Genomic DNA, 57,671 nt, shown 5'->3' on the forward strand with positions numbered 1-57,671 from the left:
ACACACGTTCGCGGTCTTCCTCATGCACAAATTGCAAAAACTCGGCGCCGATTACTTCTTTGCGCGTCAAATTCGCCATTTGCAAAATGCTCGGATTGGCGAACATAATGCGCCCGGCCTGGAGCATGACAATGCCTTCCACCGCATTGTCCACCACCAGCCGGTGCTGGGTTTCGGAGCGGTTTAATTCCTGCTCCAATTGATGGCGGCGCGTGATATCCATCGCCACCCACACCGTGCCGCTGTGGGTTTGATCAGCGCGCACCGCGCGCCCGGACAGCCAGACCCAGATCTGGCTGCCATCCGCGCGCCGCATCCGGCATTCCGCCTCAAAACCGCCCTTGCCGCTGCGTGACAGCAAAGCGGTGTCGAGCATGCGCGCATAATCGGGGGCTTCGATAAAGTATTTTTGCAAGGTGTGGCCGATGGCATCCACCGGATTCAAGCCAAAAATCGTGGCAAACGCCAGATTCGCCCAATGCAGGCAGGCGTCGCCATCCAAAAAGGCGATGCCGACCATGGAGTTTTGCAAAATCGTGTCGCGCTCGGCCAGACTCTGGCGCAGGCTGTCAGCCAGTTCCTTGCGCTCAGCCATGGTCTGCTCAGCCATGCGGCGCGCATTTTCGGCTTCCCGCAACTCGCTTTGAATATGTAAGACCTGGATGTGCATGCGACTGGCGCGGCCCTGGGCGCGCTCGTACAAGGCATGATAATTCTGATATTCCTGTAAAGCCTGCTGCCAGTCGCCCAGCTTGCCGAAGATGTCTGATAATTCCTGGCGCACGCGCAAGGCCATGAAATCGAATTCGACATTGCCCAGCACCGCCACCGCCTGCTGCAGCGATTTGGCGGCTTCCAGCAAATCGCCCTGTTTATGCAGCAGATGGCCGCGCACCCAGCACAGATAGGCTTGATGCTGCTGCTCTTCAATTTGCCCGCTGCGGCTTTGCAGCAGATCAAACAGGCGTTTCGCCTCGTTCAATTGATTTTGCTCGGACAGCAGCCAGACTGCGATGCACAGGCACAGCACGGATTGCGAGATGCGCGCTTGGCTGTCCGCTTCCAATTCACGCTCCAGCGCGCGCAACTGCGGCAGCAGCGCCTGGTAAGCTTCCTGATATTTGCCCAGCGCCAATTGGCACATGGCGTAGATGGTGGAAACATAGGTTTGCAGCCAGAAGCGCTCAGGTTCATTGTGCGCAATCGTCATGGCTTCCTGCAACATCGCTTCGGCGTCTTCCGGATTGCCGCTGTTGCACAGAATCTCGCCCAGATTGGCGTTGATGTGCGCGCGCCAGCGCGCCGGCAGGCGCAGCTTACGCAGCAAATCGAGGGCGCTGAAATAATGCCGCATCGCCTCTTCGGCCTGGTTGTATTCAACCGCAAATACCCCCAGCGAAAGCAGGGCGCGCAGATTTTCCCGTCCCTGGTATTGGCTCAGCAATGGAATTAATTGACCCTGACCATATTCCCAGGCTTCGCGGTATAAACCCTGGGTGCTGTAAATCAAGGCTTGAATCGTGTGAAACAGCAGACGGTTGGGAATATCGGGATGCAGCGCCGGCTGCAATTGCTGCAATAATTTTTGCGCTTGCGCAGTATGGCCGGAGCGCAGCGCGGCGAAAGCCAGCACCAGATGGCCGGCTTGTTGCATCACCACATCGCGACAGCTGCGGCCTTGTTCCTGCAATGCCAAACCGGTGGCGCGACCACCCGCCAGGTCATCGCGCATATTATCAAAAGCATCATTGCAGCGTTCACGCCAAAAGTGGCTGAACATTTCTTGCTCATTCATGGTCGGCCAATCAGGACTGACGGCGCAGCAGGCCGCCTGCATCAAGGAAATGTAGGCGAACGATACCAGATTTAGCGCGCGCTGCCCATGGCGCACAGATCGCTGCAGCGCAGCGCATGGGACATGCTAAGCATTCATGTTACGCATGCTTCAGCGCGTGCGGAAACTCCAGGATCTGCTGACTGAAACGCCGTCCACCGTGCCGCTGAACTGCACATCGTACAGGGTGTTGCCGGCCAGCACCTGCAGCGGGATGATGGAGGCGGCGGAGCGCGGGGTTTCGCTGTCGCTGGCGTTGATCAGCATGCGCACCGGCAGCGGATTGCCGCCGCGCTGGCGCACTGTAAAGCTGCCGACTTGCACAGTTGCGTTCAAATCCGCATGCACGCTGATCGGATAGCCGGTTTCATTCTGGCCGGGAACCGGATCGGGCGCTTCGTAATCGCTGTAAAACACCGGCGGCACCCGTTCCTGATTGGCAAACGGCCACGTCACCAGATTACCGGCGCCGATGCCGGGGCCGTAACCGTTATTGGCGGCGAAATTCACGGTCAGATACCAACTCCCGTTGCCGCTGGCGGAACCGCTGCCGCCTTCCTTGAACATGGGTTCAAAAATCACGAAGCGGTGATAAATCGCCGCCACCAGTTCTTCCGCCATATAAAAACCGGACGCGTCGCCGGTGGAAGAAATCACTTCGCCATACGCATACGCCGGTTGCAGGCGATAGCCGGCGGCGTTTAAGCGCTCAGACAGGCGCACCCCGGTAAAGCCGGGACGTCCGCTTTGTTGGTCATGGGTGATGGTGTTATTCAGCCGCTGATAATCAGAATGGGCCTGGGCTGCGCTGTCAATCTGGAAATTGCGCTGCAACTGCGGCAGGCCGGCCTGGCGGCGGCGGAAATTGAACCAGTTGAAGCCATCGGTGGCGGTATTGCCGCTGAATACCGGCGCGCCCGGTTCCTGGCTCAATACCGGCGTGCTGCTGGCCGAAGTCGGCGCCGCAGCACCGCCGGCGCTGCCGCCACAGGCGCTCAGCACGATGCTCGAAGCCAGGACGCCGGCTTGCAGCCAGCGCGGAGAACAGCGGGGCGCAGACTGTGCCGCCGCCTGCAAGGAGGATTGGGTGAATTGAGTCATCGGGATGCCTGCCGAAAAAGAGCGTAATGCACTACATCATGCCGGGCGCAAGAGCGCGCCTTGGCCTGATTTTACCTTTGCTTGCAAGTTTGCCGCCAGCCCTGTGAAAAACTTTCCACCCGTCAAAAAATGTTGCTTTTATCCTGCATCCGCCGCACTCCGGTAATAATGCATGCAGGAGATGAGGCAAACCGGCTTACGCTGCGCTTCCTTTGCGGCGCGGGCCGCTTGCTTTTCTGGGATCAATGGGGTCAGACTCGATTGATTTGAAATTCTTTGACTTTCTGCCGTCATATCTCGCCATCAAGACAATCATAGTCATGCTAACCATGCAAGCAGGTGCGCACGCGGCCTTTCTACCAAGTTTCCATCAGAATCAATCCAGTCTGACCCCATTGATTAGTCAACTCAAGCCCGCTTGGCCAGCAAAGCATTCCCCGCCCGGCTGTTGCCAGGGCGGCCCAGAGCCTGGCTGATGAACGCCCCGGCGTCCACCACCTGCTCCAGATCGACCCCGGTTTGCATGCCCAGGCCATGCAATAAATACAACACATCTTCACTTGCCACATTGCCGGTGGCGCCCTTGGCGTAAGGGCAGCCGCCCAGGCCGGCGACCGAGGAATGGAAGATGCGCACGCCGCTCTCCAGCGCCGCCAGGATATTCGCCAGCGCCTGGCCGTAGGTGTCGTGGAAATGGCCGGATAATTGCGCCAGCGGAAATTCGGCGGCGGCGGCGCGCATCACTTCCTGCACCTGGCGCGCGGTGCCCACGCCGATGGTGTCGGCGATGTCGATTTCATCACAGCCCAGCTCGCGCATGCGCGCGGTGACGCGCGCCACCGCAGACGGCGCGATCTTGCCTTCATACGGGCAACCCATGGTGCAGCTGATGCTGCCGCGCAGGCGCAGGCCATGCGCTTTGGCGGCTTGCGCCACATCGACAAAACGCGCCAGCGATTCATCGATGGAGCAATTGATATTTTTTTGCGAAAAACTCTCGGAAGCGGCGCCGAAAATCACCACTTCATCGGCTTTGGCGGCCAAGGCGGCTTCAAAACCTTTCAAATTCGGCGTCAGCGCGGAATACAACACGCCGGGGCGGCGTTCGATTTGCGCCATCACTTCGCTGCTGGTGGCCATCTGCGGCACCCATTTCGGGGACACGAAAGAAGCCGCTTCCACATTCGCAAAACCGGCCCGGCTCAGGCGGTTGACCAATTCCACTTTGACTGCAGCGTCCAGGATCTGCTTTTCATTTTGCAAGCCGTCGCGCGGCCCGACTTCCACCAATTTGACTGTATCCATCTCAATATCCCCGCACCCGGTCAACCACGCCGCTGATGGCTTCGCCCTTTTCCAGGGCGGCGATCTTGCCGGCGATTTGCCGGATGCTTTCATTAAACAAGGTTAAGGCCGCAATATGCGGTGTGATGCGGATGCGCGGCTCATGCCAGAAGGGGTGTTGGCGCGGCAGCGGCTCATTGCGGAATACGTCCAAGGTGGCCCCGGCGATATGGCCGGATTTGATCAAGGCCAGCAAATCCGGTTCGGCCAGATGGGCGCCGCGCGCGACATTGATCAAATACGCTCCCGGCATCAATTTGGACAGATTCGCGCGCCCCAGCATATTGCTGGTTTCGGCAGTCAAAGGCAGCACGCACACCAGCACCCGGGTTTGACTTAAAAAGGCGTCGAGTTGATCGCGTCCGGCAAAACATTGCACGCCCGGCACGTTTTTCATGGTGTGGCTCCAGCCCAGCAGCGGAAATTCAAATTGCTGCAAAGCTTGCGCGATGCGCTGCCCCAGCACGCCCAGGCCCAGAATGCCGACGCTGAATTGCTGCTTATCGTGCGGTTTTAAGACTTGCCACAACTGTTCTTTGCTTTGTTCTTCGTATTCATCGAAACGGCGGTAGTAACGCAGCACCGCATGACTGACAAACTCGGCCATTTGCACGCCCATGCCGGCGTCATCCAGGCGCACAATCGGCGCCTCCGGCAATGCTTCGCCATATTTCAACAGCGCATCGACCCCGGCGCCGAGGTTGAATACGGCTTTGATATCGGTGCGGCCTTGCAGCATCGCCAGCGGTGGCCGCCACACCACCGCATAATCCGCCGGCGGTGAGTTCGCCATGGTTTGCCCCTCTTGCCAGAAGTGCAATTCGACCCCCGGCATAATTTCGGCAAAACTGTTGGTCCAACTGTCGGCGTCGGCATCGGGACTGTAAAAAAGTATCCGCATTCTGTTTCCCCTGTTGATGCGCGCTTGCGCCAAATCAAGGCGTTTCGCGCAGTCCCCCATTGTAGCCAAATAGCCAAACTTTGCGGGCCGGGCCGGGGCCGGCAAGCTTGCGCTGAATCAGATAAAATCCGTGCCTTATGCGCGCCTCCAAAATGCCGGTCTTACCGGCGCCGCCGGGTATGGCGCGGTGTTGGCGTCTATTCTGGCGCCATACTGAGTTTTGAGAGAACACAATGAGCACGCCAAAGAATATTTTTTCCTACGCCAGCGCGCCGGCCAAGCCGGCGCCTTTTCTGCCGATGTCGCGCGCGGAAATGGATGCGCTGGGCTGGGACGCCTGCGATATCATCATCGTCAGCGGCGACGCGTATATCGATCACCCCAGTTTCGGCATGGCTCTGGTGGGTCGCTTGCTGGAAGCGCAGGGCTTTAAAGTCGGTTTGATCTGCCAGCCTGACTGGCACAGCGCGAAAGCATTCCGCGCCCTGGGCCGTCCGCGCCTGTTTTTCGGCGTCACCGCCGGGAATATGGATTCGATGGTCAACCGCTACACCGCTGACCGTAAAATCCGCTCAGACGACGCCTACACCCCGAACGGCGAACCGGATAAACGCCCGGATCGCACCCTGACTGTGTATGCGCAACGCGCGCGCGAAGCCTACCCGGATGCGAATGTGGTTGTCGGCAGTATCGAAGCCTCGCTGCGCCGCATCGCCCATTACGATTACTGGTCAGACAAGGTGCGCCGCTCGGTGCTGCCGGATTGCAAGGCCGATCTGCTCTTGTTTGGCAATGCCGAGCGCGCCCTGGTCGAGCTGGCGCACCGGCTGGATGCGGGCGAAGCGATAGAAAATATCCGCGATCTGCGCGGCACAGCTTTCATGACCCCGCGCGGCTGGTTGCCGCAAGCAGATTGGCAGGTGGTGGATTCGCGCCGTCTCGACACGCCGGGCAAAATCGATGTGCACCCGGATCCATACGCGATGACGCAAAAAAACAGCACCACTTGCGAAACCGGCCAGGCCGGCGCAGCGGCCACCCCGCCCAGCGCGGAAAAACCGATCAAATTGATCAGCCGCGAAGAGCGTCAGGCGCAAGCGCGCGAGGTGCGCGCCAAGAGTGTGGTGCGCTTGCCCTCGTATGAGCAGGTGAAGGATGATCCGGTGCTGTATGCGCATGCTTCGCGCGTGTTCCATTTGGAGTCGAATCCCGGCAATGCGCGCGCCCTGATTCAAGAGCACGGCGAACGTGCGGTGTGGCTGAATCCGCCGCCGCTGCCTTTGACCATGGAAGAAATGGATGGCGTGTACGGTCTGCCGTATGCGCGCGTGCCGCATCCGGCGTATGGCAATGCAAAGATTCCAGCGTTTGAAATGATCCGCTTTTCGGTCAACATCATGCGCGGCTGTTTTGGCGGCTGCACCTTCTGCTCGATCACCGAGCACGAAGGGCGCATCATCCAAAGCCGCTCGGAGCGCTCGATTTTGCGCGAAATCGAAGAAATCCGCGACAAAACCCCGGGTTTCACCGGCATTATTTCCGATCTGGGCGGCCCGACTGCGAATATGTACCGCCTGAATTGCAAGGATAAACAGATTGAGGAAAGCTGCCGCCGCCTGTCTTGCGTGTATCCAACGATTTGCAGCAATCTGAATACGGATCACGGTAAATTGATTCAGCTTTATCGTAAAGCGCGTGCGCTGCCGGGCGTCAAAAAGATTTTGATCGGCTCCGGTTTGCGTTATGACCTGGCGGTGCGTTCACCGGAATATGTGAAAGAACTGGTCACGCATCATGTCGGCGGTTTATTGAAAATCGCGCCTGAGCATTCAGAAGAAAATACATTATCGAAAATGATGAAGCCGGGCATGGGAAGTTATTATGAATTTAAAGCCATGTTCGACCGCTTTTCGCAGGAAGCCGGCAAAACCCAATATCTGATTCCATATTTCATTGCCGCGCATCCGGGCAGTACGGATGAAGAAATGTTGAAATTGGCGCTGTGGTTAAAACAAAATAATTTCCGTCTGGATCAGGTGCAAACCTTTATGCCGACGCCGTTGGCGATGGCCACCGCGATGTATCACTCGCGCAAAAATCCGCTGCATAAAGTAACGGAAGATTCGGAAGCAGTGCACAGCGTGCGTACTACCACTGAACGGCGTTTACAGAAAGCATTTTTGCGTTATCACGATCCGGCCAACTGGGATATGCTGCGCGCCGCGCTGCAGCGCATGGGACGCGCGGATTTGATCGGCAATGGCCCGCAACACCTTGTGCCGTCCAAACGCGATGAACTGGCGGGGCCGGGGTTGCGGCGTCAGCGCGCGCAAACGGTGACGGTGCGCGAGCATCCGGTACCGCAGTCGCATGCCTTTTCCAAAGCGCCTTCCAGTATTCTGGACACGATCAAGCGCAGTAAAAAACCGGCTGCGCCGGCGCCGGCTCCGGCGACTTCCAGACGCAGCCCCAAGCGGTAACCGGATCCTGTCTGCCGGTCACGGTGTGCGTCATTTGATGCCTGTGACCGGCGGCCAGCGCCGCGATGCTTCCCGGTTGATGCAGTGCAGCACGCGAACACTATCGTTTTTTTGCAACAGAGATTGCATTTGAACAAAATCATGCGCCGTATGCGGCATACCTTTCTTGCATGATTTTTGCGCAATTTGCTGTATTTCATTTCTAATTTCTTTCAGTACGGCAATATTTGCCAAAATTCGCCGCGCGCCGCCATCAAAAACACGCAAGAAATTCTGCTTCAAGCGGTTTGCCACAAAACCGTGAGGAAATACCTATTCCCCGTCCATATAGCCCTCGTCAAAATATTTCCACGATTACAGGTTGTAAGCGCCGGAAACGTGACATAAGTCATGCGCTGGCGCCGGCTGCGGGGCGACTCAGGGGCGGGATACGTCCCGGGTTCCGGCATGTGAATGCGCCCCGCTCTCATCGCTTGGCGGCAGGAACAGGGTATGAAACAGGCAGAAACATTCATGAACAGCAAAGCGCATTTATTTCCGGCAAGTGCGTTATTGCTGTATTTCGCTTATCTGCATATTTACCGCAGGCTTTTTCCGGTCGTGCTGTTGACCAAACAGCAGATATTCTCCACGCTCGAATTATTAGTTTCTCCACCAGAAACATATTCAACATATTGCCACAATGGCAAAATCAGCAAGATGCTTTTTTGCATCAATTACGTTTATGATAGTGTCCACATTTCCTGCGTCCTGTTGCAATTATCAAACCGTGGTGCGCCAGCCCGGTTTTTGATTGCAAACCTTGGCGGTTTGTATGCGCCAAGGCAAATGGATAAACCGAAAACAGGGAAAAAAAATGAGAACACAAACAAGCAATATATTTTGCAATTGGCAGCGCGCGCCAGCCGGCAAAAGCCGCGCCGCGCCGGGATTGCATTCCAATCCGGAAATTCGCAAAAGGTTTTGATTTTGCCGTCATCAGCAAAATCATGGCGTTTCAGCGGAATTTCTGATGCGCCGGCCTTTTTACGGGCCGGCATTTCCGGGACTTGGCCAGGCGCCTGCGCGCAGGCCCCCGCTTGCGCTATACCGTTGTGTCTGGCGTATGAGCAAAACAAAACTACATAACACTGGAGACTGGAATGCTTGAAACTGAACAATATTTTCCTTGCCAGCATGTATTGATTGTGGAAGACCACCCGATGGTGGCGGATGCTTTGCAGGCTTTATTGCAAAAACTCAATCCCGCCCTGCATTGCGTGATCTGTCACAGCGCGCGCGATGCGCAGCAAAAGCTGGCCGCCAGCGACAGTTGGCGCATGATTTACCTCGATCTGGATGTGCCGGGGGCGCATGGCTTATCGCTGGCGCGTCAATTGGCGCAACGCGGGCTGGCGGCGCGCTGCGTGGTCTTGTCCGCGCATGAGCATGGACAATGGCAGGCCGAAGCCTGCGCCATGGGCTTGCTGGGCTATATCTGCAAGGGGTGGGCGCTGCCGGAATATCTGCGCGCCATAGAAGACACGCTGGCCGGGCGGCGCTGTTTTGCTGCGGGCGTGGCGCAAAATGCGCCGCCGCCAACCCGCCTGACGCGCCGGCAACAGGATGTGCTGTGCCTGCTGCAACGCGGTTACTCCTCGAAGCAGATCGCCTCCCAACTCGGCTTGAACACCGGCACGGTGGATAACCATGTGACCGGTTTGTTGCGCGCGCTGAATGCATCCAGCCGCACCCATGCGATTGCCAAAGCAATCGGACTTGGTTATCTGCGCATCAGCGATATGCCTGCTGCCTGAACCTCTGCGCCTGCCGGTAAGCCGGCAGCGCGGCAAACAGGCCAGCCCGGACTGGCCACCCGGCTGCGCTGTGCGCAGCATGAATGTCAGCGCGGTGCGCCAGGCTGCCTTGCGGAGGAAGATTCAATTGTCGCCGTCCTTCTTGCCCCGTCGCTGGCCATGCCGCGCCGCATTTGCCCTTACTGTCATGCTGTGCAGCGCGGCTGGCGCACATGATCTGGCGGGCGTTCAATATGCGCCGGCGCCTTGCGCCGGTTTGTTGTGCGCGGCTTGTTGCGCACATTGTTATTCCTATTTGTGGCTGGATTTTTTGTTGCTGCTGCTGGCGCTGGGGGCCTGCCTGCTGTGCTGGTGGCATACGCGCAGCGCATGGCGGCAAATGCTGTCTTTGCAACAGGATTTACAGCGCCTTGAATGGCAATTCGAGCGTTTTTTGCAAGAAGGGCTGCAACCTGTGAATCAGCCTTTGCGCCTGCTGCAAGAGGCCAGCCATGATTTGCGTGCGCGCTTGCATGCGGTGCAAATGCTGGCCTGGCAATTGCAGCTGGAAAGCCCGGCGGCCTGCGGCGAAGTGTGGCGCAAGCTGTTGCGGGCGATTGACGGGCTGCAGCAATTCACCCGCCAATTCCTGCAGTTTTCCCGTTTGCAGCATGGTTTGCCTGCGCTGGAAATGCAACGTTTTCATTTGCAGGATGTGTTGCAGCAATTGGAGCTGGAATTTGAGCAAGTCGCGCTGGAAGCCAATTTGCGTTTGGATTTGCGCGCCTGCGATGTGTGGCTGGAGACGGATCGCGAATTACTCTTGCGCACCCTGGAAAACCTGCTCGGCAATGCGCTCAAGTTTGCGCGCCGGCGCATCTTGCTGGCGGTGCGGCGCCGGCGCAGCGGGCTGTGGATCGAAGTGCGCGATGACGGCCCCGGCATTGCGCCGGCGCAAAGGGAGCAGATTTTCGCCGCCTTTTCCCATCAGCGCGCCGGCAATCCGGATGGGGTGGGATTGGGTTTGTCGATTGTGCTGCGTTTATTGCAAGCGCTGGGCGGACGGCTGGAATTGCAATCCCATCCGGGGCGCGGCAGCCTGTTCCGGGTCTGGCTGCCGCTTTCCTGCGTCAGCGCGGCCCCGGCGCCTGCGTATGAAGACAGCAGTTAATCAGGCCGCGCTGCGGTGCTTGTGCCAGAATCCCTCCGCCGTATACAAGGCCAGCGCGCTCCAGATGATGGCGAAGCCGATAAAACGCGGCAGATTGAATGCCTCATGGAACAGGAAGATGCCGAGCAGCAGTTGCAAACTGGGGCCGATGTATTGAAACAGTCCCAGCATGGAAAGCGGAATACGGCGCGCGGCCGCAGCAAACAGCAGCAGCGGAATCGCAGTGATCGGGCCGGCCAGCGCCATCCAGATTTGCGTTTCAGCGCTGACTTGCATGAATGAGTTTTGCGCATGTGCGCTGAGCCAGGCTAAATACCCCAAGGCCAGCGGCAGCATCAGCATGGTTTCTATGCTCAAGCCTTCGAGTGCGCCGAGCGGCGCGGTTTTGCGCAACAAACCATAGGTGGCGAAACTGCCGGCCAGACACAGCGCAATCCAGGGCAGATGGCCGCCTTGCACGGTCAGCCACAATACACCGCAGGCGGCCACGCCGATGGCCGCCCATTGCGCCGGGCGCAAGCGTTCTTTCAAGAGTAAAAAGCCGAACATCACATTCACCAGGGGATTGATGAAATAGCCCAGGCTGGACTCGATCACATGGCCATTATTCACGGCCCAGACATATAAAAACCAATTGAACGCCAACAGCGCAGCGCTGCAAAAGAAGGTCAGCATGGTTTTGCGATTGCCCGCCACCTCGCGCAGCCAGCTCCAGCGCCGCAGCGCGCCCAGCACCAAGAGCACGAATAAGAGCGACCACAGCATGCGATGCGCCAGCATTTCCAGCGCCGGGATTTGCTGCAATTGTTTGAAGTAAAGGGGGAATAAGCCCCAGCAGAAAAATGCTGAAGCGGCATACAGCATACCTTTGCGCATGGTGGGTTCCGGCTGTCTATCGAACAAGGATTATGACGCTGATCCGTAATTTCTGCCGGGCAGGGGAGAAATGCAATTCCGGCTTATACTGCCTTCATGCTTACTTATTTCACCCCATCCGATCCCTGGCTGCGCCTGCGCGTGCGGCAAGCGGCGCGGTCTTTGCAGCAAGCCATGTTGAGCGCACGCGAAAGCGCCCTCATGATTATGCTGTTGGCCAGCTCGGTGGCGCTCTCTTTGATTGCCTGTTTTTCTGTCCCTTTGCTGTATGCCGCCACGCTGCCGTGGGAGCAGGCGCTGGGCGTTTGGCTGGCTTTTCTGTTGCTGCAATTAAGTCCTTGCTGGTTGTTGCGCAGCCATTTGTTGCCCGCTGATTTGATGCAATGCGCGCGCCGCTGGCCATTGCCGGCGGCGGCGTGGTGGCGCGCCCATCTGCTGCTGGCCGGGGCCGGCGCGCTGCTCTGGCTCGCGCTGTCCATGTTGTCGGGCGCGCTGCTGGCCTGGTATGCGCCGCCCTGGCTCGGGCCGAGCTGGCCGCGCGGGGTGTTGTTGCTGGTTTCCAATCTGCTCGCCGCCTGGCTGCTGGCGGCGGCGCTGCTGCAAGCGCGCTGGCGCAATTACCTGCGCGCGCCGGCGTATGCGCGCCCCGCTTTGCTCAGTCCTGCGCGCCTGCAGCAATTACCTTTGCGTATGCGTTTGCTGTATTTGCTGTGGTGGCTGCCATCCTGGCGGCTGGCGGGCCGGCCCGCTTTGCTGCTGGGCGGATTCTGGTTGCTGGGCGTGGCGGCGCTGGTGTTGTGGCGCAGCGGCGTGGCGCCGCAATTGGCCGCGCTGCCTTGTGTGCTGGCCAGCGCCGCCTTTTTGCTGCAAGCAGACCGCAGCTTGCAATTCGTGCGTCAACAGCAAGCGCGCTTGCAGGCGCATTTGCAGCGCTGGCCGCAAGCGGCGCCCGGTTTAGCGCTGAGTGCGGCTTTGCTGTCATTGACGCCGGCGGCCTGTCTCTGGCTGGGTGCGGCGTATTGGCTGCCCGCGCAGGGGGCCAGTGTCACTTGGCTGGCGGCAGGCGCGCTCAGTCCTTTGCTGAGCGCATGGCTGCAACCGGAAGCGCGCGGCAGGGTCGCTTTATTGCTGTTGAGTTTGTGTTTGATGGGCGTCAGCGGCGCGGAAATCGCTGCGCATTGAGGGAGTTGGCATGCTGGAATTGCATCACATCACGTTCCACTATCCGGGCCGCAGCATATTCCTCGGCCTGGACGCCGCGTTTTCGCCCGGCATCCATTGGCTGCAGGGGGAAAACGGTTGCGGCAAAAGCACCCTGCTGAAATTGGCCGGGGCCGGTTTGCAGCCGCATGCGGGTGAGTTGCGCTGGCAGGGCATATCCAGCAAAGACGGCCAAGCCTGGCGCGCCCGGGTTTTTCTATGCCAGGGCGAGGCGGTTGAATTGCCCTGGTTGCAGGCGCAAGAGTGGCTGGAATTGCATCTGAGCCTGTATTGTGACGCCGCGACGCGGGCGGCGACGCAAACCCGCTTGCACGCCATGTTGCAGATGTTCGGCTTGCTGCCGGTATTGCGTCAAAATCTGGAAAGCCTGTCCCTTGGGCAGCATAAAAAATTGCAACTCTCACTTGCTTTAGCGCTGCCGGTCAGCGTGCTGCTGCTGGATGAACCCCTGAACTCGCTGGATGTGCAGGCGCGCGCCCTGTTGCTGCAAACCTTGCGCGAACAGCCGCCAACGCGCTGCATTTTGCTGACCAGCCATCTCAGCCCGGATTTGCCGATGGCCGGGGTTTGGCGTTTGCAGACGCAGGAGGCGGGGCATGCTTTATTGCAGCGTTTAGAATGAAAGCGCATTATTCTGTAGGCTGACACGCATCTCTACTTCTGCCTTAAAATCCGGACCTTAGCAGGTCAGAATAGTCAGGCTATACTTTCACTATTCGAGGAGAATAATATGTACAGAGTTGGGTACCCATGTTGGCGATTGCTTGCTCAGATTGGTGTTCCATTAAAACTGAGCGTTGATGTGCATCATGACAAAGAAGCAGGCCTTTTTATCGCCACTTCAAGCGATTTAAAAGGCTTGGTCTGCGAAGCGGCAACCATCGATGATTTACTAAAAGAAGTGAATGCAGCAACGTCTGAGCTGCTTGATCTGGAGTTGCATGGCAAGCAAAGCCCATTGCGCGCCACAGATTTGCGACTACGAAACATATGAATGGCTTTTATAAAGATGTCATTGCGATCTTGAGTGCAAACGGTTTCAGTTTTATCAGAAATGGTAAGGGGTCGCATGAAATTTGGGGAAAAGGGGCGATTCGCGTGACAGTGCCGTTCAACTGTGGATCCAAATTCACCGCCAATGCCATCATGAAAGCATGCAAGATTGATCATAAGTTCTGATGCTTAAAAGCCTTACCAGCTCCTTTCATGCATTTGCATATTGCATTCATCTGATAGCATCCTCTTTGCCGGCCAAATTGTGAATTGGCGGGCAAGCGGCGTATATCAAGCTGGTCATGTTTTTCTGATGCGCGATCAAAGCAGGGGAGTGGTTCGGCAGCGGAGCGAATGCTTTTTCCCTTTATGAAAACAGAAAAAGCAAACCTCCACTGACTCTGCTGAAATCACTTCAATTGCCCGTCCGCCGCGCGGAGCTATTGCAAGCCTTGCGCACGATGTCAGCTTGCCGCCACTCAATACTGCCGCTCGCGCAACCACTTGGTGGCGATTAACTTGGTTCCGCCCATGACCGGCATGCCGGCGTGCAAAGTCAGTTTGTCCGGCACGCCAAACGCATCGACATTGCAGAAAAACACCGCGCTGCCCTTGGCCGGCGGGGTTTGCAGGCCAATCGCCGGGAAAGAAGTGCCGCCGCCTTTTTCCACATCGCTTAAATACATCACAATCGTGGCGTAGCGCTGGCCGCCATGCTGTAAATGCTTGCGCGGGCCGCTTTGTTCCGGGTCAAACCAGTCAAAATGGGCGCGGTATTCATGCCCGACTTCATAGCGCAAAATTTGCATACCCTCGCCATTTTCCACCGGCCAGTTGACCAGGCTGGCCAAGCGCTGCTCAATGCGCGCCACCAGCTCAGATTCGCCACGTTGCAACATCGCGCCCCGGCTGGTGCGGTGTTCGTGCAAGGCATTGCTGCCGGCCACCATATCCACCACCGGCGAAGGCGCCATGCGCTCGGCGCAATACGCCACCAGGGCGTCACACTCTTCATGCGATAAGAGATTGCCGATCAAGACCACGCGCGGCTGCTCCATACTCATCAGCACCCGCACCTGGCGCCCGTCGATTTCCAGCAGATTCCCGCTGGTGTCGATTTCCGGGCGCGTCACCAGCGTATTGCCGCCCGTCTCAGCCGTTGTTTCGTTTGTATGCTGTCCCAGTTCTGCGGCAATGCGGGCAATCGCGCTGCGCGCCACATTCGCCGCAAAGCCGCCATCGCGCACCATCAACATCGCCATGCCTTGCGCATCGCAACCGCGTTGCAGATTTTCCTTAATCCAATCGCGCCACGCCTGTGGCATTACATCCTGCTGCATCTTGCTCTTCCTTTGCCTGTCAAAAGCCGCTTTCGCGCACCAGTACGCCAGCGATTCTGCGCCCCCATTGCCAAAGCGGGCTGCTGTTTTCCCCTTCGATTTCAGCTTGCGCCGCAATCACTTGCGGGGCCAGGCTGAGATCCTCTTGCACTTCCAGTGTAATCCGGTACAAGGCATCATTCGCCAGCGCCTGTCCCTGTTCGCCGGCGCGCGCCGCCAGCGGGCCGCCATGGGTGGAGGCCAGCATCAATGGTAATTGCCGGCTCGGGGTTTTATCGATATCCACCACGCGCGCTGCTAAGCGCCGCGTATCGGCGCGCCGCAGCAAAATATGCGCATTGGCGCCGATGGCGATGCGCGCCACGTCCGCCTCTTCCACATACACCTGGGCGCGCCATGTGCGCCCGTCCACCAGCTGCGCCAGGGTGCTGTGCGCATTCAGCCAGCGTCCCGGATACAAACCCGGGGCCAAGTCCATAATCTGTCCCTGATGCGGGGCTTTGATGCGCAAGCGCTGCTGTTCTTCCAGATTGGCGCTGAGCATGGCTTGCGCTTGCTGCAATTCCTGGCTCCACAAAGCCTGCCGCTCCAGCAGTGCGGGATTGCCAATCGCGCGCTCCAATTGCGCCTGCAAGCCGGCGATGCGCGCCTGCAGCGCTTGTTCCTGCGCCAGCAATTCCGGCGCTTGCAGCACAAACAAGAGTGTGCCGGCGGCGACCTGTGCGCCGGGTTTGACCAGCACTTGTTGCAAGCGCGCCGGGCTGTGCGGATACAAGCGGGTATGTTGCGCCGCCTGCAGCATGCCGGGTGCGCTGATCTGACTGCGCCAGGGCAGCGCCAGCACAATCAAGCAGCCGCCGCCCAGCAGCAGACTGAGCCACACGCGGCGGCGCCGCCAATGCGGGCGCAGTTCGCGCCAGGCGCGCATTTCCTGCCACAAAGGACGCAAGACAAACCAGCCGATTTCCACTGCAAACAAAATCACCCCCGCCAGTTTGAAAAAGAAGTAATACACCGCCACCGCGATGCCGATGAACAAAACCAGCCGGTACAGCCAGGTCAGCCAGGCATAGGCAATCAGCCAATTTTTTTTGTGCTCCAGCTGTGCTTCCGGGACAGGCATGTCCACCCCCAACAGCCAGCGCCGCAATTGCCAGCGGCCAAAGGCGAAGGCGCGCTCATGCAGATTCGGCAAATCCACTGCATCCATCAGCAGATAATAACCGTCGAAGCGCATGAAGGGATTCAAATTGATGGCCAGGGTGCTGATCCAGGTCACTGCCGCCAGCAGATAGGCGGCGCTTTTCAAGCCGCCTTCGGGCAGGATGCTCCAGAGCAGGGCGGCGAGGCCGGCCAACAGCAATTCGGCGATGATGCCGGCGCCGCCGATGGCTAAGCGCGCGCGCCTTTGTTGCAATTTCCAGCCTTCCGAGGTGTCGGTGTACAACAGCGGCCATAACATCATGAACGCCACACCCATGGTCGGCACGCGCAGCCCGTAATATTTGGCGACATAAGCATGCGCAAATTCGTGCAGGGTTTTGGCCAGCGCCAGCGCCAGGCCGTACAGCAAAACGCCCTGCCAGGAAAAAAAGTAGAGAAAGGTGGCGGAAAACGCCGACCATTGATCCAGCACGCGCGCTGCACCCAGCAAGCCCAGCCCCGCCGCCAGCCATAAAAAAGCGGGACGGAAGATAAAGCCGAGCGCGGGGATGGTGGCGACTAAAAATTTTTCGGGACGGATCAGGGGAACCCGGAAAAACAGATAGTGGTGCAAAAACCATTGCCAGATTGAGAGCTTTTGCTTTTCGCTGAATTGATACAAGGCCTTCCGCATGGCTGGCTGGCTGCTGCTGAGCAATTGATTCAGATTTAAGAATTGCAGCAGCGCTTGCACATCGTCGAGGCTGGCGGCAAGCGGGGTGTCCGCGCTGATTTCATCCGCCAGACTTTGCGCCTGACGCCCGGCGCGCCAGCGCGACAGCATTTCAAACTCCAGCCAGCCGATGCGGAAAAAGCGGTTGCGCACCGCGTCGTACAAGTGCCAGGCTGGCGCGCCATCCATGCCGCGCGGCGCGCTTTGTAATTGCAAATCTTCGCGCAGGGCGGGCAGCTGCACGGCAGCGGGCGCATGCGAAATTGCGGCGGACATGGTGTTGGCAGTCTCAGGCGAAAATAGTCATTCTAAAGCAAAGCGGGTGTTTGGCGGCTGATCCGCCAATCTTCCAAGGCCTCATACGCGGCTTGCAGCGCAGGCGGGGCCGGTGCGGTGCCGTGCGGATCGCCTTGCCAGGCTTGGCCGTGCTTGGCGTGGCGCGTGCTGCGTTCCTGTAATTGCGCCAGCTGCCCAGGCTCCAGCGCGATGCGCCAGGCCGGCAGTAAGTTGTCCCACAACAAATCCGGCAGCTGGCGGTAATTCAGCAATTGCAGTTCGCCGGCCTTGGCATGCTGTAAGGCGCGGTGGAACAGCTGCTGCAAAAACCAGGCGGGCCAGGCTTGGTATTCAACATCACAGGAAAATCCCAGGCGCTGCGATGGCAGCAGGCCGGGAATCATTTGCGGCCCGCGCTGGCGCATATGGGAAGCCAGCACTTGTTCCGGCGTGCGGTAGAGGAAATATTTGGGGCAGTCCGGCAAAGCCTCCTGCAGGCGGGCAAAGTCGAACAGATGCCAGCAATCAGGTTTCAGAATGGCATATTTTTCCTGTGCAAAGCGGCGCTGCATCAAGGCCTGTAAAAGCAATTGCAGTAAGGCGGGGGGCGCGCCATGATGCAGCGCGTGCAAACCATGTTCCAGCAAAGGCGCTTCAGATAGTGACAAACACTGGGGCAAACACGCCAGCAATTGCATCAATAATGTCGAGCCGCAGCGTGAGCTGTGAAAAATGATCGCAGCGGGTGACAGGCTGACTCCGCTTTGCAGCAGGCGGCGGGATTGTTCCTGGCTGGTGTGGCAGAATTGCCGCTGTTCGATCGGCTGGGCCTTGAATTCATCGGCAAAGAACGGTTGTTGCAGACGTTGCGCGCCAATCCAGCGCCAACTCAGTCCCAGTTCCGGGGTCAGCGCCACCGGTAGCCAATGGCTCAGATTGTCGATGTTTGCAAGCTGCCGGCCACGCTCTAAACGCGCTTGCGTTTGCGCAATCGGGGACAGATATTCGATCACGGGATATTTCAGTCAGACAGGCTGCAAGCGCTGCTGACAGCGCTTGCAGCAATCGCCGCTTAGTTGCGGGACGGGAAGATGCCTTCAGTGGCGCAGATATAGTTCAGGCCGATGTAGGGCTGCATGATCGAAATCGGATTCACCACAATTGCCACCGGAGCGGTGACCGCCTGGCCCAGGCCGGTATTGGAATTGGTGATCCCCCCGGTCAGGCTCGGCGTGCCGGAGACCGTGGTGGTGACGCCGCCCAGCGTCACAGGATTGGTTTGCGCCGTGCCGGCTGGCAGATAAATTGCAGCGCTGGCGGCGGTTGGCGGGCTGCCGACGGTTGAAGTCAAGGTGCTGTTGGCGGCCGCGACAGTCGCACCGCCGCTGGTGGCGGTGCCTACGCTGATCGTGGTGGAGCCGGAAAGTCCGCTCATCGAGACAGCCAAGGTTGAGGTCGCAGTGTGCGTGTGAGACGGTAAATTATTGACCGACAGCGTGAAATTGGTGGAGCCGGTGGCAATCGGGCTGACGTTATTCGTGCCGGCCAATTGGCCTTGCACAACATTTTGCAAACCCGGGCCTTGCGCTTGCGAGCCGACAATGGTGCGGCCACGGCAATCTGGAATGCCAAAGGTGACACGTCCATCGCCGCCATAGCGGGTGCCGAATAAGGCGAACAAAGCCGAATTATTCGAAATGTTCATCAACTGCCCATTGCAAAACACCCAACCACGCGGGGGATAGTCAAAACCAACTGCGAGAATCGTGCCAATAAATGCTTCCATGAGCTTCACTCCTTTGCTGAGGTGATTAATTTCCCATCCTTGGCGGTTGGGCTTGTTCATGTTGCGGGCGCTTTCCGCTGCAAAAGCGAAGCTCATTCTGCCACAGTTGGCAACAGCAAAAACCTCTGTCCCTGAAAAATAATCTTGCCTTGAACGATCCTTGGCAGAAACACAAATGCAGCGACAGGTCACGCTTTCCTGCTGGCAACTTTTTGTTGTAATTGCACAATCAACTGCTGTGCCGCCGGACTCGGGTTCTGCATTAACTCGGAAATTACCTGTTGTATGTTGGCGTCATTAATTGCGGCATCGCCATATTCCGGGGCTGGATTCGGCTGCCAGCCTGCTGACGTAAATAATGTGCGCAGCCACGCATTCGGGACGCAATCCAGGACTAAATGAATGCGCTCATGCGGGCTGCCATTATGCGCCGCATGCAGACAATTCGCGTTCATATACCAGCATTCGCCAGCGCCAAAATGCACTGTTTCTCCATCAATTTCAAACAGCACGCGGGGATCCGTGAAGATTGGGACATGTAATCGCGCAACGCCATCCTCAAAGCCGCCGCCAGCGTCCCGGTGTGGCAGGATGCGCGCGCCAGCCGCCAGGCTCATCAGTCGCACCGCCAGCTTGTCGCAAGCAAACGCCGCTACTGCGTGCGCCACAGCCGGGCATTGTTGCAGCAATGGCGTATCCATAAAGTCTGCCTCAGCGCTGGCGAAAATGTTTCCGCTGTCGCCATTCGCGGCGCGCAGCGGCAAGCATTCCCAGCGCCCCTGGTGCGCGGTGTTGTTGTAATGCTGTATCCACTGCAACCGGCGCAGCCGCTGAACATCCTGCTGCAATGCCGCCACATTAAATTGTTGCGGCAAACGCAGGCAACGGGTGCTTTGGGCTTGCATCTTCAAGCCGCCTTGCGCCAGATCATTTGCGCATGCACCCTGTCTGAGCGCGTGACTTTGAAATTCAGGCGCTCATACAGCCGGCGTGCGCCTGGATTCACGCCGAATACCGCCAAACTGACGCTATTGTCAAGGTTGCCGGCATGCGTCATCACGGCTTGCAGCACTTGCCGCCCCCAACCCTGATTGCGCCTTTGCGGCATGATAGCGATATCAATCACACGCCAATCGCTACCGTTATAGTCCACAATCAAGCGACCGATTTTTTCCTCATCCAATAAAATTGTCCATTGCTTTGCCCCGGGATACACATCGCGCAATCCGTTTTCCTGCACCACCTGTTGCATTTCAATCACTTCGACCAATTCTTGCGGCGAAACCGGCAAATTTTTCAAATCATCTCGCGTGGTGGCGTACAACTGTTTGAAGAATGGCTTATCGTCTTCTTGCGCAAGGCGCACTGACAAAGGGGCGCTAAGTTCAAACATGCAATGTCCCTCCATTGGTTCAAGAATCGCTTATGATGCACGCAAAGCTGGGCGTTAAGCAACTCAACCACTGGAGATGACGAGATGGAGTTGGATATATCCGTACAAACCTTTGCAGCGCATACTGGCAGTACTTTTTATGCACAAACCCTGGCTGGCGAAATTCCACTGCAGCTGATAGAAGTGAGTCCTTTGCCGCGCGGCGCGCGCCCGGCATATCTGCGTGATCCCTTGATCCTGATTTTTCAAGGCCCGGATACGCCAGCGCTGTTGCAGGACAACTACCCCCTGCGTCATGAGGCGCTCGGCGAATTTGTTTGGTGTCTGACACCGATCGCAGGGCCGATTCCCGTCATTGCGCCAAATGAAAAGAGGCAATATCAGGTGATATTTAATTAGCCTGCCGCCAAGTTTGTTGCATTTCGACATATGTTGCATAACGGAATGATTGGCGTGTAATGGCTTGACATTGATTCTGTCATTTTTTTGTTGCATGATGGTTTAACTATGGTCGCGTGGTGAGACGGCCTTCTTTGCATTTTGCCAAATTCTTTGAACAGCAAGCGGATTCCACATGTCTGAGTTGCGCCAAACGTTTCACTTCATTTCGGGTTTGCCGCGCTCCGGCTCAACCCTGCTTGCTGCAATCTTGCGACAAAATCCACGCTTTCACGCAGGTATGATGAGTCCGGTCGGCAATCTGTATTCGACCATGCTGCACCAATTCGCCGCAGGCAGTGAATTCGGCCCTGTCATCACACAGGAACAGCGGCGGCGCCTGGTGCGCGCCTTGTTCCACGCTTACTACGAAGACCTTCAGGATAAAGAAATTATCTTTGACACCAACCGCATGTGGTGCTCCAAGATGGCTTTTATCAAAGATCAGTTTCCCCAGGCAAAAGTGATCGCCTGCGTGCGCAACGTGGCCTGGATCATGGACAGCCTTGAGCGCCGCTGGCGCGCCGATCCATATGAGCTGACCAAGCTGTTTGTTGACGATGTCGAGCGCAATACTGTGTACAGCCGGGTGGATACACTGGCGCAACGCAACCGCCTGGTCGGTTTTGCCTGGGCTTCATTGAAAGAGGCATTTTACGGTGAACATGCGGAGTCTTTGCTGGTGGTTGATTACGACCTGCTGGTAAACGCTCCTGGCAAAGTGCTTTCTCTGATTTATTCCTTTTTGCAAGAACCCGAATTCGATCATGACTTCAATCATATCGAATACGATGCGCCGGAATTCGATGTTCCGCTGGGCGTTCGCGGCTTGCATAAAGTCCGTCCCCAAGTAACAGCTCAATCCCGCGCCACAATTTTGCCGCCGGATTTGTTTGAACAATATTCAAAATTATCTTTTTGGAAAGATATCTCCGGGAGTGCGGCAAACGTCGTGACCGCACAAGTTCCGCAGGAAAGGAATCCGTCATGAAAGCATCACAAACAAAACGCCCGGGCTTCCGCCCGCGTAAAAATATGCTGGCGCTGGAATCCCGCGTGGTGTTCGACGGTGCAGCGGCATCCAACATCGTCGATCATCACGGGAATGGCGATGTGCTGACCCGGGCTTTGGCGGAACGTCCTGCAGCGGAATTGGCGGCGCGCACTGCGGCTGAAGCGCAAACACGTCAGCAAGTGGTGTTTGTCGATGCCAAGGTAAAAGACTGGCGCAACCTGTTGCCCGGCATCGCCAACGGGGTCGATGTGGTGGTCCTGAACGCGCAGCAAAACGGCCTGCAGCAAATCGCAGATTATCTGGCGCAACATAATAAGGTTGACAGCATCCAGATTCTGGGACACGGTTGGGAAGGCGATGTGTGGCTGGGTTCCACCTATCTGAATCAAGCGGCGCTGGAAAATAACCGCACGCTGCTTGGCAAAATCGGCCAAAGTTTGAATAGCGGCGGCGATATTTTGCTGTATTCCTGCAATACAGGGCGCGGTGAAGCCGGCCTTGCCTTTGTGGACACCCTGGCGGCCCTGACCGGGGCCGATGTGGCGGCCTCATCGAATCGCACCGGCGCTGGCGGCGATTGGAATTTGGAAGTGCGGCGTGGCGCAATTGAGGCGGACAATCCGTTCTCCCCGGCGGCCCTGACAAACTTTCAATCCGATTTGGCGACACTGACGGTCACCACCAATGCTGACTCCGGGGCTGGCAGCTTGCGTGCGCAAATCGCTGCCGCCGCCTCCGGCGATACGATCACATTTCAAACCGGCATGACAGTTACCCTGAGCACGGGGCAATTGACGATCTCCCAGAATCTAACTATTGATGGCGATCTGGATGATGATGGCACGGGTGATGTGACCATTAGTGGTGGCTACAATTCACGAGTCTTCAATGTTTCGTCCGGCACAGTCAAGTTTGATGGTTTGACGATTACAAAGGGGCTGGTGGCGGGCGCCGGCGGCAGCAATGATTCCGGCAAGGCTGGCGGGGACGGTACTGACGCCTTGGGGGCAGGGATTTTCAATGCTGGCACGCTTACCATCGTCAACTCGACTATCACCAAGAATTTTGCATCAGGTGGGGGCGGCGCAGGCGGCTCTTTCTCTCAAAGCGGTGGCGGGGGTGGCGGTGGCGGGTATTCGACAGGATTGGGCGGCACTGGTGGCACAGGGCGCTACTCTGCCGCCCCAACCGCACCTGCGGCTGGAACTGGCGGTAACGGTGGCGGTACCAACGGTGGCCAACGCGGTGGTTACGGTGGCTCGACCACGGGTGGCTTGGGAGGTGGTGCTGCCGTGGCAGGTGATGGCTATACTCAAGGCGGTAATGGCGGTACCGCGAGCAACGGTTCACTCTCGATAGGCGGCGGTGGCGGTGGCAGCGGCGGCTATTTCGATGGCGGTGCGGGTGGCAATGCGGCTGGCGGCATTTATAACAGCGGTACCCTGACTATTACTGGCAGCTCCATTACTAATAATCTTGGCGTGGGCGGTGGCGGCGGCGGCGGCGGCGCCAAGAATTACTCCACTTCCGGCGATGGCGGCGCCGGTGGGGCTGGCATTGGCGCACTGTGGAATAAGGGCGGCACCGTGAATATGGACGCGGCCACATACGCCACCATGTCCACTACAAATGCGGGCGGAGCAGGCAAGGGCGGCACAACCGGTGGCACCGGCAATACTGCAGGCACGGATGGTACGGCCACCAGCAAAATCAGCACCACCGATGGCGGCACGACCAGCACCACCTATGCCCCGGCCCCCACCACCACGGTGAGCACGGTCTCCTTTTCCGCCGATACCGGCACATCCAGCACCGATTTCATCACCAATACCGCGAGTCAAACCATTTCCGGCACGCTGTCCGCCAATCTGGCTTCCGGTGAAAAGGTGGAATTCTCGCTGGACAATGGCAGCACCTGGAACGATGCTGACACCTATACCACCGGCTCTTCAGCCTGGAGCACCGCCGCCACTTTGAGCAGCAGCGACACGCTGAAAGTGCGGGTGGCCAATTCCGGCGGCAGCGGCACGGCCTTGTCGCAAGCCTATGTGCTGGATCAGAGCGCACCCTCCATTTCCGCGCCGGATATGACTGCCGGCACTGACAGCGGCAGCTCCAGCACAGACAACATCACGAATGACAGTACGCCGACCTTCACCGGCACGGCGGAAGCCGGGGCCAGCGTGACCCTGTATGACACCGATGGCAGCACTTCGCTCGGCACCGCGACCGCTGACGGCAGCGGCAATTGGAGCATTACCGCTTCCACCATGAGCGAAGGCAGCCACACGCTGACCGCCAAAGCCAGCGATACCGCCGGCAATGTCAGTTCGGCCTCATCCAGCCTGTCGGTGACGATTGACCTGACGGCGCCAACCACGCTGAATACACCGGATCTGACCACCGGCACCGATACCGGCGATGCAAACAACGACAATATCACCGGCGACAACACGCCAACTTTTAATGGCACTGGCGAGGTCGGCGCTACCGTCAATTTGTATGACACCGATGGCAGCACATCGCTTGGTTCCGCCACGGTCAACGGCTCCGGCAAATGGAGCATCACCACCAGCAGCATGACGCATGGCGTGCATTCACTGACTTTGAAGAGCACCGACGTGGCGGGCAATGTCAGCAGCGCTTCCGGTGCGCTCAGCATCACCGTCGTGACCACCGCGCCAGCCGTCAGCAGCGTCGCCTATAACGAACGCACCGGGGTCTTGAAAGTCACCGGGACAGATTTTTTAGCGCTGTCTTCCGGCAATGATATCGACGCCTCCATGCTGACTTTCACCGGCGAAGGCGGCACTTACACCCTGACCGACACCTCGGATGTGGAGTTGACCAGCGGCACCGAGTTTTCACTGACTTTATCCGCCACCGATCAGGCCGGCATTCAGCAGATCCTGAATAAAAACGGCACAACATCGTTTACCGGCACAACGTATCAATTGGATCTGGCTGAAGGCTGGGATGCCGGTATCGCCGGCACCCTCACTTCCAGCATCACAGGCAAAGCCATCACCGTGTCCGGCATCGCCACCATTTCCAGCGCGAATTACACCGCGCACGGCAGCGGGCCGATTGCCGCCGGCACCCTGACGGTGACTGGCACGAATCTGAATACCAGCTCCGACACGATTGACCCGACCAAAATTACTTTGCAAGTGCTGAATGGCAGCACCGTGGTGGAAAGCTACACCCTGACCACGGCGTATAACCCGTCCACCGTCACAGTGGACAGCACCACCCAGTTTTCGATTGTGCTGAACGCCACTGACCAGCTGTTTATCAATGGCATTTTAAATAACGCCGGCACGACCTCGATTGATGGCTATGACTTCAATTTGAATGCCGCTTCCGGCTGGAACACCAGCTTTACGAGTGCGCCGGACAAATATGTCTCGACCCCGGCGCTGACCAACTCGGTGAATGTGGATGACGCCGCCTCGCCTGCAGTCACCTCGGCCACTTTCAACACCATCAGCCATGTGCTGACCGTGACCGGTTCTGATTTGGTGGCGTTTTCCGGCAGCGACAACGACGTTAAAATTTCCTATCTGACTTTAACCGGCGCTGGCGGCAAGACTTACACCCTGACTTCGACCGATGTCGATGTCACTTCCGCCACCTCGTTTGCTGTGACCTTGAACAGCACCGATCAGTCGGGGCTGGCCGCTTTGCTGGACAAAGATGGAACCAAGGCGAGCGATAACACGACTTACAATTTAAGCGCTGCCTTGAATTGGAATGGCCAGATCGCCACCGTCGCCGACACCACCAATGCGCTGACCGTGACCACGCCTTCGCCCACCGTGTCGAAAGTGATCCAAACCTCCGGCGACGGCAGCTATAAAGCGGGCGATACGGTCACCTTTAAAGTCAGCTTTGACCAGGCGGTGGTGGTGGACGACTCCGGCGGCACGCCACGCATTTTGCTGGAAACCGGCACGACTGACCAATATGCGACCTATGTGTCCGGCACAGGCAGTGCTGATTTAATCTTTTCCTACGTGGTGCAAGCCGGCGACACCAGCAGCGATTTGCAGTATTTCGACACCGCATCCTTTGATTTGAACAGCGGCACGATTGTCTCGGTGGCGAATGGTTCGACCGCTGATTTGACCCTGCCCGGCACCGGAACCAGCAATTCGCTGGGCGGCTCTTCGGCGCTGGTGATCGACACCACCGCGCCAGCCACGCCGGCAGCCCCGGATCTGGATTCCGGCAGCGATAGCGGCACATCCAGCAGCGACGATTACACCAGCGACAATACGCCGACTTTCTCCGGCACGGCGGACGCCAACACCACCGTGTATCTGTATGACACCGATGGCGCAACCGTATTGGGCAGCGCGACCGCCGACGGCAGCGGCAATTGGAGCATCACCGCTTCCAGCATGAGCGATGGCAGCCATACCTTGACAGTGAAAGCCAAAGATGCGGTCGGCAATTACAGCAGCGCGTCGAGCAGCTTGAGCGTAACCATCGACACCACGGCGCCCTCCACCACCGTGTCCACGTTGGCGTTCTCGGATGACACCGGTTCCTCCAGCAGCGACTTCGTCACCAGCACCGCCAAGCAGGATATTTCCGGCACGCTGTCGGCGAACCTGGCGGCGAATGAAACCGTGCAAATCTCGGTTGACAATGGTTCGACCTGGATCGACGCCTCCGCCACGGTTGGCCAAAACACCTTCACGCTGAGCAAGCAAACCCTGTCCGGCACAGACACCATGAAAGTGCGGGTGGTGGACGCGGCCGGCAATACCGGCACAGCAAAATCACAGGCTTATACGATAGACAGCAGTGCGCCTTCGGCCCCGTCAACCCCGGATCTGGATGCCGGCAGCGATTCCGGTTCTTCCAGCACGGACGATAATACGTCGGACGATACGCCGACTTTCTCCGGCACGGCGGAAGCCAACGCCACCGTCACCCTGTATGACACCGACGGCGTAACGGTGCTCGGCACAACCACGGCGGACGGCAGCGGCAATTGGAGCATCACCTCTTCCACGCTGAGCGAGGGGGCGCACACGGTCAGTGTAAAAGCCACCGATGCAGCCGGTAATGTCAGCAGCGCCTCCAGCACCCTGTCGGTGACGATAGACACTACGGCCCCTAGCACCACTATTTCCACCGTGGCGTTTTCGGCGGACACCGGCGCTTCCAGCACCGATTTCATCACCAAGACTGCAGCGCAGACGATTTCCGGCACGCTGTCGGCCAATCTGGCGTCCGGCGAAACCGTACAAATCTCGCTGGACAATGGCGCCACCTGGGCTGACGCTTCCGCCACGGTGGGTCAAAACACCTTCAGCCTGAGCGGGCAAACTCTGAGCGGCAGCGACACCCTGAAAGTGCGGGTGGTGGATACGGCTGGCAATGCCGGCACGGTGAAATCGCAAGCGTATGAACTCGACACCACCGCGCCGGCCACCACGGTATCGACGGTGGCGTTTTCGGATGACACCGGCTCTTCCAGCAGCGATTTCATCACCTCTGCCGCCAGCCAGGATATCTCCGGCACGCTGTCGGCCAATCTGGCCTCCGGCGAAACCGTGCAAATCTCGCTGGATAATGGTTCGACCTGGATTGACGCTTCCGCCACCGTGGGTAAAAACACTTACAGCCTGACCGGCCAGACCCTGACCGGCTCGGACACCCTGAAAGTGCGCGTGGTGGACACCGCAGGCAATGCCGGCACGGTGAAATCGCAAGCCTATGAACTCGATACCACCGCGCCGACCACCACGGTTTCGACCGTGGCTTTTTCGGCGGATACCGGCGCCTCGTCCACCGATTTCATCACGAATACCGCCGCGCAAGACATTTCCGGCACGCTGTCGGCCAATCTGGCTTCGGGCGAAACTGTGCAAGTTTCATTGGATAATGGCGCGACCTGGGCCGATGCTTCCGCCACAGTTGGCAAAAACACCTTCAGCCTGACCGGGCAAACCCTGAGCGCCTCGGATACGCTGAAAGTGCGCGTGGTGGATACCGCCGGCAATGCCGGCACGGTGAAATCGCAAGCGTATGTGTTGGACACCACGGCGCCGACCAATACCATCGCCTCAGTCGCCTTCTCGGCGGACACCGGGGTGTCTTCCAGCGACTTCATCACCAATACCGCCGCGCAGGATATTTCCGGCACGCTGGCCAGCAATCTGGCTTCCGGTGAAAAAGTGCAAATCTCGCTGGATAACGGCGCTACCTGGCAGGACGCCAGCGCGACCGTGGGCAAAAACACCTTCAGTCTGACAGGCCAAACCCTGACCGCTTCCGATACGATGAAAGTGCGGGTGATTGATGAAGCCGGCAACAGCGGCACGGTTGACAGCCACGATTACATTTATGATCCGGATGCACTGTCCAGTGTCTCGGTCAAGCTCGACACCAGCAGCCTGAAAGCGGAAAGCACCGCCAAAGTCACGTTCACCTTCTCGGAAAAGGTGGGTAATTTTGACAACAGCGATATCACGGTTGAAAACGGCACGCTGTCCACCGTTTCCTCGTCTGACGGCGGCTTGACCTGGAGCGGTACGTTCACCCCGACCGCCGACATCACCGATGCCGTGAATGTGATTTCGGTGGATAAATCGACCATCACCGATCTGGCCGGCAACGCTGGCAGCGGCACGACCAATTCGCCGAATTACAAAATCGACACCAAGCGCCCGACCGTCAACATCAGTATGAGCGACAGCAGCTTGAAGACAGGCGACACCTCCACCGTCACCTTCACCTTCTCGGAAGCGGTGTCCGGCTTCACGAATGCGGACTTGCTGATCGACAACGGCACAATGTCCGCAGTTTCGTCAGCAGATGGCGGCACCACCTGGACCGCAACGTTCACTCCCAAAGCGAATGTGGAAGACAGCAGCAATCTGATCACGCTCGATATGACCGGTCTGGCAGACTCGTTTGGCAATGCCGGCAAAGGCACTGCCGATTCGGGTAACTACACTATCGACACCAAAGGCCCGACCGTCGTCATCACCATGAATGACAGCAAACTGGGGGCCGGCGAAACCGCCACCGTCACCTTTACCTTCAGCGAGGCGGTGAGCGGCTTCACCACCGCCGATGTGCTGGCCGACAATGGCGTGCTGTCGAATTTGAGTACTGCAGATGGCGGCGTCACCTGGACCGCCACCTTCACGCCGGATAAGAACGTCACTTCGGCCACCAATGTAATCACGGTGGATAACACCGGGGTGAAAGATGACGCTGGCAACGCCGGTTCCGGCACGACTGATTCGCCTAATTACGAGATTGATCAGGAAACGCCGTCCGCCACCATCAGCCTGAGCGACAGCAACCTGAAAATCGGCGATACCGCCACCGTCACCATTACATTCAATGAAGCGGTGACCGGCTTCACCAATGCGGATCTGACGATTGCCAATGGCACGCTGTCTTCCGTCTCCAGCAGCGATGGCGGCACGACCTGGACCGCCACTTTCACGCCGGACAGCGATATCGAAGACGCCGCCAACGTCATTACCCTGGATCAAAGCGGGGTTGCGGATGCGTTTGGCAATGCCGGCACGGGCACGAGCGATTCCAGTAATTACAAAATCGACACCAAGCGCCCGACTGCCACTATTACGCTGGACGATACCGCACTGAAAACCGGCGACACCGCCAAGGTCACGATCACTTTCAGCGAAGCGGTGACCGGCTTCACCAATGCCGATTTGACGATTGCGAATGGCACGCTGTCATCTGTCTCCAGCAGCGATGGCGGCATCACCTGGACCGCCACCTTCACGCCAAGCAGCAATATTGAAGATACGAGCAATGTCATCACGCTGGATAACACCGGGGTGGCGGACTTGGCCGGCAACGCCGGCAGCGGCTCGACCGACTCGAATAATTACGCGATTGACAGCAAACGCCCGACCGCCAGCATTACCCTGGCTGACAGCAAGCTGTCGATTGGCGAAACCAGCAAGGTGACCATCACCTTCAGCGAAGCGGTGTCCGGTTTCACCAATGCCGATTTGACCATCGACAATGGCACGCTGTCTTCGGTCTCCAGCAGCGATGGCGGCGTGACCTGGAGCGCCACCTTCACGCCGGACAGCGATATCGAAGACGCGACCAATGTGATCACACTGGACAATAGCGGTGTGGTGGACGCCGCCGGCAATGCCGGCACAGGGACGACCGATTCCGGCAACTACACCATTGACAGCAAGCGCCCGACCGCCACCATTACGCTGGACGATACCGCGCTGAAAGCCGGCGACACAGCCAAAGTCACGATCACCTTCAGCGAAGCGGTAAGCGGCTTGACGAATGCGGATTTGACGATTGCGAATGGCACGTTGACATCTGTCTCCAGCAGTGATGGCGGTGTCACCTGGAGCGCCACCTTCACCCCGGACAGCAATATCGAAGACGCGACGAATCTGATCACGCTGGACAATAGCGGCGTGGCGGACGCCTATGGCAATGCGGGCAGCGGCACAACGGACTCGAATAATTACGCCATCGACAGCAAGCGCCCGACTGCCACCATCACGCTGGACGATACCGCGCTGAAAGCCGGCGACACAGCCAAAGTCACGCTCACCTTCAGCGAAGCGGTGACAGGGTTGACGAATGCGGATTTGACGATTGCGAATGGCACGCTGTCATCTGTCTCCAGCAGTGATGGCGGCGTCACCTGGAGCGCCACCTTCACGCCGGACAGCAATCTCGAAGACGCGACGAATGTAATCACGCTGGATAATAGCGGCGTGACGGATCTGGCCGGCAACGCGGGCAGCGGCACGACGGACTCGAATAATTACGCCATCGACAGCAAACGCCCGACCGCCAGCATCAGCTTCGCTGATAGCAAGCTGGCGCTGGGCGAAACCTCGAAAGTCACGATCACCTTCAGCGAAGCGGTGAGCGGCTTCACCAATGCCGATTTGACGATTGAGAATGGCACATTGTCTGCGGTTTCTTCCAGTGATGGCGGGGTGACTTGGAGCGCCACTTTCACGCCGGACAGCGATATCGAAGACGCGACCAATGTGATCACACTGGACAATACCGGTGTGGTGGACGCCGCCGGCAACGCCGGCACAGGAACGACCGATTCCGGCAATTACACCATTGACAGCAAGCGCCCGACCGCCACCATTACGTTGGACGATACCGCGCTGAAGATTGGCGACACAGCCAAAGTCACGATCACCTTCAGCGAAGCGGTAAGCGGCTTGACGAATGCGGATTTGACGATTGCGAATGGCACGTTGTCATCCGTCTCCAGCAGCGATGGCGGTGTCACCTGGAGCGCCACCTTCACGCCAAGCAGCAATATCGAAGACGCGACGAATCTGATCACGCTGGACAATAGCGGTGTGGCGGACGCCTATGGCAATGCGGGCAGCGGCACAACAGACTCGAATAATTACGCCATCGACAGCAAGCGCCCGACGGCCACCATTACGCTGGACGATACCGCGCTGAAAGCCGGCGATACAGCCAAAGTCACGCTCACCTTCAGCGAAGCGGTGACAGGGTTGACGAATGCGGATTTGACGATTGCGAATGGCACGCTGTCATCTGTCTCCAGCAGTGATGGCGGCGTCACCTGGAGCGCCACCTTCACGCCGGACAGCAATATCGAAGACGCGACCAATGTGATCACGCTGGATAACACAGGCGTAGCGGATCTGGCCGGCAACGCGGGCAGCGGTACAACGGACTCGAATAATTACGCCATCGACAGCAAACGCCCGACCGCCAGCATTGCCTTAAGCGACAGCAAGCTGGCGCTGGGCGAAACCTCGAAAGTCACGATCACCTTCAGCGAAGCGGTGAGCGGCTTCACCAATGCCGATTTGACGATTGCGAATGGCACGCTGTCTGCGGTTTCTTCCAGCGATGGCGGGGTGACTTGGAGCGCCACTTTCACGCCGGACAGCGATATCGAAGACGCGACCAATGTGATCACACTGGACAATAGCGGTGTGGTGGACGCCGCCGGCAACGCTGGCACAGGAACGACCGATTCCGGCAATTACACCATTGACAGCAAGCGCCCGACCGCCACCATCACGCTGGACGATACCGCGCTGAAGATTGGCGACACAGCCAAAGTCACCATCACCTTCAGCGAAGCGGTAAGCGGCTTGACGAATGCGGATTTGACGATTGCGAATGGCACGTTGTCATCCGTCTCCAGCAGCGATGGCGGCACGACCTGGAGCGCCACCTTCACACCAAGCAGCAATATCGAAGACGCGACGAATCTGATCACGCTGGACAATAGCGGCGTGGCGGACGCCTATGGCAATGCGGGCAGCGGCACAACGGACTCGAATAATTACGCCATCGACAGCAAGCGCCCGACGGCCACCATTACGTTGGACGATACCGCGCTGAAAGCCGGCGATACAGCCAAAGTCACGCTCACCTTCAGCGAAGCGGTGACAGGGTTGACGAATGCGGATTTGACGATTGCGAATGGCACGCTGTCATCTGTCTCCAGCAGTGATGGCGGGGTGACTTGGAGCGCCACCTTCACGCCGGACAGCAATATCGAAGACGCGACCAATGTGATCACGCTGGATAATAGCGGCGTGGCGGATCTGGCCGGCAACGCGGGCAGCGGTACAACGGACTCGAATAATTACGCCATCGACAGCAAACGCCCGACCGCCAGCATTGCCTTGAGCGACAGCAAGCTGGCGCTGGGCGAAACCTCGAAAGTGACGATCACCTTCAGTGAGGCGGTGAGCGGCTTGGATGCGGCAGACTTCAGCGTCGCCAATGGCAAGCTGTCCGGCATTTCCAGCAGCGATGGCGGGATCACCTGGAGCGCCACCTTGACGCCGGACAGCGATATCGAAGACGCGACCAATGTGATCACGCTGGACAATAGCGGTGTGGTGGACGCCGCCGGCAATGCCGGCACAGGGACGACCGATTCCGGCAACTACACCATTGACAGCAAGCGCCCGACCGCCACCATCACGCTGGATGATACCGCGCTGAAGATTGGCGACACGGCCAAAGTCACCATCACCTTCAGCGAAGCGGTAAGCGGCTTGACGAATGCGGATTTGACGGTGGCCAACGGCACGTTGTCATCCGTCTCCAGCAGTGATGGCGGGGTGACCTGGAGCGCCACCTTCACGCCAAGCAGCAATCTCGAAGACGCGACGAATGTGATCACGCTGGACAATAGCGGCGTGGCGGATGCTTATGGCAATGCGGGCAGCGGCACAACAGACTCGAATAATTACGCCATCGACAGCAAGCGCCCGACTGCCACCATTACGCTCTCGGACGAGGCGCTGATTCTGGGCGAAAAAGCCACCGTCACCTTCACCTTCAGTGAGATCGTGAGCGACTTCACGACTGCCGATGTGAAGGTGGAAAATGGCGCGCTCTCGAATCTCAGCAGCAAGGATGGCGGCTTGACCTGGAGCGCAGAATTCACGCCGGCCAGCAGTGTGGAAGACGCCAGCAATCTCATGACCCTGGATTTGAGCGGGGTGAATGACGCCGCCGGCAATGCCGGCAGCGGCACGCTGGACTCGAAAAACTACAGCATTGACACGATTGCCCCGCAAATCAGTATGAGCAGCAGCGTCAGCTCGGTAGGCATGGGGGAAACCGCCGTCATCACCTTCACCCTGAGTGAAGCCAGCAACGATTTCTCATTGAGCGCCATCAACGTCAACGGCGGCAGCCTGAGCAATTTGAGCGGCAGCGGCAAGAGCTATAGCGCGACCTTTACGCCGGCGGCCGATTTTGCCGGCTCCGCTACCTTGACCATCAGCGCCAACGCATTTAAAGATGTGGCGGGAAATGGCAATCTGGCGGCAAATTCGCTGCAAGTCGGTGTCGATACCATCAAACCGGCGATCACGATCAGCAGCGATCTGGCGAAAATCGGCCCGGCGGGCGGCACGCTGCATTTCAAATTAAGCGAAGCCAGTAAAAACTTCACCTTCGACGATATCCAGGTGAAAAATGGCGTACTGTCCAATTTCAGCGGCAGCGGCACGGACTACAGCGCCACCTTCACCCCTGACAAAGGCATGGACGGCAAAACCGAAGTCAGTGTGGCGGCAGGCAGCTTCAGCGACGCGCAAGGCAATATGAATGAAGCCGGCAGCGTTACGCTGCTGGTCGATACCGTGGCGCCGAACGCCAAAATGAGCAGCGACAAAGCGCTGCTGGGGGCAAACCAAACTGCTGTCATCACCATCACCCTGGATGAAATCGCAGCCGGTTTCAATCTCGACAGCTTGAGTGCGGACGGCGGCAAATTGTCCAATTTCCAAGGTTCCGGCACAACTTACACAGTCGATTTCACGCCGCTGCCGGATGCGAACGGGGCCGCCAGCGTCAGCATTATTTCCGGCAAACTGGCGGATGCTTTGGGCAATGTCTCAGAACTCAGCACGCAAGTCGGTCTGCAAGTCGATACCCTGGCGCCGGGCGTCAAATTCAGCAGCGTATTGAGCCAGCTCAAAAACGGCGAAAGCACGATGGTCACGCTGACCTTGAGCGAAGTTCCATCCAAGGTCTTGACGGCGGATCTGCTGAAAGTCAGCGGCGGGGCGATCAGCGGATTTGGCGGCAGCGGTCAGGTGTACACCTTCAGCTTTACTCCCTCGGCCAACAGCACGGCGGATGGCGTTATCAGCATGGCCGCCGCCAGTTTCACGGACGCGGCAGGCAATCCCAGCCAGGCCCAGGAATTGCGCCTCAAGGTGGACACCGCAATTCCGGCCACGCCAGGGACAGTCAGCCTGACGCCCGCCACCGACAGCGGTATTTCCAATAAAGATGGGGTTACCAATGTCGCCAATCCAGTGCTGACCGGTAGCGCCGAACCGGGCAGCACGGTCACGATTTTTGATGGCGCCAAACAAATCGCCACCGCCACTGCAGGCAAAGACGGGGTTTGGGTCAGCAACCCGGTTCCGCTCAGCGAAGGGCGTCATTTGATCAGCGTCACCAGCACTGATGCGCTGGGTAATGTCAGCCCATCGTCTGCCGTCAGCGAGGTGGTGATTGACCGCAGCAACCCGGCGCCCACCGAAATGGTGGCGAATATTCTGCCCGGCGACAGCAGCGGCAATGGCAATTCGGCCAAGGCGGATGTGCGCGGCAAGGGCGAACCGGGCAGCACTGTGCGTTTGTTTGAAAACGGGGTCGAAATCGGTACTGCGCAAGTTAATCCGGGCGGGCAATGGAATACCGTGCTGCGCTTGCCAATCGGCGACCATAATTTGACTGCCATCGTGACAGACGCCGCCGGCAATGAAAGCAGCGCCAGCCAGCCGCTCAAGGTGACAGTGCATACGCCGCCGCCCAGACTGAATGCGCAAACGCCAGCCCCGGTTCCGGCCCCGGCTCCGGCGCCGTCGCCGCAAAGCGGCACAGAGACCTCGCCTGCCCCGGTGGGAACAGCGGTCAGCTCTGGCGGCAATAGCGGCAACAGCGGCATCCAGACCGGTTTGAACAACAGCAATGCGAATACGCCAGTCACCAATACTGTGGCCGGCAGCGCCAACAACACGCCGAATAACAGCGGCGGCATCGGCAACAGCGGCGGCGCGAATGCGCTGTCGGGAACCAGCCTGAGTCCAGCCCCGGCCCCGGCCCCGGCGCCCGGGCCTGCTCCGGCGCCTGCCCCTGCCCCTGCAGCCGGTGAACGCAGCGCGCCCGCCAATACGTCGCAGCCTGGCGCGCGGCCTGCATCGCCCCCGGCTAGCGGCAACACCCCGGCTCAGGGCGGGGCGAATAGCGGCGCCGCAAGCAGCAGCGGCGGGGCCGAGCGCACCTTGCTGGTGAATCGCGAAGTCAACACGATCAGCGCCGACGCCGGACAAAACATCGCGTTCACGATTCCCAAGGACACCTTCCTGTCCAACAGCAATTCACCGCTGATCTTCAAGGCCGCCCTGGCTGGCGACAGACCGGGGGCCGATCAGCCTTTGCCGGCATGGCTGAAATTTGATCCGGTCTCCGGCACATTCAGCGGCGAACCGCCGGCGGATGCGCCTGCCGTGATCAAGATCCGTGTGGTGGCGCGCGACGCCAATGGCAATGAGGCCAGCGCCACCTTTGTGATTAACCGTAATGGCGCCGGGGCGGACAGCAAGACCGCGCCCAAGCCCTTGGCCGCGCGCGATTTGCTGCAATTGCTGGCGATCAAGCGTGCGCCGTTTGGCGTGCTCAGTGCGGATGATGTGGCGCCGGAAGAGCCGCCGCAGCACGGGCAATTGGCTGAGGGCGCGCAAGGCATGCAGGATGCGTCGCTGCCGCTCGGACGCGCAGCCGAGGGCGGCGCGGAAACCGCCAGCCCGAGCATGCCGGAAATACCGCATGCGCCGCAATTCTCAGAACAGTTGTCACATGCAAAACAAAGTTTTGATCTGAAGGGGGCCAACACCCTGCGTCATCTGGCGGCAGTACAACAGATGCGCAATCAAACCGCACAGGTTTGAGGGGTTGGCGACGAGTAAGGCGCGGCAGTCGCCGGGCGCAATTTCTGCGCCCGCTGTCGCCGCGCTATTTGAAACGTGAAGGGGAACAAGTTGGCTACCACCACCACCCAACGCAGCGGCGGCAAGCTGCTGCTGCTGCCCATGATGGCGTTGTTACTCAGCGCCTGCGCCATCAACAGCAAGCCGACCAGCGAGCAGGAAAGACAGCAGCGCGCCAGCCAGGATCTGCAAACCCTGTTCAAGGATGTGGAACCGCTCAAGGGTGAATTAACGCTGCATGAAGCGTTTGCGCGTGCGCTCAAATACAACTACGACTACCGCCTGCGCTCGATGGAGCAAAGCATGGCCGCCGCGCAGCTGGATTTGAGCAAATACGATATGTTGCCGCGCCTGACTGTGGCCGCCGGCTACAGCTCACGCAATAATGACGCCGGTTCGCGTTCGGTGGACTTGAACACCGGCGTGGAAAGCAATCTGTTTTCCGGCGCCCAGGAACGCAGCCGCCACACCAGCAATGCGGTGCTGGCCTGGAATATTCTGGACTTTGGCGTCAGCTATGTGCGCGCCCAGCAGCAAGCCGAGCAAGTTTTGATCAGCGAAGAGCGCAAGCGCAAAGTGGTGCAAAACATTGCGCAGGATGTGCGCCAGGCATTCTGGCGCGCTTACGGTGCGCATCAAGCCTTGCCGCGCCTGAATGCGCTGCAGGTCAGAGTCAAGGATGCGATGGCGCGCAGCCAGCGCATGGAAAGCCAGCGCATGATGCCGCCCTTGCAAGCACTCTCCTATCAGCGCGCCTTGCTCGACTTGCATCAGCAAATCGTCAACCGCCGGCAGGAATTGATTCTGGCGAAAACCGAGCTGGCGGCCTTGATCAATTTACGCCCCGGCGCAGATTTCACCCCCAGCGTGGGGAATGAAAATGAACTCGTCGCCAGCATGAAAGCAATGGATGATCTGGACGCGCTGGATCAATTGGCGCTGGTCTCTCGACCGGAATTGCGCGAAGAGGATTACCGCAAGCGCATCACCGTGCTGGAGGCGCGCAAGGCGCTCTACAGCATGTTGCCGGGAGTGGATCTGAACTTCGGTTCGTATCATGACAGCAATAAATATCTGTTCAAAAACAATTGGACCGAGGCCAGCGCGAATATCTCGTTCAATCTGTTGCGCGCCTTCTCCTATGGCGCCATGAAAAAAGCGCAGGAAAGCCAGATGGTGGTGGACGATACGCGCCGCTTAGCCACGGCGATGGCGGTTCTGACCCAGGTGCGCTTATCGGCGCAGCGCTATCAGGAAGCCCGCGCGGATTACGAAGTCAGCGCCATGGGCGCGCAAGTCGATGCGCGCATCGAGCAGCATATGCGTTCTGCCACCAAGGCCAGCGCAGAATCGGAAATGGAATTGCTGCGCACCGAGGTCAAAGCCGCGCTGTCTGAAATGCAGCGCTATGTGGCGCTGGCGAATATGCAAACCGCGTATGCGCGCGTCGCCAACTCGGTCGGCGCCGATTTGCTGCCGGATTCGCCCAAAACCGACAATTTGCAGGCTTTTGCCGAGCAATTGAAAGAAGTTGACTTGGCCTGGCGTGAAAACAATTTCGCCTTAAAGCAAAGCACCTTCAAACCGCAAGTCATGGTGGCGGAAATCAAGCTGCCGGATCAGCACAAGCAAGACCTGGGCGGCATGCTGAAAAAACGGCTGGCCGAACACGGCGCCGATTTGCAAGACGCGGCCAAAGATGGCGTGGCCCAGATCAGCGCGCAGGTGCAGGTGGGCGAGGCCAAAGGCGGCATGCGGCAAGTGGAAATTGTGTGGCAAGTCAAGCGCGCAGACGGCAGCCAGACCAGCTTCCCCTTCCGCTCGGTGATTGCCGAAGCGGCGCCAAACGCCTGGCAGGTCTTGAGTGAGGCCGCCAGCGAATCCGCCGCCGCACGCATCGCCAAGCTGCTGCAAGAAAGCAGCACCGAAGCCGCACAGGCGGAAAAAACCGCCGCAAGTTCTTAATTTTCGCCAGTTCCCGCCCGCGCCGCCCGGCGCGGGCTTTGATGGATAGTTTATGCAACAACACATATATTGGCTCGTCCTTGGCCTGTCTCTGGCTGCGTTTCCGGCAGCCGCGCAAAGTGCAAAAACCGCAACGGTGGTGAAACCGCCCGTCACCCCGGCCACCGCCGCAGGCAAAGCCGCGCCGCAGCCAGCCGCGCCGGCGGCCAAAAATGATGGCATCCGCGTCTTGATCGCCGCTGAACAGGAAAGCACGCTGGCGGCGCAAATGAGCGGCCGGGTGGACACCCTGAACGTGCAGCTTGGCGCCAGCATCAAAGCCGGTCAGCCTTTATTGCGTTTTGTCTGTGACGAGCAGGATGCGCATTTGAAGATGGCCAAAGCCGAATTCCAGGGTGCGCAGCAAACCTATGAATCCAAGCTCAAGCTGCAAGCTATGCAATCGGTGGCCGAAATCGAAGTGCAGCAAGCCGCCGCCGCAGTGGAAAAATACAAGGCGCAAATCCAGCTCTACCAAGCCCAATTGCGGCTGTGCCATATCAATGCGCCTTTTTCGGGACGGGTGACGAAATTGCATGTGAAGCCGCATGAAAGCGTCAACACCGGCCAGCCTTTGATTGAAATTGTGAATGACCGCAAGCTCAAAGCGCAATTGCATCTGCCCTCGAATTGGCTGTCATGGATCAAGCCGGGCGCGCCGTTTTCGATGCAAATTGATGAAACCGGTAAAAGTTATGAGGCCAAATTGCGCCGCCTGAACGGCAAAGTGGATGCGGTCAGCCAATCGATTGAAGTCGAAGGCGAAGTGGTGGGCGATACCGATGGCCTGCTGCCCGGCATGAGCGGGCAGGCCAGCTTCAAACGTTGAGCCTGATGAGCGCAGCATGTTGCGCTCATATCATCTGCAATCTGAACCCAGAACCTGGCTTTTCGCCAGCACAGACCCGGCATTTTCCTGCTTCACCATACAAAACGGGCCGCAATGCGGCCCGTTTTGTGTTGATGCAAACCAGCTTTACATCTTCTTATGCCCCAATTCCTGCAGGCGTTCGCTCAGATAGCTGCCGGCGGTGTAACGCTCGGACAGCACCACGTCAGGACGCGGATGCAAGAACAGCGGCAGCGAAACGCGCGATTCGCGGGCGGCGTCGCCTGTCGGGTTCAGCACGCGGTGGATGGTGGACGGATAGTAGCCGCGTGAGGCTTCGTTCAGCATGTCGCCGATGTTCACGATCAGCATGCCAAAGTCGCACGGCACGTCATGCCATTCGCCATCTTTGCCCACCACTTGCAGACCGGCTTGGGTCGCCGCCGGCAAAATCGTCAGCAGATTGATGTCGCCATGCGCGGCGGCGCGCACCGCGCCCGGTTCTTCATTACCGGTCAGCGGCGGGTAGTGCAAGACGCGCAGCATGGTTTGGTCGCTGCCTTCGATCATTTTCGGCAGGGGCATGGAGTAATGCTGTTTGATGTCCGCCGGGGTGTATTCCTCAACCCAGGACAGCAATTCCGCCGCCAGTTCGCTGCCGGCAGCATAGTAACGGCGCGCCGCGTCCGACACTTCCGCCGGGTATTGGCCCCAGGGGTAGATGTGGAAAAATTCTTTCAGATCGCGTTTCTCGAAACCTTTGGCGGTTTCCGACACGGTCGGCGCGAAATAGCCGTCAAAGGTTTCTTTTTTGAAGGCGTACTGGTGTTTTGCATCGGTGTGGTAAAACGCCAGCCATTCGCTGTAAATCTGATTCAGAATGTCTTGCGACAGCGGATGGTTGGTCAGCACGCCAAAGCCGGTTTCATGCAGGCTTTTGGCGAATTGTTGCGCCGCATCCGGGGCGCGATAGTCAACGGGGGTAATGTACATAGTGTGCTCCTGCCGGGCCGCTGCAAACGGCCCGATGTTTCGGTGGCGGGCTGGGGCGCGATGGCCGGTGGCGCAAACATTCGCGGCTAAAGCCGCTCCTACCGGCTGCGGGCGCCTGCCGCGCCCATCATGATTCCAAGGCTTATGCCGCCAGCGGCGCGCGCAGCCAGTCGCTATACAGGGTGTCGCCGATCAACTTCAACACGCCTGCCACATCGACTTCCATTGCGGCGGTCGCTTCCGGGCGTTCTTTTTCCCAGCCGGCTTGCGGGTAGGGCAGCGCTTTGCGATCCATCATGGTTTGGCCGTTGCCCACGCCATCGGTGGCCACGCGCACACGGCCAGTCATGGTCTTGAACAGTTCCGGCGCCACCAGATACACGAAGGCCAGCACGTCATGGCAATAGCAGGCGTGGCCCATTTCCGGGCGGATCGATTGGTAGAAGCTGGAATAGAAATCGACCGCATGCGCCAGCGCGTCAGTCGCCGGGTGTTTCTTGGCTGCTGCCAATTCCTTATACCAGGCGGCAGTCATCGCCACCTGGTGCGTCACGTCCAGACCGCAGAACGCCAAATCCCAGCCGGCGGTAAACACCAGGTCAGCCGCGTCCGGGTCGTTCCACACATTCGCTTCCGCCACCGGCGACACATTGCCCGGTTCCAGCACCGTGCCGGCCATCAGCACCACGCGCTTGATCAGCTTCGGCAGATTTGGCTCCAGACGCAGGGCCAAGCCCAGATTGCCCAGCGGGGCCACGGCCACCAGGGTGATTTCGCCCGGATATTTGCGCGCCATTTGCACGATGTATTCGGCTGCGCTGACATCTTCCAGCTTGCCGCCCAGGTTCAGGCGGGAAGGCAGATTGCCCATGCCGTCCGCGCCGTGGATGAAGGCCGGCGGTTGTCCCGGCGCCTTATTCATCGGCACGGATACGCCCTTGGCCACCGGCACGTCATAGCCTGCGATACGGGTCAGGTACAAGCCATTTTCCGCCGCCGTTTCCACATACACATTGCCAAAGGTGGTGGTGATGCCAATCACGTCGATAGCCGGATGGGCCAGCGCGAAATACAGCGCCATTGCGTCATCCACGCCCGGATCGGTATCAAAAATGACCTTGTGTTTTGCTTGCATGGAGTTCTCCTGTGCTTGCGCCAAAGTGGCGCGCGGCCCGCAAGCGGGCCGTTAATTAGCGTGACGATGCGAGGGAGGCCGCACACGGCGGCCCCGGCTCAGCGGGACTTGACAAAAGGCACGCCGATAGCTTTCGGCGCAACCGATTTGGCCATGAAGCCAGCCAGCACGATCACGGTCACGACATACGGGATCATCTGGATCAAGGAACCTGGGATTTTCACGCCGCCGAAAGCAATGCCTTCGATTTGCACTTGCAGTGCGGCGAAAAAGCCGAACATCAAACAGCCCAGCGCGGTGTGCAGCGGGCGCCAGTTGCCAAACACCAGGGCGGTCAAGGCCAGATAGCCATTGCCGGCTGACATATCGCGCAGGAAGAAGCCGCTTTGCACAATCGCCAGATAGGCGCCGGCAAACGAGCACAGCAAGCCGGTGAAGCACAGGGCGATGAAGCGGGTGCGTTCGACATGCACGCCGGCGGCGTCGGCGGCGTGCGGATTGTCGCCCACGGCGCGCAGGCGCAGGCCGAAGGAGGTGTGGAACACCACCCAATGCATCAGCGGAATCAAGCCGAAAGCCAGATACACCAGCACATTGTGACCGCCCAAAAATTTATTCCACAGCCAGCCCAGCACCGGCACATCCGCCAGCGCGGCGGCGCCGGGCAGGGTGATGACGGTTAAGCGCGCATCGCCCAGATCCGGGGTGCGCCCGCCTTGCTGGAAGAAATATTGCGCCAGCACAAAGGTCAGGCCGCTCAAGGCGATATTGATGGCGATGCCGCACACCAGCTGATTGCCTTTTTGCGTGATGCTGACAAAGCCCTGCAGCAAGGCAATCGCAATCGAGACGGCGGCGCCGGCGGCGATGCCGATCCAGGGGTTTTGCGTGGTGTAAGCCACGGCGGCGGAAACGAAGGCGGCGGCCAGCATTTTGCCTTCCAAGGCCAGATCAACCACGCCGGAGCGCTCGGCGAACAAGCCGGCCATGGCGGCGAACAAGAGCACCGGCGCGCTGCGCACGGTGGCCACCAGGATGCTGGAAAACTGGATATCGTCAAACATGGCTCACTCCTTACTGCGCGCAAACAGCTTGACCAGCACCGGCGCATACAGATTTTCCATCGCGCCGCAGAACAGGATGATCAAGCCTTGAATGAAGATAAAGGTTTCGCTCGGGATGTTCGGTTTTTCAAACGACAGATCCAGGCCGCCCTGAATCAAGGCTCCAAACAGCAGCGAAGACAGGAAAATGCCAAGCGGATGCTGGCGCCCCATCAGCGCAATCGCAATCCCGATGAAGCCGGCTCCCGCCGGGAAGTTCAAGCCCATATAGTGCGTCGAACCCAAAATCGTATTCACCGACGCCAGCCCGGCCAGCGCGCCGGAGGCCAGCATGGCGAAAATCAGGGTTTTGGAAATCGAGATGCCGGCATAGTGCGCCGCATGTTTATTCAGGCCGGTGGCGCGCAAGGCGTAGCCGGTCGGGGTGCGCCACACCACCACGCCATACGCCACCAGCGCCAGCAGGGCGACCAGGAAGCTGATATTCAGCGGGGTGTTGCCGAGCACCGGAAAATAATCGGTTAAGCGCGGCAGCCAGGCCGTTTCGGCGAATACGCGGCTGGCGGTGTTTTGCTGGCCAGCCGGAATCAGGAAGCTGACGATGGCGAAATTCATCAAGCTGGCGGCGATGAAGTTGAACATGATGGTGGTGACCACGATATGGCTGCCGCGCCGCGCCTGCAGCCAGGCCGGAATCAAGGCCCACAAGGCGCCAAACAGCATCGAGGCCAGCATCGCGCCCGGAATCAAGACCCAGCCCGGCAAAATACTGTCGGTGCTGAGCAGGAACAGGGTCAGACCGAAGCCGCCGATATACATCTGGCCTTCAGCGCCGATGTTGAACAAGCCGGCTTGCATCGCCACCGCCACCGCCAAACCGGTGAAAATAAAGGTCGAGGCGTAGAACAGGGTGTAACCCAGGCCCTCCGGATTGAGCACAGCGCTCTTGATCAAAATCCCCAGCGCTTCAATCGGGTCTTCTTTCAAGAGCCAAATCACGATCCCGGCCACCACCAGCGCCGAGAGCAGATTCAATAAGGGTAAGAGCAAGGCCGTGACCCAGCGCGGCATGGTTTCAGACATGGTGTGCAGCTCCCATCATCAAGCCAATCCGGGTGGCGTCAAATTCTTCCGCGCGCAATTCGCCAGTGATCTTGCCACCGGACATCACCAGGATGCGGTCGGCCAATGCGCGCACTTCTTCCAATTCGACCGAGACCAGCAGGATCGCGACCCCGGCGTCGCGCATCGCCAACAGCTGACGGTGGATGCTTTCAATCGTGCCGATATCAACGCCACGGGTCGGTTGTCCGACCAGAATCAATTTCGGTTTGGCGGCGATTTCACGCGCCAACACCACTTTTTGCTGATTGCCGCCGGATAACAGCGCGATGCGCAAATCCGGGTCGCGCGGACGCACGTCAAAGCTTTCCAGCAATTCGCGGCAGCGCTGCAAAATCGCGCCGCTATCGAGCAGGCCGCGTTTGCGCGGCGCGCTGTCCTGATAGCCGAGAATGGTGTTGTGCATGACGCTGAAATCTTTCACCACCGCGTCGCGCAAACGGTCTTCCGGCACATGGGCGATGCCCAGCTGGCGGAATTTGGCCGGCAGGCCATCGACTTGCATGCCGTGTGCGCTGGGCAGGGCTTTGCCCTCGAATTCGAGTTTGCCGGCGGAAGGCACATCCATGCCGGACAGAAGTTCCAGCAATTCGCTCTGCCCATTGCCGGAAACGCCGGCAATCGCCACGATTTCGCCGGCGCGGATCTCAAAATTAATGTCTTGCAGCAAGGCCACGCCGGCCTCGTTGACCAGACGCACATCCTGCACTTTGAGCACGGAATGGCCGGGATTGTAGGCGCCGCGCGGCAAATTGCCCTCAATCGGGCGGCCCACCATCATATTCGCGAGCTGTTCTTTATTGGTGTCAGCAGTGGCTACCGCTCCCACCACGCGCCCGCCCCGCATCACCGTCACATTGTCGGTGATGGCCATGATTTCCTGCAGTTTGTGGGTGATCACGATGATGGTCTTGCCCTGTTGTTTGAAGAGGCGCAAGACTTCAAACAGCGATTCGGTTTCCTGCACGGTGAGCACGGCGGTCGGCTCATCCAGAATCAGGATATCGGCGCTGCGGTAAATCTGTTTCAAAATCTCCACGCGCTGTTGCGCGCCCACCGCCAGATCCTGAATCAGGGCGTGCGGGTCGAGATCGAGTTGGTAACGGCTGCAAATATCGCGGATGCGCTGTTCCGCTTCCTGACGGTGCGCGGCCAGACGGAAACCGCCTTCGGCGCCCAACATCACATTGTCCAGCACGCTCATATTGTCAACCAGCATGAAGTGCTGATGCACCATGCCGATGCCTAAGGCGATGGCGTCTTCAGAAGAGCGGAGTTTGACGACTTTGCCATCCAGGGCCACATCGCCGGAGTCTTGATGGTAGTAACCATACAAGATGCTCATCAAGGTGGACTTGCCGGCGCCGTTTTCGCCAACCAGGCCATGGATGCTGCCACGGGGGATTGCAAAACTGACGTCAACATTCGCCTGCACGGCGCCAAAACGCTTGCTGACATGGCGGAATTCGACGGCTGGCTGCATGTTGATTTGTACTGATGAAATGGAAACAAGGCGCAGCGGTGAAGCTGCGCCCCCTGATTTGCGGTGGACGGCTTGCGCCGCCCTGCCGCGTTGGCGATTATACCGGGCAGCTGTTAGATGCGCGGTAGTCCACCACTTTCACTTTACCGCTGACGATGTCTTGCTTGGCGGCATTGATGCGTTTTTCCATTTCCGGCGTAATCAAGGCACGGTTATGGCTGTCCAGCGCCCAATCCACGCCGCCTTCTTTCAAGCCCTTGTTGACAATACCGGCTTGCCAGTTGCCTTTTTTGACTTGCATGAAGCTGTCGTAGATTGCATTGTCAACGCGCTTGAGCATCGAGGTCAGCATCACGCCAGGGTGCAGGTAATTTTGATTGGAGTCAACCCCGATTGCCAGCTTGCCCTTGGTTTTGGCTGCCTGCAGCGAACCCATGCCGCTGCCGCCGGCGGCGGCAAACACCACGTCCACGCCACGCTCAAACTGCGCCAGCGCCAATTCGCTGCCCTTGGCCGGGTCATTCCAGGCCGCCGGCGTGGTGCCAACCATGTTTTGCGTCACTTCGATCTTGCCATCGATGGCTTTCGCGCCCTGCGCATAGCCGCAACCGAAAGCGCGGATCAGCGGAATGTCCATACCGCCGACGAAGCCCAGCTTCTTCGACTTGGAAGCCATCGCAGCGGCGACGCCCACCAGGTAAGAACCTTCCTGCTCTTTGAACAGCACGGAAGAAATGTTGTCGCCGTTGGCCACGCCGTCAATCAGCACAAACTTGGTCTTCGGGAATTCCTTGGCCACGGTTTGCACTGCTTGCGCTTGAGCAAAACCGATTGCCGCGATCAAGTCCACGTTTTTGCGCGCCAGATTGCGCAGCGCCTGTTCGGTTTGCGCGTCATTGTTCACCTGCACTTCTTGATAGGCGATCTTGGTTTCTTTTTTGAAACGCTCCGCGCCTTCAGAAGCGGATTGGTTGAACGACTTGTCAAACTTGCCGCCCGAATCATAGACAATCGCCAGTTTCGGGTCAGCAGCCTGGGCTGAGAAAGCAGCGCACAGCGCCAGGGAAAGACCGATTTTGCTCAATTTCATGATGCCGTCCTCGTGAATCAGAAGTTGTACTTGGCGGAGAAGATCCAAGCGTCTTGATAGCCAGCGGTGCCCAGTTTGTTCTTGGCGTAGCGGTAGGTCAAGCCGGTGGTGAATTGCTTGTTGATGTTCCAGTTGATGCCGATCGCGCCGTTTTGGCCGGTGCGCAGGTCGGACAGCGGACGCTGGCCAGCCAGGTTGTTGCCGAACACCAGGTATTCATCTTTACGCGAGAATTCCATTTCGTGCCATTGGAACAGCAGGAAGTTGTTGCCGCTGAATTCAAACGGGAACAGCAGGTTGTAACCAGCCATGCCACCGTTGGTCATCACGCCGACGCCGGACTTGGACTCTTGATGCACGCCGATCCACGGGGAGATGGTCAGTTTGCCGGATTTGATGTCGGTGCCGAAGCCCAGCACGCGGTTTTGATCGTTGAAGCCGTTGTCAGCGAAGTCATACACGTGAGCGTAAGCCATCAGCGGGAAATCGCCCAGCTTGGTCAGGTTGTAACGGCCCACAATCTTCAGCGCATAGCGACGGTCAGAACGGGTGTCAGCTTTGTGCTCGGTGTTGTTGGTCGGGTTTTCGATATCGAAGAAACCGTACAGATCGCCCCAGGAACCGCCCATGCCGCCTTCGATTTCCAGATAGACGAAGTCTTTTTTCTTGCCAAACACGCCGGCGTTGGTGTGTTTTTCGGTCTTGTCGGTCCAGTTCAGGTAGTTGATCGACACGTCAGACCAAGACCAGTTGTTAGCCAGAGCGGCATTGCTGCCGGCGGCCAGCACCAGGGCCAGAGCGATTTTGTTCAATTTCATGTGTTTCTCCAAGTGAGTGTGTAAACCGGTTAATGACGCATTGCTGCGCTGCTTATCTCTTGGCCCGTAATTTCGGGGGACGGGCCGCCCTGCTGCCGGCTATCCCGCGTGCGCGCGGAACGCTTCCACCTCCGCCAATTGCGGAATGGAAGACTGGGCGCCCAACCGGGTTACGGTCAGGGCCGCCGCATATTGCGCAGCGGCAGCAGCTGCGCGCAAATCCAATCCTTGTCCCAGGCCGACCGCCAATGCGCCCACAAAGGTATCGCCGGCGGCGGTGGTGTCCACCACCTGCACTTTCAAACCCGGGAAATGTTGCTGGCCGGCGGCATCCGCCGCCAGCACGCCATGTTCGCCCAGCGTCAAGAGCACGGCGCCCACGCCACGCCCGAGCAGGGCTTGCGCCGCTTGCGCCGCGCTGTCCACATCTTGCACTGCGACGCCGGATAATTGCCCGGCTTCGGTTTCATTCACCACCAGATAATCGACCTGAGCCAGCATGCCTTCCGGCAGCGCTTGCACCGGGGCCGGGTTCAAGACCACGCGCACACCCTGACGCTTGGCGCAGGCCAAAGCCGCTTGCACGGTTTCCATCGGCACTTCGAGCTGGCATAACAATAATTTGCCGGCCCCGATCACATCCTGCGCCGCCGTCACATCCGCCGGACTCAAGCGCGCATTCGCGCCTGCCGCCAGCACGATGCTGTTTTCACCGTCATCGCACACCAGAATGCCCGCCACGCCGCTGGCGCAATCGTCCGCCACGCGCACATGCGTGATATCAATGCCATCCTGCTGTAAGGTTTGCTGCGAGCGGCGGCCAAAGCCATCCGCACCGACACAGGCGATCAAACTGACCGCGCCGCCCATGCGCGCTGCCGCGACAGCCTGATTGGCGCCTTTGCCGCCGGGAATCTCGTGAAATTCATGACCGGACAAGGTTTCGCCGGGCGCGGGCATGCGCGGTGTGCGGAACACCAGATCCATATTCACACTGCCAACCACACTGATTCCAGGCTTCATGTCCTTATCCACATTAGAAAACCGCAAAACACGGCTTATCACACAAAAAAGGCCGCAAAAGCGGCTTTCTGACACGATCAATCGTTTGCGCAAACGATTGCGTATTTAACACCAGCGTAATAATCTGCGTCAAGAAAATTCTTGCCGCAATGCGAAATTTGTTACTTGAATGCAACACTTTGTTGATGTTGGGAAAACAGAGGCGGTGTGATGGCTTTGTCGCAGCTTGGGTGGCGCTATGCGAGGTTTGGGCGCGGTTTCTGCCGCCAATGATCTTCCGGCCTGCGCGGTGTGATCATCTGTCGGAGAGGCTTTCGCCGCGAACCAGAGCGCAAGCATGACGCGGCCCGTTTTCTTGGCTGAACTGTCTCTGCAGGCCAAGCTCACACAGGCAGGACAGCCTTGTATTTTCACCTGCTTCCCGCAAGCGCTTGGCGTCGCCAATGACAGGCAGCAGCGTGAGCGGCGGATGGCGCGCGGATAGATGCAAAACCGCCTGGAAGACATGGGCCATGCGCCCTTTGCCAGCGAGCACAGCAGCCGCCTGTAACTGCATTTCCGGCAGCAATTGGGCATATTGCTGGAAAAATGTGCTCAACGATTCAGGCGGGCGCACATTCGCAACACCTTTTCCCATAGAGGCTGAATAGAGCCTCTTTTATTTTGTAATTTCTCCGCAGTTTAAGCACGCACAAAAGAAAATACTCTGCATATCTGAGCACAATTGCCGGTCTGCCGGGTGTTTTATGAGGCGCCGCAGCATTTTTTAGGAAATGCCCAGGCGAGCGGGTCGATATTTGAAAGCAGCCAGCCCTTTATGCTGGCGTATGAAATCTGCAAGATAGTTGAGAAATTTAGCCGTCGCATGCTGCAAAATGCCATCAAACGGGCTGAAAGCCTGTCCCGCAAAAAGATCGGCGATCAGATTCTGTAACAAGCAGCAGCAAAGAATAAATTACGTCCCTGATTAAGCAGAGGCAAAAGTGGCTCTTCAGCCGAACTCAGGCAAAAAATCGCAGGCTGGGTTGCGCACAGCGATAACCCGGCGCCTGGCAGCATTCGCGTCACAAAGGTGCTGGAGTGAGCGATAAATAAGATTGACAGCAATCGTTCCACCTAACTATTCAGCCTTATGCTGTGCGCAAGGTGGGTGATTTTTTACGTACACATTATGCCCCGTCGCCCCAGAGCGCCTTGGCCGGGGATCCAGAAACCTCTGGGTTCGACCGTAGCGGCTCATTGTTCATTTTCTGCGCACTCAGGCTGAATAGAGACCGTTTCACATCGTTGAAACACGTATGCTGAACAGTGGCGGGAAATGCTTGTTACCGATACTGCTGCTGCGCCATGAAAAAAGCCTTGTGCCCGTCCAGGCTTGAATTTTCGATAAAAAACAGGGGCTTGCAGAGCAGAAAGTGCATTAAGTTGCAGCTTTTCCACAATAATGCTTGGTAGATCGTAACAGATTTGTTACGATTCCTTCATTCTGATTCCAATCCTATCCCCACATGCCTTTTTCCTGCTTATCCGGCCGGAGTTCTGGCCCTGACTCACTTTGGATGCGCACCAGTGCACTTTTGATTTTAGTGGTGTCATCTGTATTGCTCATTATTTCATTTCTTAATTATTCAAATTACCGGAAGAATTTTTATGAACAAAATTCTTCGCGCTACAGGGTGTTGGCCAAAGACTTACGTCAAACCATAGAAGCGGGCTTGAATATCGGTTTGTCCGCCAGTGCGAATACGCGTTTGCGCAGTGCCATGCAGGAAGCCATGCAGCAGATGAATGGCATCCGTTTTGTCGCGATTTTGGATGAAAACACCGGCTTGCTGTATGAAGGAAAAATTGATCCTGGTCTGGAGCGCAGTTGGCGCACGCATCTGCAGCACAATGACAATCTATGGCAACAGTCCCATCCTGAATATCTGGAAATGGGCATGAGTTTTTCCAATAACTTTAATTTACGTATTGGCGCCGTGATGATCGGTTATGAGCGTGCCCCGATTGAACAGGCGATGGCGGAAATGCGCCGTAAATTGCTGCTCGACACCCTGCAAACCCTGGCCCTGGCCGCGCTCTTGATTACTGTTGGCGTCTATCTGCTGACCCGCAAACTGCAACGCGATCTGCATACCGTGGCAGGGCATTTGGATGCGATTGTTGATTCACAACAGGCGCCGCAACTGCCACCCGGAGTGTTTGAGCGTGAAGCAGCGGAAGAAATTGACCAATTCGCCAATTTGAGTCACCGCATGTTGCACAACATGCGCCAGGCTGAAGAAAAACCGGCAAAGTAAAAAAAAAGACTCCGGCCAAGCTGGAGCAGCCAGAAGAGGAAAAGAATAGATGAGACAACTGTATATACGTTTGGTGTTGTTGGTGGCGGCCTTGCTGGCCTTGCTGGCGATGCTGCTGGCATGGCTGGCTTTGAAAAATTTTGAACGTGATTTGCCTCCTGAAATGGCGCGCACCGTGATGGCGGTCAGTCAGTCCACTTCCGGGGTGCTGGAAAAAGCCTGGCGTAACGGGGTGCCGCTGGATGAAATGGTGGGGGCCGAGGAATATTTCGCCAGTGTCCTGGCTGAGCATAAAGACATTGATTACATTGTGTTGACAGACTTAAAGCAGCGCGTCTTGTACAGCCATGGCTTACCACAGCAGATGGATGCCGGGTTGCAGCAGGCTTTACATGAAAATGTGACGCAAGAGCAAACCGTGCGCGCAGGTGAATACTATGTGAGCGCAACGCCGCTGGTGTTTCGCCAGCAGCGCGTTGGTATTTTGCATCTCGGGCAAAAAGTCGGCCTGGTCGAGCAAAAATTAAAAGATGTATTGTATGACGTCTTGACTGTGTTGCTGGTGGCCAGCTTGATTGCTATGGAATTACTGCGCTTTGTGCTGGCGTTTTCGGTGGCGACCCCGGGCCGCTTGATGCGTGAATTTCTGCAGCAGGTCAAGCAGGGCGATTTCAGCCGTTATCTGCCGCATGACAAGCCGGGCGGCCTGGGCCAGCTGAACAGTCATTACAACCGCGTGATTGAAGAATTGAACCGGCGTTATCATGCTTTACAAGACAAATCGCATGCCTTTCTGTCCGGCCTGCGTTTTCACCAGCCGGGCGAGCGCATCAGCCTTGGCACGGCGGCGGTTGACCATATCCGCTGGCCCTTCTTTCTCTTGATTTTTGCGGATTCACTCTCGCTGTCCTTTTTCCCGGTATTTGTCGGGCAGTTTTATTCGGCGGATATGGGCTTGCCGCACAGTCTGGTGGTGGGTTTGCCGATTTCGATTTTCATGTTCACCTGGGCCTTGTCCATGCCTTGGGCTGGCTCCTGGAGTGATCATGTGGGCCATCGCAAAGCCTTTATCGTCGGCGCCATCGTCACCACGTTGGGTTTGATCGCCACTGCCTTTGCCCAGACGCTCTACGACTTATTGCTGTGGCGCTCGCTCACTGCGGTGGGTTATGGTCTGGTATTCATTACCGCGCAAAGCTATGTGTCGGAAAACACAGCGCCAAATCAGCGCACCAAGGCGATGGCGATGTTTTTATCGACCTTTTTCGCCGGCTCGCTGTCCGGTTCGGCGATTGGCGGGATTTTGGCCGACCGTCTGGGCTATGACAAGACCATTTTGCTGTCAGCCCTGCTGAGCGCTGCCTCGGCCTGGTTTGTGCTGCGCTTTTTACGCAGCAAGCAAAACAGCACTGCCGCGCGCAAGAAAATCAGCCTGCAGGATATGCGCCGCTTGCTGCAGCACAAGCAATTCTTTGTCATTACCTTCCTGGCGGCGGTGCCGGCCAAGATCGCACTGACCGGCTTTTTGTATTACGCAGTGCCCTTGTACTTGAAGCTGCTGGGCAGTAATCAATCCACCATTGGGCGCGTGATGATGGCCTATGGACTGGCGATTATTTTGTTCTCGCCGCTGGTGGCCAAGCTGGCGGACAAGCTCGGCAAATTGCGCTGGTTTGTCAGCATCGGCGGGTTTGCCGCCAGCCTGTCAATGTTTATTATCTGGTACTTTGACAACTTAGCTGGATTATTGGTCAGTATTACCCTGCTCGGGTTGGCGCATGCAATCGGTGTTTCCCCGCAATTTGCTTTGATCAATGATTTCTGTAAAGACGTGGTGCAGGAAGTCGGGCCTGGCGCGGCGAATGGTATTTTCCGCCTGATGGAACGCATCGGCAACGTCACAGGCCCGCTGATTGCCGGGGTGTTGATCGCGCAATTTGATTTCAGTGGCGCATTTTTAGGCATAGGCGTGTTGTGTCTGTCCTGTGTCAGCGTGTTTACCCTGCTATTCTTCCACTTTGAGCGAAAACGGCTGCAAACAGCCCAAGCCATAACCTGAACTGATGGAATCCGTGATGCGCAGTATTCTGACTTTTTGCCTGATCCTGTTGTTGAGTGCGCAAGCCGGCGCTGCTCAGCACAAAATCATGATGTTGTTATACCGGGGCCAGACCGAAGCCGAAAAAGGTTTCATGGACTATCTGAAGAAGCGCAAGATTGAAGTCGAATACATCATCCGCGATGCGCAAGGCGATAAGAGCAAGGTGGCGGAGTATGTGCGGGAGATCAATGAGGTCAAACCCGATCTGGTTTACGCTTTTGGCACCACGCTCACCAGCGAATTGGTGGGCTTGCAGGGAGAAGTCGATCCGGCGCGCCATATCACTACGATTCCAGTGGTGTTCAATATCGTGGCCGATCCGGTTGGCGCCGGGTTGGTGCGGCAGTTGCAATCTTCGGGCCGCAATCTGACCGGTGCGTCGCATCTGGTTCCCTTGGAGGCGCAGTTAAAGGCTTTGCAGGCGATGCGCAAAACCAGTGTGCTGGGGGTTTTGTATTCGCAGGAAAAAAACAGCTTGCTGGCGATTGAAGAATTGAAAAAAATGGCGCCGCGCTTTGGCATGCAATTGCAACTCACCCAAGTCGATGCGAAAGCCGAAGGCGCCGGGCTGGCGCGCGGGGTGCAAGAAGCGCTGGCGAAAAAACCGCAGTTCTTGTATCTGCCTTCAGATTCTTTCCTGATCAAAAATGCAGACGATGTGGTCAAGCCGGCGATGGCCGCTAAAGTGCCGGTATTCGCCGCCACCGAAGCGCCGATCCGCAACAATGGGGCCTTGCTTGGCGTGGTTTCCACCTATTACAACGTGGGTGAACTGGCGGCATACAAGGCTGAGCAAATCTTGACGCGTAAGAAGAAGCCGGAGCAGATTCCAGTCGAAGTTTTGCATCGCTTTACCTATCTGGTGAATATGAGCAGTGCGAAAAAGCTGAAGGTGTATCCGCCGCTGTCAGTGATGAAAATTGCAGAAACCGTGACCGATGACGCAATCGACGCCCGTGAATAGCCATGAGAAAAGGGGCGCATCGCGCCCCTTTCCAAAAATCGCTTCTGCGCCGCCATCCCGCATCATACATTCCACAACACCCCATGTTCCACCCGCGCCGCGCCGGCGCGCTCCAGTTGCGCCACCACCTGCTGCGCCAGGGTTTGCGCATCCAGTTGCAACACGCGTTGATTCACACTGGCGAACAAGGGGATGCCGTGCAAGGTCTGGCCCAGCTGATCCAAGGCAATCTGCTGTCGCTCCAAGAGCAAAAATTTGAGCAATACCCGCAGCGCATGCCAGGCATGTTTTTCCGCGCTGACTTCGAGCGCATCCAGCTTTTGCTGTGCGCGCGCAATCGCCTCATCCACATCGGCAAACGCTGCGCCATGGCCGGGAATCACGATGCGCACATCCAGGCGGCTGATCTGTTCCAGCGTGGCGCGCGCCGGGCCGAAACCGTCTTCCCCCGCCAGCTCGGGAAACAGCACGCCCAAACCGTTTTGCCATAAGGCGTCGCCGCTCACCAGCACCCGTTCTTGCGGCGCATACAACATCAGCGCATGCGCATCATGTCCGGGCGCGGCCAGGATTTGCCAATCTATCCCGGCCCAGCGCCGCACCTCGCCGGGGCGCAGCACATCATCAAAGTGAAACGGTGCGCATTGCTGCCCGGTGGCGCGGTAACTCAGCGCATCCATATCCCACTGCCGCACCTTGTCCGCCTCGCTGGCGGCGATCAGCGTGCCGGCCCCATAGCGCGCCTGCAGCGCGGCATTGCCGCCGCAATGATCGGAATGCAAATGGGTATTCACAATCAGATCCAGCGACTGTCCCTCCAGCGCATGCGCCAGCAGCGCCAGGGTTTGCGGCGCATGGCTCAGATAGCCGCTGTCAATCAGCACATTTTGCGCGCCGTCCTGCAGCAAAAGATTATTGGCTGACAGCCAGCCGCGCTCAAACAGGCGCATCGCCGGCGGCAGCGCCAGCGCACTCATTTCTGCGCGCGCTGCTTCAGCGCCTGCCACACCTGGCGTTTGTAAGTCTCATCGGCGCGGCTCCAGGCGATGATTTCATCAATATTACGCAGACAGCCCAGGCAAACACCGCGTTCGGCGTCCATTTTGCACACATTGATGCAGGGCGAAGGCAAGAGTCCCTGGTGCTGTTCCAGATTGAAATTGCGGATATGGCGTGTCATCTTGATTCTCCTTGCCAGCGCTGCTGTTTTTGCGCCAGACGGGCATTGAATTTGTCGGGATAGATCAGCATGCGCTCGTGCACGCCTTCGCTGACCAATTCCAGATCGTCGCGCGCGCTCAGCGCAAAACGCAGGCGCCGTCCCTCAACTTGCAATAAGCGGCCTTCGATCTGCAGCGTCATGCCGGCGCAACTGGCGGCGATATGGCTGAAACTGACATGCACGCCGACGCTTTGCTCGCGCGGCCAATCCAGATAGGGCATCAAGCCGTGGATGCAAGCCAGCTCCATCATGCCGACCAGATAGCCGGTCGCCAGCACATCCGGCATGTCCAGACAAAATGCAGTGTCATGATAGAGCTGCGGCACACTGCTGCGCGGCGGCAGCGTGTAGCGCCAGCTGAACGTTAAATCGGCAGGCAGACGGTCGGGCGGCATGCGGAACTCCGGGCGGTGACATTGCTGGAATTATGCGCCGCTTTTCAGTTCGGCGTGCGGCTCAGGCCGGCAAATGCGGCTGGCTGTCCAGCAGCACCGGGCGTGGCGCATCCTGGCCAATCGCGCGCAGCGATGGCGCGGTGCGTTGAAAATCCAGCTGCACAGGCTGGCCCAACCAGAACGCGGAACTGCTGTGATCGTGGCGCTCCAGGTCGGTGTTGGGGTGGGCCAGAATCGATAAACCCTGATGATTCAACATCAGCCAGCCAAGCAGCGCACCGAACTCTTCCTGCAGTACGCCGATTTCATATTGCGGCAGCGGATGCGGGCCGACCGGCTTGTCAAACACGCGTCCCAATTGCACCTTGAAGCGCGCCCCGATCGCCTCACGCAAGGCGCAGGCTTTGGCCTGGCTGGCGGCGTCAAAATAGATGTGAATGTGGTAATGAAAAATATCGGCAAGCGGTCGGATCGGATCAAGCATGGCGTTCTTTCAGACAGAGCGGGCAGTATAACAAAGCGCGCTGGCGGGGGGCGCAGGGAAATTCAGCCACAATTCATGATGGAAGGCTGGTCAAATGCTGCATCAGAAGGCAAAATCAGATATGCATGGCGGTCAACTGCGCCGCCCTTGCTTTTGCAAGCAGTGTTGATGGCGGGAGGCTGTTATGTGGCGGCGGTTCCTATTTCATGCAGTGCGGCCAGCGGGAGCATGTGCGCCATGGGCCTGACAGTGCGCCAAGCCTTGCTGCTGGCTTTATTGCTCGGCCTCTTGCTGCCCGGCGTCTTGATCGGCAGCGTGCAAATCATGAATTTGCAACAAGACTTGCAAGAAGAAAGCAGCCAGGAGGAAGCGCGCCAGCTGGACAGTCTGGTGACGCTGCTGCGCGCCCCATTGTGGGACATCAATGAGCAGGAAGTGCGCGAAGTGACGCGGATTTTCATGGGCAACCGGAATTTGCTCAAGCTCAGCCTGACCCCGCAAGCCCCGACGCCGGCCTGGATCAAGGTCGAACTGCAGCAGAGCCACGCCGCCGCCGGCGCCACCCGCGTGCTGCAGCAGGCAATCCAACATAATCAACAAACTCTGGCCTTATTGCGCCTGGAATTTGACCAGGGCCATTTGCGCCAGCGCATCTGGGAACGCACCCTGGCTTCGGTGTTATTGCTGGCCGGTTTGTTGGCGGCTTGCATGCTGTCCCTGCTCTTGCTGGCGCATTTCGGCTTATTGCGGCCCTTGCGGCGCTTGAGCGAGCAGGCCGGCGCCCTGGCCGGGCATGACGCCAATTTGCCGCTGGAAGTCTGGCGCGGCAAGGATGAAATCAGCCAGCTCGGGCGCAGCATCAATGGCGCGCGGCAGCAGATCGCCGCCCTGCTTGGCACCCTGGAGGCGAATAATGCGCGCCTGATGGCCGAATTGGGCGAACGCCGCCGCATCGAAAAAGAACAGGAAAGGCAATCGGCGTATTTCAAAGCGATCCTCGATCAGATGCCGCAAGGCATCAGCGTATTTGATGAGGCGCAGCGCTTGCGCTACTGGAATCAGGGTTTTGCCGCGCTGGTGGGGGAAGATGTACCCCTGCAACAAGGCTGCAGCGCGCAGCAACTCGGTCTGGATGAGGTTCCCCAAAGCGGGCAAAGTGAGCAATTGCATGAAGATGGCCGCACTTTGCTGCTGGAAGCGCGTCAAGTGAATATGGATGAGCAGCTGTGCGCCTGGATCATCACCTATACCGACATCAGCAGCGGCAAGGAAAGCGAGAAACGCGCCGCCGCCGCTGCGCGCAAATTTTCCAGCGTGTTTCAAAGCATGCCGGAAGGCGTCAGCGTGCATCGGGAAGCGGATGGCGAGATTCTGGAAGTCAATGAAGGCTTTGAATTGCTGACCGGCTGGACACATCAGCAAGCCTTGGGCAAAACGCCGTTGCAACTCGGCATTTGGCAGGACAACGCAGAGCGCGCCCGTTTCCGGCGTGAGTTAGCCACGCATCATGTTTTGCGCTCCTATGAGGCGATGATGGTGCGCAAAGACGGCAGCAGCTGGCGCGCCTCGATTTCCGCCGTGGTCACGGATATCGATGGCGAAGCGGTGGTGGTGGCGGTGCTGCGCGATGTGACGCTGATGCGCCAGCAGGAAAGCGATTTGCGCACCTCGCGCGAACGGCTGGCCGCGATGCTGCGCGTTTTCCCCGAATTTTTGACCATTTCACGCTTTGACACTGGCGAGTTTCTGGAAGTGAATGAAGGCTTCACGCATATCACCGGCTGGCGCCGGGATCAGGCATTGGGGCGGACGTCGATTGACTTGCAGATTCTGAGCCAGAGCGGGCGCGCCAATCTGCTGGCGCAGATGGTGGAGCGCGGCGGGGTGTTGCGTGATGCGCCTTTAACTTTGCGGCGCAAAGACGGCGGCATGGTCGAAGTGTCCTGGACGAGTTCGCTGTTTGCGCTGGATGGCGCGCAATACATTGTGGCGATTGCGCGCGATGTCAGCCAGATCCGCATGCAAGAGCAGGAATTACGCTTATCGCAGCAACGCCTGGCGGCGATGTTGCGCGCCTTCCCCGAATTTCTCACCATTTCACGCTATGAAAGCGGCGAATTTCTGGAGGTCAATGAAGGGTTCACCCACATCACCGGCTGGCAACGGGCCGAAGCGCTGGGACGCACCTCGCTTGAATTGCAAATCTGGGATGAAGCCGGGCGCACACGCTTGCTGGAGGATATGCAAAAGCATGGCGGCATGGTGCGCGGGCAGGACATCAGTTTGCGCTGCAAAGATGGGAACCGGG

Annotated in this window: 42 protein-coding genes (2 of these 42 running past the window's edge); 17 read left to right on the forward strand and 25 right to left on the reverse strand. The window is 58.2% G+C overall.

The window, feature by feature from the left end; genetic code table 11:
- The 4 genes from V8J88_RS22525 to V8J88_RS22540 form a co-directional block, all read right to left on the reverse strand.
- Positions 1 to 1,780, reverse strand: partial view of a PAS domain S-box protein gene (locus tag V8J88_RS22525; protein WP_338846507.1) — the start only. It extends 3,296 nt beyond the left edge of the window; the window shows 1,780 of its 5,076 coding nt (coding positions 1-1,780); its start codon is at positions 1,778 to 1,780; its stop codon lies off the left edge, out of view.
- Positions 1,781 to 1,945: 165 nt separating this feature from the next.
- Positions 1,946 to 2,935 carry a CAP domain-containing protein gene (locus V8J88_RS22530; protein WP_338846508.1) on the reverse strand — a complete coding sequence of 330 codons (990 nt, stop codon included), beginning with the start codon at positions 2,933 to 2,935 and terminating at the stop codon, positions 1,946 to 1,948.
- A 408-nt stretch (positions 2,936 to 3,343) separates the two neighbouring features.
- Positions 3,344 to 4,240 carry a hydroxymethylglutaryl-CoA lyase gene (locus V8J88_RS22535; protein WP_338846509.1) on the reverse strand — a complete coding sequence of 299 codons (897 nt, stop codon included), beginning with the start codon at positions 4,238 to 4,240 and terminating at the stop codon, positions 3,344 to 3,346.
- 1 nt (position 4,241) lies between these two features.
- Positions 4,242 to 5,180 (reverse strand): glyoxylate/hydroxypyruvate reductase A, encoded by a 939-nt coding sequence (locus V8J88_RS22540; protein WP_338846510.1) that lies wholly within the window; start codon positions 5,178 to 5,180, stop codon positions 4,242 to 4,244.
- 233 nt (positions 5,181 to 5,413) lie between these two features.
- Here V8J88_RS22540 and V8J88_RS22545 point away from each other — a divergent pair, with 233 nt between their 5' ends.
- On the forward strand, positions 5,414 to 7,660 hold the full coding sequence (locus tag V8J88_RS22545) for a YgiQ family radical SAM protein (RefSeq protein WP_338846512.1): 2,247 nt from the start codon (positions 5,414 to 5,416) through the stop codon (positions 7,658 to 7,660).
- Positions 7,661 to 7,690: 30 nt separating this feature from the next.
- Here the strand turns inward: V8J88_RS22545 and V8J88_RS22550 are convergent, their stop codons facing one another.
- Positions 7,691 to 7,942: a hypothetical protein gene (locus tag V8J88_RS22550; protein ID WP_338846513.1), complete on the reverse strand. Its 252-nt coding sequence runs from the start codon at positions 7,940 to 7,942 to the stop codon at positions 7,691 to 7,693.
- Positions 7,943 to 8,152: 210 nt separating this feature from the next.
- Between V8J88_RS22550 and V8J88_RS22555 the strand changes: the two genes are divergently transcribed.
- The 3 genes from V8J88_RS22555 (at position 8,153) to V8J88_RS22565 (ending at position 10,606) form a co-directional block, all read left to right on the forward strand.
- Positions 8,153 to 8,788 (forward strand): hypothetical protein, encoded by a 636-nt coding sequence (locus V8J88_RS22555; protein ID WP_338846514.1) that lies wholly within the window; start codon positions 8,153 to 8,155, stop codon positions 8,786 to 8,788.
- 14 nt (positions 8,789 to 8,802) lie between these two features.
- Positions 8,803 to 9,456, forward strand: a complete 654-nt coding sequence (locus V8J88_RS22560; RefSeq protein ID WP_338846515.1) for a response regulator transcription factor — start codon at positions 8,803 to 8,805, stop codon at positions 9,454 to 9,456.
- 313 nt (positions 9,457 to 9,769) lie between these two features.
- On the forward strand, positions 9,770 to 10,606 hold the full coding sequence (locus V8J88_RS22565) for a HAMP domain-containing sensor histidine kinase (RefSeq protein WP_338846516.1): 837 nt from the start codon (positions 9,770 to 9,772) through the stop codon (positions 10,604 to 10,606).
- Here the strand turns inward: V8J88_RS22565 and rarD are convergent, their stop codons facing one another.
- Positions 10,607 to 11,482: an EamA family transporter RarD gene (gene rarD / locus V8J88_RS22570; RefSeq protein WP_338846517.1), complete on the reverse strand. Its 876-nt coding sequence runs from the start codon at positions 11,480 to 11,482 to the stop codon at positions 10,607 to 10,609.
- Positions 11,483 to 11,578: 96 nt separating this feature from the next.
- Here rarD and V8J88_RS22575 point away from each other — a divergent pair, with 96 nt between their 5' ends.
- From V8J88_RS22575 to V8J88_RS22585, 3 genes are all read left to right on the forward strand, one after another.
- Positions 11,579 to 12,664, forward strand: a complete 1,086-nt coding sequence (locus V8J88_RS22575) for a hypothetical protein (RefSeq protein ID WP_338846518.1) — start codon at positions 11,579 to 11,581, stop codon at positions 12,662 to 12,664.
- Between the two features lie 10 nt (positions 12,665 to 12,674).
- A complete protein-coding gene (locus V8J88_RS22580) occupies positions 12,675 to 13,325 on the forward strand; it encodes an ATP-binding cassette domain-containing protein (protein ID WP_338846519.1) in 651 nt (216 codons plus the stop codon).
- A gap of 108 nt (positions 13,326 to 13,433) precedes the next feature.
- On the forward strand, positions 13,434 to 13,697 hold the full coding sequence (locus tag V8J88_RS22585) for a DUF1902 domain-containing protein (protein WP_338846520.1): 264 nt from the start codon (positions 13,434 to 13,436) through the stop codon (positions 13,695 to 13,697).
- Between the two features lie 478 nt (positions 13,698 to 14,175).
- Here V8J88_RS22585 and V8J88_RS22590 read toward each other — a convergent pair whose 3' ends face one another.
- The 6 genes from V8J88_RS22590 to V8J88_RS22615 all read right to left on the reverse strand — a co-directional run bounded on the left by V8J88_RS22590 (position 14,176) and on the right by V8J88_RS22615 (position 20,367).
- Positions 14,176 to 15,036, reverse strand: a complete 861-nt coding sequence (locus tag V8J88_RS22590) for a 2OG-Fe(II) oxygenase (protein WP_338846521.1) — start codon at positions 15,034 to 15,036, stop codon at positions 14,176 to 14,178.
- A 19-nt stretch (positions 15,037 to 15,055) separates the two neighbouring features.
- Positions 15,056 to 17,188: an efflux RND transporter periplasmic adaptor subunit gene (locus V8J88_RS22595; protein ID WP_338846522.1), complete on the reverse strand. Its 2,133-nt coding sequence runs from the start codon at positions 17,186 to 17,188 to the stop codon at positions 15,056 to 15,058.
- Positions 17,189 to 17,220: 32 nt separating this feature from the next.
- Complete coding sequence (locus V8J88_RS22600) at positions 17,221 to 18,201, reverse strand: hypothetical protein (RefSeq protein ID WP_338846523.1); 981 nt, start codon at positions 18,199 to 18,201, stop codon at positions 17,221 to 17,223.
- Between the two features lie 59 nt (positions 18,202 to 18,260).
- The gene (locus V8J88_RS22605) at positions 18,261 to 18,974 is read right to left on the reverse strand and encodes a tail fiber protein (RefSeq protein ID WP_338846524.1); all 714 of its coding nucleotides are present in this window, start codon (positions 18,972 to 18,974) and stop codon (positions 18,261 to 18,263) included.
- 188 nt (positions 18,975 to 19,162) lie between these two features.
- Complete coding sequence (locus V8J88_RS22610; protein ID WP_338846525.1) at positions 19,163 to 19,879, reverse strand: aspartyl/asparaginyl beta-hydroxylase domain-containing protein; 717 nt, start codon at positions 19,877 to 19,879, stop codon at positions 19,163 to 19,165.
- 2 nt (positions 19,880 to 19,881) lie between these two features.
- Positions 19,882 to 20,367 carry a GNAT family N-acetyltransferase gene (locus V8J88_RS22615; RefSeq protein ID WP_338846526.1) on the reverse strand — a complete coding sequence of 162 codons (486 nt, stop codon included), beginning with the start codon at positions 20,365 to 20,367 and terminating at the stop codon, positions 19,882 to 19,884.
- An 84-nt stretch (positions 20,368 to 20,451) separates the two neighbouring features.
- On the opposite strand from V8J88_RS22615, the gene V8J88_RS22620 reads away from it, so the two are divergent.
- The 5 genes from V8J88_RS22620 (at position 20,452) to V8J88_RS22640 (ending at position 39,169) form a co-directional block, all read left to right on the forward strand.
- Positions 20,452 to 20,766 carry a hypothetical protein gene (locus V8J88_RS22620; protein WP_338846527.1) on the forward strand — a complete coding sequence of 105 codons (315 nt, stop codon included), beginning with the start codon at positions 20,452 to 20,454 and terminating at the stop codon, positions 20,764 to 20,766.
- 175 nt (positions 20,767 to 20,941) lie between these two features.
- Positions 20,942 to 21,796 (forward strand): sulfotransferase, encoded by an 855-nt coding sequence (locus V8J88_RS22625; RefSeq protein ID WP_338846528.1) that lies wholly within the window; start codon positions 20,942 to 20,944, stop codon positions 21,794 to 21,796.
- The gene (locus tag V8J88_RS22630) at positions 21,793 to 36,297 is read left to right on the forward strand and encodes an Ig-like domain-containing protein (protein ID WP_338846529.1); all 14,505 of its coding nucleotides are present in this window, start codon (positions 21,793 to 21,795) and stop codon (positions 36,295 to 36,297) included. Before V8J88_RS22625 ends, V8J88_RS22630 begins: the two co-directional genes overlap by 4 nt.
- Before the next feature lie 90 nt (positions 36,298 to 36,387).
- Positions 36,388 to 38,301, forward strand: coding sequence for a TolC family protein (locus V8J88_RS22635; protein WP_338846530.1), 1,914 nt, complete (start codon positions 36,388 to 36,390; stop codon positions 38,299 to 38,301).
- A gap of 52 nt (positions 38,302 to 38,353) precedes the next feature.
- Complete coding sequence (locus tag V8J88_RS22640; protein ID WP_338846531.1) at positions 38,354 to 39,169, forward strand: efflux RND transporter periplasmic adaptor subunit; 816 nt, start codon at positions 38,354 to 38,356, stop codon at positions 39,167 to 39,169.
- A 147-nt stretch (positions 39,170 to 39,316) separates the two neighbouring features.
- Here the strand turns inward: V8J88_RS22640 and V8J88_RS22645 are convergent, their stop codons facing one another.
- From V8J88_RS22645 to V8J88_RS22685, 9 genes are all read right to left on the reverse strand, one after another.
- Positions 39,317 to 40,162 carry a 2OG-Fe(II) oxygenase family protein gene (locus tag V8J88_RS22645; protein WP_338846532.1) on the reverse strand — a complete coding sequence of 282 codons (846 nt, stop codon included), beginning with the start codon at positions 40,160 to 40,162 and terminating at the stop codon, positions 39,317 to 39,319.
- A gap of 142 nt (positions 40,163 to 40,304) precedes the next feature.
- Complete coding sequence (locus V8J88_RS22650) at positions 40,305 to 41,297, reverse strand: nucleoside hydrolase (protein WP_338846533.1); 993 nt, start codon at positions 41,295 to 41,297, stop codon at positions 40,305 to 40,307.
- Between the two features lie 98 nt (positions 41,298 to 41,395).
- Complete coding sequence (locus tag V8J88_RS22655; RefSeq protein WP_338846534.1) at positions 41,396 to 42,361, reverse strand: ABC transporter permease; 966 nt, start codon at positions 42,359 to 42,361, stop codon at positions 41,396 to 41,398.
- Between the two features lie 3 nt (positions 42,362 to 42,364).
- Entirely contained in the window at positions 42,365 to 43,444 is a 1,080-nt protein-coding gene (locus tag V8J88_RS22660) for an ABC transporter permease (RefSeq protein ID WP_338846535.1), read from the reverse strand.
- The gene (locus V8J88_RS22665) at positions 43,437 to 44,966 is read right to left on the reverse strand and encodes an ABC transporter ATP-binding protein (RefSeq protein ID WP_338846536.1); all 1,530 of its coding nucleotides are present in this window, start codon (positions 44,964 to 44,966) and stop codon (positions 43,437 to 43,439) included. Before V8J88_RS22665 ends, V8J88_RS22660 begins: the two co-directional genes overlap by 8 nt.
- Positions 44,967 to 45,063: 97 nt before the next feature.
- Positions 45,064 to 46,056, reverse strand: coding sequence for a BMP family ABC transporter substrate-binding protein (locus tag V8J88_RS22670; protein ID WP_338846537.1), 993 nt, complete (start codon positions 46,054 to 46,056; stop codon positions 45,064 to 45,066).
- Positions 46,057 to 46,073: 17 nt separating this feature from the next.
- Positions 46,074 to 46,874: an outer membrane protein OmpK gene (locus V8J88_RS22675; protein WP_338846538.1), complete on the reverse strand. Its 801-nt coding sequence runs from the start codon at positions 46,872 to 46,874 to the stop codon at positions 46,074 to 46,076.
- A 99-nt stretch (positions 46,875 to 46,973) separates the two neighbouring features.
- The gene (gene rbsK, locus V8J88_RS22680; protein ID WP_338846539.1) at positions 46,974 to 47,897 is read right to left on the reverse strand and encodes a ribokinase; all 924 of its coding nucleotides are present in this window, start codon (positions 47,895 to 47,897) and stop codon (positions 46,974 to 46,976) included.
- Between the two features lie 295 nt (positions 47,898 to 48,192).
- Positions 48,193 to 48,465: a hypothetical protein gene (locus V8J88_RS22685; RefSeq protein ID WP_338846540.1), complete on the reverse strand. Its 273-nt coding sequence runs from the start codon at positions 48,463 to 48,465 to the stop codon at positions 48,193 to 48,195.
- Positions 48,466 to 48,636: 171 nt separating this feature from the next.
- Between V8J88_RS22685 and V8J88_RS22690 the strand changes: the two genes are divergently transcribed.
- The 4 genes from V8J88_RS22690 (at position 48,637) to V8J88_RS22705 (ending at position 53,262) form a co-directional block, all read left to right on the forward strand.
- Complete coding sequence (locus tag V8J88_RS22690; RefSeq protein WP_338846541.1) at positions 48,637 to 48,831, forward strand: hypothetical protein; 195 nt, start codon at positions 48,637 to 48,639, stop codon at positions 48,829 to 48,831.
- Positions 48,832 to 49,576: 745 nt separating this feature from the next.
- Positions 49,577 to 50,197 carry a hypothetical protein gene (locus tag V8J88_RS22695; protein ID WP_338846542.1) on the forward strand — a complete coding sequence of 207 codons (621 nt, stop codon included), beginning with the start codon at positions 49,577 to 49,579 and terminating at the stop codon, positions 50,195 to 50,197.
- A gap of 49 nt (positions 50,198 to 50,246) precedes the next feature.
- A complete protein-coding gene (locus V8J88_RS22700; RefSeq protein WP_338846543.1) occupies positions 50,247 to 52,256 on the forward strand; it encodes an MFS transporter in 2,010 nt (669 codons plus the stop codon).
- Between the two features lie 16 nt (positions 52,257 to 52,272).
- Complete coding sequence (locus tag V8J88_RS22705) at positions 52,273 to 53,262, forward strand: ABC transporter substrate-binding protein (protein ID WP_338846544.1); 990 nt, start codon at positions 52,273 to 52,275, stop codon at positions 53,260 to 53,262.
- 62 nt (positions 53,263 to 53,324) lie between these two features.
- Here V8J88_RS22705 and V8J88_RS22710 read toward each other — a convergent pair whose 3' ends face one another.
- From V8J88_RS22710 to V8J88_RS22725, 4 genes are all read right to left on the reverse strand, one after another.
- The gene (locus tag V8J88_RS22710) at positions 53,325 to 54,239 is read right to left on the reverse strand and encodes an MBL fold metallo-hydrolase (protein WP_338846545.1); all 915 of its coding nucleotides are present in this window, start codon (positions 54,237 to 54,239) and stop codon (positions 53,325 to 53,327) included.
- Positions 54,236 to 54,442, reverse strand: a complete 207-nt coding sequence (locus tag V8J88_RS22715) for a DUF1289 domain-containing protein (protein ID WP_338846546.1) — start codon at positions 54,440 to 54,442, stop codon at positions 54,236 to 54,238. The genes V8J88_RS22710 and V8J88_RS22715 overlap by 4 nt, the downstream gene beginning before the upstream one ends.
- A complete protein-coding gene (locus V8J88_RS22720) occupies positions 54,439 to 54,879 on the reverse strand; it encodes a thioesterase family protein (RefSeq protein WP_338846547.1) in 441 nt (146 codons plus the stop codon). Before V8J88_RS22720 ends, V8J88_RS22715 begins: the two co-directional genes overlap by 4 nt.
- Positions 54,880 to 54,940: 61 nt before the next feature.
- Positions 54,941 to 55,363, reverse strand: coding sequence for a DOPA 4,5-dioxygenase family protein (locus tag V8J88_RS22725; protein ID WP_338846548.1), 423 nt, complete (start codon positions 55,361 to 55,363; stop codon positions 54,941 to 54,943).
- A 237-nt stretch (positions 55,364 to 55,600) separates the two neighbouring features.
- Here V8J88_RS22725 and V8J88_RS22730 point away from each other — a divergent pair, with 237 nt between their 5' ends.
- Positions 55,601 to 57,671: the 5' portion of a PAS domain S-box protein gene (locus V8J88_RS22730; RefSeq protein ID WP_338846549.1), read on the forward strand. Its footprint extends 2,069 nt past the window's final position; only the first 2,071 of its 4,140 coding nucleotides appear in the window; it begins with the start codon at positions 55,601 to 55,603; the stop codon falls past the right edge of the window.

The sequence above is a fragment of the Massilia sp. W12 genome, from assembly GCF_037300705.1.
Classification (GTDB): domain Bacteria; phylum Pseudomonadota; class Gammaproteobacteria; order Burkholderiales; family Burkholderiaceae_D; genus JACPVY01.

What these genes read in the sequence shown, in the direction of transcription:
- V8J88_RS22530 (WP_338846508.1), bottom strand. Translation starts at nt 2,935, where the DNA reads ATGACTCAATTCACCCAATCCTCCTTGCAGGCGGCGGCACAGTCTGCG.
- V8J88_RS22535 (WP_338846509.1), bottom strand. Translation starts at nt 4,240, where the DNA reads ATGGATACAGTCAAATTGGTGGAAGTCGGGCCGCGCGACGGCTTGCAA.
- V8J88_RS22540 (WP_338846510.1), bottom strand. Translation starts at nt 5,180, where the DNA reads ATGCGGATACTTTTTTACAGTCCCGATGCCGACGCCGACAGTTGGACC.
- V8J88_RS22545 (WP_338846512.1), top strand. Translation starts at nt 5,414, where the DNA reads ATGAGCACGCCAAAGAATATTTTTTCCTACGCCAGCGCGCCGGCCAAG.
- V8J88_RS22555 (WP_338846514.1), top strand. Translation starts at nt 8,153, where the DNA reads ATGAAACAGGCAGAAACATTCATGAACAGCAAAGCGCATTTATTTCCG.
- V8J88_RS22560 (WP_338846515.1), top strand. Translation starts at nt 8,803, where the DNA reads ATGCTTGAAACTGAACAATATTTTCCTTGCCAGCATGTATTGATTGTG.
- rarD (WP_338846517.1), bottom strand. Translation starts at nt 11,482, where the DNA reads ATGCGCAAAGGTATGCTGTATGCCGCTTCAGCATTTTTCTGCTGGGGC.
- V8J88_RS22575 (WP_338846518.1), top strand. Translation starts at nt 11,579, where the DNA reads ATGCTTACTTATTTCACCCCATCCGATCCCTGGCTGCGCCTGCGCGTG.
- V8J88_RS22580 (WP_338846519.1), top strand. Translation starts at nt 12,675, where the DNA reads ATGCTGGAATTGCATCACATCACGTTCCACTATCCGGGCCGCAGCATA.
- V8J88_RS22585 (WP_338846520.1), top strand. Translation starts at nt 13,434, where the DNA reads ATGTACAGAGTTGGGTACCCATGTTGGCGATTGCTTGCTCAGATTGGT.
- V8J88_RS22590 (WP_338846521.1), bottom strand. Translation starts at nt 15,036, where the DNA reads ATGCAGCAGGATGTAATGCCACAGGCGTGGCGCGATTGGATTAAGGAA.
- V8J88_RS22595 (WP_338846522.1), bottom strand. Translation starts at nt 17,188, where the DNA reads ATGTCCGCCGCAATTTCGCATGCGCCCGCTGCCGTGCAGCTGCCCGCC.
- V8J88_RS22605 (WP_338846524.1), bottom strand. Translation starts at nt 18,974, where the DNA reads ATGGAAGCATTTATTGGCACGATTCTCGCAGTTGGTTTTGACTATCCC.
- V8J88_RS22610 (WP_338846525.1), bottom strand. Translation starts at nt 19,879, where the DNA reads ATGCAAGCCCAAAGCACCCGTTGCCTGCGTTTGCCGCAACAATTTAAT.
- V8J88_RS22615 (WP_338846526.1), bottom strand. Translation starts at nt 20,367, where the DNA reads ATGTTTGAACTTAGCGCCCCTTTGTCAGTGCGCCTTGCGCAAGAAGAC.
- V8J88_RS22620 (WP_338846527.1), top strand. Translation starts at nt 20,452, where the DNA reads ATGGAGTTGGATATATCCGTACAAACCTTTGCAGCGCATACTGGCAGT.
- V8J88_RS22625 (WP_338846528.1), top strand. Translation starts at nt 20,942, where the DNA reads ATGTCTGAGTTGCGCCAAACGTTTCACTTCATTTCGGGTTTGCCGCGC.
- V8J88_RS22630 (WP_338846529.1), top strand. Translation starts at nt 21,793, where the DNA reads ATGAAAGCATCACAAACAAAACGCCCGGGCTTCCGCCCGCGTAAAAAT.
- V8J88_RS22640 (WP_338846531.1), top strand. Translation starts at nt 38,354, where the DNA reads ATGCAACAACACATATATTGGCTCGTCCTTGGCCTGTCTCTGGCTGCG.
- V8J88_RS22645 (WP_338846532.1), bottom strand. Translation starts at nt 40,162, where the DNA reads ATGTACATTACCCCCGTTGACTATCGCGCCCCGGATGCGGCGCAACAA.
- V8J88_RS22650 (WP_338846533.1), bottom strand. Translation starts at nt 41,297, where the DNA reads ATGCAAGCAAAACACAAGGTCATTTTTGATACCGATCCGGGCGTGGAT.
- V8J88_RS22655 (WP_338846534.1), bottom strand. Translation starts at nt 42,361, where the DNA reads ATGTTTGACGATATCCAGTTTTCCAGCATCCTGGTGGCCACCGTGCGC.
- V8J88_RS22660 (WP_338846535.1), bottom strand. Translation starts at nt 43,444, where the DNA reads ATGTCTGAAACCATGCCGCGCTGGGTCACGGCCTTGCTCTTACCCTTA.
- V8J88_RS22665 (WP_338846536.1), bottom strand. Translation starts at nt 44,966, where the DNA reads ATGCAGCCAGCCGTCGAATTCCGCCATGTCAGCAAGCGTTTTGGCGCC.
- V8J88_RS22670 (WP_338846537.1), bottom strand. Translation starts at nt 46,056, where the DNA reads ATGAAATTGAGCAAAATCGGTCTTTCCCTGGCGCTGTGCGCTGCTTTC.
- V8J88_RS22675 (WP_338846538.1), bottom strand. Translation starts at nt 46,874, where the DNA reads ATGAAATTGAACAAAATCGCTCTGGCCCTGGTGCTGGCCGCCGGCAGC.
- rbsK (WP_338846539.1), bottom strand. Translation starts at nt 47,897, where the DNA reads ATGAAGCCTGGAATCAGTGTGGTTGGCAGTGTGAATATGGATCTGGTG.
- V8J88_RS22700 (WP_338846543.1), top strand. Translation starts at nt 50,247, where the DNA reads ATGAGACAACTGTATATACGTTTGGTGTTGTTGGTGGCGGCCTTGCTG.
- V8J88_RS22705 (WP_338846544.1), top strand. Translation starts at nt 52,273, where the DNA reads ATGCGCAGTATTCTGACTTTTTGCCTGATCCTGTTGTTGAGTGCGCAA.
- V8J88_RS22710 (WP_338846545.1), bottom strand. Translation starts at nt 54,239, where the DNA reads ATGAGTGCGCTGGCGCTGCCGCCGGCGATGCGCCTGTTTGAGCGCGGC.
- V8J88_RS22715 (WP_338846546.1), bottom strand. Translation starts at nt 54,442, where the DNA reads ATGACACGCCATATCCGCAATTTCAATCTGGAACAGCACCAGGGACTC.
- V8J88_RS22720 (WP_338846547.1), bottom strand. Translation starts at nt 54,879, where the DNA reads ATGCCGCCCGACCGTCTGCCTGCCGATTTAACGTTCAGCTGGCGCTAC.
- V8J88_RS22725 (WP_338846548.1), bottom strand. Translation starts at nt 55,363, where the DNA reads ATGCTTGATCCGATCCGACCGCTTGCCGATATTTTTCATTACCACATT.